This window comes from Vibrio atlanticus, from assembly GCF_024347315.1.
GTDB classification, from domain to species: domain Bacteria; phylum Pseudomonadota; class Gammaproteobacteria; order Enterobacterales; family Vibrionaceae; genus Vibrio; species Vibrio atlanticus.
This window is the reverse complement of record NZ_AP025460.1, coordinates 1614805-1672475: the sequence shown is the minus strand read 5'-3', so window position 1 is coordinate 1672475 and position 57671 is coordinate 1614805. Positions and strand designations below refer to the sequence as shown.

Here is a 57671-nt window from a genome sequence, read left to right as displayed (position 1 = left end):
TCTTTTATATCGCACTAAAACTGCAACTTGGTGACCCTGCAGTTATCTTAGATGCGGTAATCGACCCTGAGGCCTTTACACCCCAGATCGTTGAATCGATTTTCATTGCGAATTTTAGCTATGAAGTCGTCAGTGCACCTATCTATGCCGGCATCTGTTTAATGGCAATGAGCCATGCTGCAGGTCTTCAAACTAAAGTGCGCCACATAGGCAAAGGTTTACAGTTTACGATCCCCGTCATTCTAGTGACTTTGTTCAGCCTAATGCTTCAAGGCATCGCTGGTATGATTCTGCCATTTCTGTCTATCTACTTCTCACTTGCGTTCAGCAACTCAATTCTGCTGATTTGTGATAAAAAAGTTCCACCGATGCAATCGCTGTTACTTTCTCTAAGAGCAGTAAATAAGAAGATCTTCGTAGTCGCGTCTATATACCTAATGGTTATGCTGATGTTCATCGTTGCTGCGATGATGTACGGCATTGGCTTGATCTTCGTTCTTCCATTCTTCTTCCACGTGAAAGGTATCGTTTACCGTGAAATGTTTGGCATCAAGCTGAAGATAATTGCATCAGACCGCCCAATGAGCGATGACGATAGCGATGGCGGTAACAATAACGGCAACAACAGTAGCCATGGTAACAAGAACAAAAACCCGCAGGTCTTCGATGCGTAATAACGACAAAGGCAGCGTGAGTAAATCTCTTGCGCTCAAAGTAACAACACTAGCAATCGTGGGTTCTATTTCACTGATTGGCCCTTACCTTTACCAAGAAGAAGAACGCCGACGTACGACAGAACTGAGCTCTAATTCAGCAGAGCAATTTGATGACTTGACTGTTGCTTCAAGCGCACCAAATTTTGCGGCTATTAAGGATGTAAACGAGAAAAAAGACGCGTTTTTCTCGTTCCTACGACCAAGCATCAAGATTGAAAACAAACGTATCACCAAAGAACGTGCGTTTTTAACTAAGCTCTCTGAATCTGGTTTAAGTAATATTGATTCTGAAGACATTTCTTATGCGAAAAGGTTAGGGAAGTTGTACAGCTTACCGGTACCTAGCACAGGTATAGAACAGACATGGTTGGCGGAAATGCTTAACCGAGTCAACGTACTGCCAGAGGCGCTGGTACTGACACAGGCTGCTAATGAATCAGCTTGGGGGACATCACGTTTCGCCACCAAAGCAAACAACTATTTCGGACATTGGTGTTACAGCAAAGGTTGTGGCCTTGTTCCGCTACAACGTAACGAAGGCAGCTCGCATGAAGTGGCAACATTTTCTTCAAGCCAAGAATCCGTACACCGTTACTTCATGAACCTTAATCGTAACCGTGCCTATGCAGATTTAAGAGCCATTCGTGCGCAACTGGCAGCAAATGGTAATGATCTGTTAACCAAAGAAACGGCGACCGAATTGACCAATGGCTTGTTAAAATATTCTGAGCGAGGTTCAGACTATGTGACTGATTTACAAGCTATGATCCGTCACAACAAGGTATACTGGGAAAAGTAACTCATTTGGATATCCGTTTGATTGACTTCTTTAGTCAATTTGACACCAAGCAATATCGCAAAAGAGCAGCTCATTGGCTGCTCTTTCTATTTATAAACGCTCAACTTCAACAAGATTATAATAATGAAAAAGACAGCACTCGCTTTATTAGCCACTTTAAGTTTTGGGGTTTCTCTTCCAGCTTCGGCGCAAGAATACATGTTCACGTATTCTAAACTCTATACTCAGCTGAAAAACAACACCAAAGAAGGGCACGATGATGTCAAAGTTGCGGTGTTCTTTGTTGACCAACAAGCACAGAAAACCTGTCACATCAGCAAAGCGTGGATGGAGAAAGAAGAGCACTACGAAGAGCTAAAAGTGTCTCCTGCGAATGAGCTGCTTCTACCTGTAGATCAAAACCTGCGCTCAGCAAATCCTCTTATCTTTGTACAAACCCAAGAACAAGAGTGCGCGTATTCGCTCGTTGTCATGACACAGGAACCTTTAGCTGAAACTGTTGAAGTTACACAGCTAGAAAGCCTGTTACCGCAGATGCAAGCGATGCTAGAAGACGTAAGCGGCATGTTCTCTAGCTGGTTCACACCTAATATCCAAGGGTTAACGTTGGAGTTCAATGACAAGCTTGAAGGCAACATTGCTCTATCTAACGGTAAACAGATCCCAATTAAAGAAGGGCGTGCTAAATTCACCTTAGAAGAGCTGAATGGAAGTGACAGCATCACTTTACCAGAGCCCACGGTTCGCGTATTACCGTACATTCCCGCGCAATAAGTCTAGCTAGAAGCACTCCCTACGCTATGAGGAAGTAGTTCTTAAGCAGCCTGATCTTTTAGAGAAGGCTGCTTTTCTTTGTCTACTATGCAAACCTCGAATTTGTTAAGACGCGTTTATCTAACCGTTTAGAGAGCTTAAAGCACAAAAGAAGCGGAATCTTTCCAATACTCAGCTTGTTAATCCTGCCGTTACTATTTCAACATCAAATAAAAATCCGTATAATCCACGCCCTAAAACAGTCCCACTAGCAATCTACAGTCGGTAATACGACGGTGTGAGAGTCGCAATGAACCAAAACGAAAATAAAAAAGAAACACTTGAATTCAACAAGCTTCAGAAGCGTCTGAGACGAAATGTTGGAAATGCCATCGTTGACTACAACATGATCGAAGAGAATGACGTAGTAATGGCGTGCATTAGTGGCGGTAAAGATTCATTTGCGATGCTAGATATTTTGCTACGTTTACGGGAAGCAGCACCTATCAAATTCGATGTTGTTGCCGTAAACCTAGACCAAAAACAACCTGGCTTTCCTGAGCACATTCTTCCTGAGTACTTCGAAACTCTGAACATTCCTTACTACATCGTAGATAAAGATACTTACTCCGTAGTTAAAGAGAAAGTGCCAGAGGGTAAAACAACTTGTGGTCTATGTTCTCGTCTTCGTCGTGGTACTTTGTACTCGTTTGCAGAGAAAATAGGGGCGACTAAGATTGCTCTTGGCCACCACCTAGACGATATTGTTGAGACGATGTTCCTGAACATGTTCCACGGTGCACGCTTGAAAGCAATGCCGCCAAAATTGCGTTCTGATGATGGCCGTAACGTTGTTATTCGTCCACTGACTTATTGTCGTGAAACGGACTTAATCCAATACGCAGAGCACCTAGATTTCCCAATCATTCCTTGTAACCTGTGTGGCTCTCAAGAGAACCTACAGCGCCAGAATATTAAAGCGATGTTGATTGATTGGGATAAGAAAACGCCAGGTCGTGTTGAGAAGATCTTCAAGTCAATTCAGAACGTAAGTCCAAGCCAACTGGCTGACCGAGAACTGTTTGATTTCGTAAACCTTCCACTAGACCGTAGTGAAGATCGCAAGGCCTACGAATTCGAAGAAGCTGAAATTTCCTCATCAAATATCGATGAGTCAATGTTCATCGACGTGACTAACGTATAATACCAATCGTAGTAAATAACTGTTCATCCTAGCTGGTTAAAACACTCGATAACATCGTTAGAAATTTTGATTGTAGAATAACTACTTATCGAAAATTTCTGCCTTGTTCTCAAGCATTTTTCCTGCGCTATTTATTATCACTTACTTACTGTGATTGGTATAACGAGATATTCGCGATTCTGTATTTGGAATGGCGGAAGCTCTAGATAAATAAAAACGCCTCAAGCAGTGCTTGAGGCGTTTTTTTATGATTTTAAATCAGCTATAAGGTATTAACCTATAGACAAATTGGGATCAAGTGGACTGACGTAACCCGACGGTTTAAGAGCAAGTACGTCACAGTTAATCTTGTCGATTACATGTTCCGCAGTATTACCAATAAACACGGCAGATAATCCAGTACGGCCGGTTGTACCTAGAATCACCATAGCAGCGTTGTTTTCAGACGCGACACGAGGAATAACATCTTCTGGCAAGCCTTGCTCAACAACAGTTTGCTCTTCACTCATACCGTGTTTCTGGCGCAACGCTTTCATCGCTGTTAAGTGATGACCACGAACCGCGTCAGTATAAGAGGTTGGGTCAAACTCTGGCAGCTCGATTGTGATATTAGCAGGTGTCACCGGGTAGGCGTTTACCAATAGCGGCTCAGCATCTAAACGACCTGTGATTTCAAGTAACCTGTCGACCATCGTATCATTGAGCTCTAAGTGAGCTTCGGTTTCAGAGCCAACATGGACTGAAGCGTAAATCTTCGCGTGTTCTGGCCAGAAATCATTTTTAACCAATAGCACTGGGCTAGGGCATTTTCTCAATAAGTGCCAGTCGGTAGGAGTAAAGATGACAGATTCTAAGGTGTCGTGCTTACGCGTACCTTTGATTAGGATGTCATGCTCGCCACTGTAAACCTCTGCAATGATCGCTTCATACGGGCGGTTATGCCAAACCACTTGAACGTTAAATTCAATGGAATCATCAAGGTAAGGAGCCGCCACTTTATTCATCCAAATTTCACGCTGATGAATTACGCCTTTACGCATTGCGTCTCTTTCATCGACAGAGAGCATAGATGTCATGTCATACGAGAAATCGTAGATCGATAAAAAGAAAGTGATGTGGCTTGTTGATGTGCTTTTCTTGGCAAGTTGGATAGCACGAACTAGAGCAGGTTGCTCATCGTGATTAATGTCTGCGACAACTAAAATTTTGTTATAGATACTCATAACTAAGCCTACTTTTCAGACCGAACATATAAATAATGTAGCGTAGTTATGGAGAGAATAAGAGAAATATAAGAGGTTTTAAGAGAGAAACATGATGTAGCTCATTATTGAACTACATCATTGATATCTAGACTATTCTTTTGAAACGCCAGCAAGTTCCATCAACGCATCGTGATCTTCGATAGTGATATATTTGCCTTTAACGCTCAAGATGTCTGCTTTTTGGAAGCGACCTAAAAGACGGCTAATTGTTTCAACAGTCAAACCAAGGTAGTTACCAATATCGCCACGAGTCATCGTTAGGCGAAACTCACGTGGGCTGAAGCCACGTTGAGAGAAACGAGTAGAAAGGTTGTAAAGGAATGCAGCAAGACGCTCTTCCGCGTTCTTCTTAGAAAGAAGCAGAATCATTTCTTGGTCACCTTTAATCTCATTACTCATCAGACGCATAATTTGCTGACGCAATTTAGGCATTTTGCCTGATAGGTCGTCTAGAATTTCGTATGGAATTTCACAGACCATAGAAGTTTCTAACGCTTGTGCGAAACTAGGGTGCATGTCACCAGTAATCGCATCGAAGCCAACAAGATCGCCCGCTAGGTGGAATGCAGTAATTTGCTCATCACCTTGCTCGGTAATCGTGTAGCTCTTGATCGTTCCAGAGCGAATAGCGTATAGAGATTTAAGCTCGTCACCGGCTTTAAATAACTCTTGGCCTTTTTGAATAGGCTTTTTTCTCTCAATGATCTGATCAAGTTGATCGAGTTCAGATTCATTCAAAGTAAACGGAATACAGAGCTGGCTAATACTACAATCCTGGCAATGGATCGCACAGCCACCAGACTGAACACGTTTCGTCACAGGCTTTTCAGAAATCATAACAATCTTTCACTATTTGATATACGTCAATATTTTAGCATTCCTTAATCCTAAAGGGTAGTAAAAAAACCGGATTAAAGACGCTGCTATACGGTATAAATAATAAGCTGTAGCGCCATATAACCGGTATAGAAGCCGTAAATGAGGATTAAAATTGCACCAAACTGACGAAATAAGTCAGCTTGTTGCAGTTTTTTGAGGAAATTTGCCCCCATTCCAACCGTGAGCATCGCAGGGAGGGTTCCTAAACCGAAAGCAAGCATGATCCCCGCTCCGTTATACCAACTTCCTGATACGGCCGCCCATGTAAGCATAGAATAAACAAGGCCACATGGTAACCACCCCCAAATGAAACCAAATGGTAGAGCGTGACTAGGATGCTTCAATGGTAGAAATGATTTACCGACAGGAGAGATATAGCGCCATAGTTTTTGTCCGACTTTTTCAAAAAACAACAAGCCGAACCACCATTTGCCAATATACAAACCTAAGACGATCATAAAGCCAGCAGCAAATAATCGAAGCCAACCTAGCAGAGCGTTAAAATCGCTTAGCTGACCTATAGAAGAAATTGCACCGCCAATCACACCGCCAATCACGGCATAGCTTAGCAAGCGTCCTAGGTTATAAAGCAGGGGAATGACAGGGGAAGGTTTACTGTTTCCAATTGAAAGAAGCGACGCAATGCCACCACACATTCCCATGCAGTGACCTGCGCCGATCAACCCAACAACAAAGGCTCCGATCCAATCAGGCGTCATCGTTCTTTTTGTCTAAGTTAGTTTGGCTTTCTACGTTAGCTTTCTCGTTCTTAACAGGTTTACTATCAGAATGGTGAAGAGCATTAGTGTCTTCATCAAACAGGATGTTGTGGCCTTGACGCTCAAGGTCTTCAAACTGCTCACTCTTAACTGCCCACAGAAAGATACCGACAGCGATGCACACTAGTACGATCGCAATTGGAATAAGTATGTATAAACTTTCCATTATTTACCTTGCTCTTTTAAAAGCCTTAACGAGTTAGACACAACAATAATAGAGCTAGCAGACATGCCAACAACGGCAATGTATGGAGCAACCAAACCTGCGACAGCCAATGGAAGAATAAGTAAGTTATACCCCAACGACCACGCTAAGTTTTCACGGATTATCTTACGCGTTTTAAGCGCTAATGTTCGTGATTTAAGTAATCTATCGAGTTTGTCACCCAATAACACCATATCCGCAGAGGCTTTCGCCACGTCGGTACCGCCGCCCATAGCAACCGAAAGGTGTGCACCTGCAAGAATAGGCGCATCGTTAATACCGTCACCAACCATCATGGTGATGTCACTAGCGTCTCTAGAGTTTAAATAAGCCAGTTTATCTTCCGGCTTCGCGTTAGCAACAATGTCAGTAATGCCGATCTCTTCAGCAACAGGTTTCGCGTTAATCAAAGAATCGCCAGTCAGCAGCGTGGTTTTGATTCCCGCTTCTTTGAACTTTTTAATAAACTCGATACTTTCTTTACGAATTGGATCTTCATAAGTGAATGTTGCAATATGTCGACCAGACATCGACAAGTAAATACCATTGCTTTCCGATGTTTGTGCATCACCAAGAATGAATTCACAGCTGCCGATAGCGACTTCTTGTCCATTCCACTCACCAGTGATACCAGAGCCAATTACGTTATTGACAGACTCTACTTCGATATCATCAGAAAGATGAGTCTTGAACGCTTTCGCGATAGGGTGGTTAGCATGTTGCTCTAGGCTCGCCGCTACTTTCAAACAGGTGTCTTTATCAAGTTCTGCGAAGGTTTCAACTTGGCTGATACGAATATCACCCTCGGTCAACGTGCCTGTTTTATCTATGATCAAGTGATTCACTTTGCACAAAGTTTCAAACACATGGCCTTTGCGCAGCAAGATACCGAAATTACCCATACGAGAAGTTGAGCAGGTGATGGCTGTCGGTGTTGCAAGCGATAGAGCACAAGGACATGTCGCAACAAGTACCGAGAGCATAATCCAGAAAGCATCTTCTGGACGTGTTTGGTGCCAGTAAAACCAAGTGCCGAACGAGATAACCAGAATCACAGCAACAAAGTATCGAGCAACCACATCGGCAATCTCTGCGATGCGAGGCTTAGACAGTTGCGCTTCATCCTGAAGGCGAACGATATTGGAAATCACGGAATCCGCTTTAGACGTCATCACTTCCAATTCAAACGATTCATCACCATTCAATGTACCAGCAAAGACGGTATCGCCTTCATTCTTAACCACATGAATCGATTCGCCAGTCAGCATCGATTCATCAATATGAACTCTACCAGACAGTACTTTACCATCCGCAGGGATATGCTCACCGGGTAGAACCCGAATCTGGTCGCCGACTTTCAATGTTTTAACTGGAACTTGTTCACCATCTAATGTTGTCGCCATAGCTGGAACCAGCTTAAGCAGGTTACCACTCGCGGCGGCTGCTTTACGACGAGCGCGCATTTCAAGGAAACGCCCCAGTAATAGGAAGAAGGTGAACATCGAGATAGATTCAAAGAACACTTCGCCTTTTTCGGTTACCGTCGCCACCAAACTAGCAACGTAGGCAAACAACAGAGCGATCGACACGGGTACATCCATGCCCAATGTTCGGCCTTTGATACTACGCCAAGCGTTAATATAGAAAGGTAATGCAGAGTAGAGAAGAACTGGTGTTGCAAAGATTAAGCTCACCCAACGAAAGTAGCTTTTGAATTCCGGCTCTAGGCTGCCAAAAACTTCGAGATAAAGCGCCACGGCTAGCATCATAACTTGCATGGTCGCTAAACCCGCGACACCAAGACGATAAAGGTAATTTTTCATCGAACGATGATAAGCGGCTTCTTGTTGGTCAGCCTCGAATGGTGCGGCTTTGTAGCCCAACCTATGAATCGCGGATAGCAACTCGCTCAGTTTGGCCTGAGTGTTGTCCCAGCTAAGCAGGGCACGGTTAGTCGTGGTATTAACACGAATACTCACAACGCCAAGCTTTGAAGAAACTTGCTTCTCAATAAGCCAAGCACAAGCCGCACAAGAGACACCATCTAGTGACAATGTCACCTCGGAGGTGTTTTCGGAGTTACGGACGAACTCCAATTGAACATCTTCATTGTCGTAATGACTCAGTGCCAGAAGCTGCTCTGGCACCAGATCGGCTTTTTCAGCAGGAGCAGTACGGTATTGGTAATAAGAAACCAAACCACTATCTATGATTGTCTGGGCTACGGTTTCGCAACCCGGACAACACATCGGTCGAACCGACCCTAAGATTTCTACTTTAAAATCCGTTTCCGCTGGTACATCTTCACCGCAGTGATAACAGGATTCACACATAAGCTTTAATTCGTTAGTTGAGTAGGAGTATCAATAGGGAAGTTCATGCGACCTTGCACTAACCATTCAGAATCATGCGGAGAAAGCTCAATAAACCAAGGTCCTTGCATTTCGTGATCCAAAGTCATGGTGTAGTTGCCTTTCGCATCCGCTGTCAGTAGTTGAGTAAAATCGCGGTCAGGCAGTGTTCTGTGAACAAACATTGCGTTAATCGCAGGGAAGTGATCGAGTTTACCTTTCTCAAGAGTAATGATAACGGAGTTACCTTTCTCGTTAACTGAAGCTGAAAGGCCGAGTTCCTTTGCAATATTTACTTTTGAAATATCGACATTAATGCCTTTTCCTTTTTTATAGTAATCCTCAGTCACTAGGTCTACAGAGTTCTGTGTGAACACAATAACCGTCATGATGGTCCAAATAACTACTGTCGCTGGCAACGCGATTAAGAACCACGGCCAAAACTGTTTATACCAAGGCTTTACCATAAAAAAGATCTCAAAAAAGAATAAAAAGAAGGGGTTATAAAATAAAGGAAAGACAGCCTCTTAGAAAGAGGCTGTTATTGAAATGTTACTTATTATCCGAGTTGCTTAAGCTCCACACGTATGATGAAATCAGTTGTACTTTATCCTCGCCTAGAATGTCTTTCCAAGCAGGCATCACGCCAGAGCGTCCGTACATTACTGTTTCCGTCACAGCAGCGCGAGAGTCGCCAAACAACCAGTCGCGGTCGGTCAGGTCAGGTGCACCTACAGCAGGGTTACCCTTACCATCTGTACCGTGACATGCCGCACATACAACAAAGCGTGCTTTACCAGCTTCAGCTTCACGAGCATTCACACTACGTCCAGAAAGGCTAAGCGTGTAGCTAACCACCTCTTTAACGCCTTGCTCGCCAAGTGCATCTTTCCAGCCTGGCATTTGGCCAACACGACCATGCATGATTGTTGTCACGATAGCTTGTGGTTCACCACCATATAGCCATGCGTCATCAGTTAGGTTAGGAAAACCTTTTTGACCACGAGCATCAGAGCCGTGACACTGAGAACAGTTTTGCAAGAATAAACGTTGGCCCACTTTAATTGCGTCAGCATCTGATGCAATGTCAGGGACAGAACGTAAACCATTTTCGTCGTGAGCTAGCTTTTTGAATGCTTCACCAAAATAGGTGTTGGCGTCATCAAGCTCTTTCGCGTACTCGTCTAACTGCTTGTTCGCTTGAGCCGCAGCAATCGAAGAGCGAGACTCTTCAATACTACGAACTTCTTGGTTTGAACTTGTCCAACCTAGTAGACCTTTAAAATTGCCAAGGCCAGGGTAAAGAGCAAGGTAAACTGCTGCAAACACAATCGTACTGATGAAAAGGTATGTCCACCATTTTGGTAGTGGGTTATTAAGCTCACGAATACCATCGTATTCATGGCCCATATCATGACCTTCTTCTACGCCAGTTCTATCTTTAAAACACCAACGAAGCAAGACAGCACAACCAATTAGGGTACCAATCGTAATCGCACTAACCCAGATACTCCAGAATGTACTCATTACTTTGTCACTCCTTGATTTTTAGAACTTGTTGCCGGCTCGTCGTCTGCAAACACTAGGTTCGCATCTTCGTCGAAACGTGATTTACGATTCTTGCCGTATGCCCACCAAACGATGCCGATGAAGCAAGCAAAAACAGTAACAGTCCAAACACTTTGAAATGTAATAATGTCCATAATTATTCCTTATTTCATTGCGTGGCCAAGCGATTGAAGGTAAGCGATGATTGCATCCATCTCTGTTTTTCCTTCAACATCTTGTTTAGCGTTAGCAATTTGTTCGTCTGTGTAAGGAACACCAAATTGATTACGGAAGAGTTCAAGCTTCTGTTGAGTCAATTTGCCATCAAGTACATTCTCAGCAAGCCATGGGAAACCAGGCATGTTTGATTCAGGAACAAGTTCACGAGGGTCGATAAGGTGAACACGGTGCCACTCATCAGAGTAACGATCACCAACACGCGCTAGATCTGGACCAGTACGCTTAGAACCCCATAGGAATGGGTGTTCCCAAACGCTTTCGCCCGCTACAGAGTAGTGACCGTAACGTTCAGTTTCAGAGCGGAAAGGGCGAATCATTTGGCTGTGACATACGTTACAACCTTCGCGGATATAAATATCACGACCTTCCATTTCCAGAGCAGAGTAAACACGTAGGTTTTCTACAGGTTCAGTCGTCTGCTTTTGGAAAATAAGAGGGGTAATTTCTACTAAAGCACCAAAACTGATAGCAATAACGATCAAGATCGCCAGTAGGCCAACGTTCTTCTCTACCAACTCATGGCGATTATTTGAATTTGAGCTCATTCTAAATCTCCTTAAGCCGGTTGAGGGATAGCTTTAAGGCTATCTTTAGGTGCAGAAACAGTTTTGTACGTGTTGTATGCCATTAAGAACATACCAGATAGGAAGATGAAGCCCCCTAAGAAACGTACAAAGTAGAACGGGTAAGATGCTTCAACAGATTCAACGAAGCTGTAAGTTAATGTACCGTCAGAGTTAACTGCACGCCACATCAGACCTTGCATCACACCAGAGATCCACATTGCAACAATGTAGAAAACCGTACCAATCGTTGCTAACCAGAAGTGAACATTGATTAGAGATACAGAGTACATACGCTCTTGACCAAATAGTTTAGGAACTAAGTGGTAAACCGAACCGATAGAAACCATCGCTACCCAACCTAGCGCACCAGAGTGAACGTGACCGATAGTCCAGTCCGTGTAGTGAGATAGTGCGTTAACCGTTTTGATTGCCATCATTGGGCCTTCGAAAGTCGACATGCCGTAGAATGATAGAGAAACGATTAGGAAACGTAGGATAGGGTCGTAGCGTAGCTTATGCCACGCACCAGATAGAGTCATAATACCGTTGATCATGCCACCCCAAGATGGAGCAAACAGAACCAAAGACATAACCATACCTAGAGACTGAGTCCAGTCTGGAAGTGCTGTGTAGTGTAGGTGGTGAGGACCAGCCCAAATATACAGAGACACAAGAGCCCAGAAGTGAACAATCGACAAACGGTAAGAGTAAACAGGGCGACCAGCTTGTTTAGGAACGAAGTAATACATCATACCTAGGAAACCAGCTGTCAATAGGAAGCCTACCGCATTGTGTCCGTACCACCATTGCACCATTGCATCGATCGCTCCGGAATAAATCGAGTACGATTTAAACGCAGATACAGGAACAGCCAGGCTGTTAACGATGTGCAACACGGCAACCGTGATGATGAAGGCTCCGAAGAACCAGTTAGCTACATAAATGTGCGATGTCTTACGCTTAATCATGGTTCCGAAGAACACGACCGCATAAGCTACCCACACAAGAGTAATAGCAATATCGATTGGCCATTCAAGTTCTGCGTATTCTTTACCAGAGGTTAAACCTAACGGTAAAGTAATTGCAGCGGACAGGATAATCGCTTGCCAACCCCAAAAGGTAAAGGCTACGAGAGGGCCACCAAAGAGACGCGTCTGACAGGTACGTTGCACAACATAATATGATGTTGCAAACAGCGCACTTGTACCGAACGCAAAAATAACCGCATTAGTATGCAGGGGACGTAAACGACTGTACGTCAGCCACGGCGTATCAAAGTTTAGCTGTGGCCAAACTAATTGAGCGGCAATCAAAACACCAACGCCCATACCGACAATACCCCACAAAATTGTAACGAGGGTAAATTGACGGACGACCGTATAGTTGTAGTTTTGTTCAAGCTGCTTTTCTTGGCTCATTTGCATGCTTCCAATTTCTTATTTACTACACTTTACTTCCAACACGACTCACGTCGTAATGCCACCCAAATTAGAAAAGGAAATTCAGCCTATTCAGAGCTTTATTTCCACTTGCTGATTTTAAAAAAAAGTGGCATTTTCAACGCGACACTATACTTGAATTAACAAATCAATGACAGAGTAGTAACCTTACGCTTGGTCTGGAATTGGATTTTTATTTAAAAACTTTGAACTTTGTAACAAGGAGTAAAGATTATAATGGCGGCACAAAAGCTAACAAAGGGCAGGCTTGTTCAAATTATCGTCATGTTGGTTATTTTAATAGCTGCATTTACTTGGAGAACAGTGATATACGACAATGACGAAACAGTAAACTGTATAATTTCTAAACCTTGCCAAATTACTATTGAGAAACATAATGTTTTAATTTCGGGTGATAGCCTAGGGTATTCGATCGAAACATCTAAAACTGGTAAATTTATCATTAACTATAACGAGAGCGGAATTCTAGAAGAAAAAGGGGCATCAATTTGGCTGTTACGAACGAACGCTCAGAACTCTTCAATAACGGTTACATTTCCACAACAGATAGCCACACTTTCTGTAAACCTTTCTAAGGAATAACACAGTAACAAGTTAGTCTCGCCTCAATTCTTTTGATAGAAATATGTACTAAGTCAGTGAAATAGATTGTATAAAAGTGTTATAAAGAGAGCATTAATAAAATCTTCCGAGATCTATGAAATTTCTATCAAAAGTCTCTTATTCCCTAGACGATAAAATCGCAGTAGATGAGCTGCTCAGTGGGGTGGCAAACCCTGACGATATTGCCTGTCTTATCTGCTACTGCACCGAAGAGTACTCCACACTTGCTGTGCAGAGATATTTCGTAGATGCGCTCCCGAATACACCAATACACGGCTGCACCACTTGTCACGGTATTATGACCGAAACAGGGTTCCATTCAGGCCCTGTGATTGGGATACTCATCATCTATGATTCCGGGATCAATGCCTACGGTACCGGCATCAGTCACTTTGGCGATTCCATAGACCGAAGTACATTCAGCGCCATCGATAAAGCATTAAAGAACGCCAACCGAGAAGGTGAAATACCCGATCTTATCTTGCTCCATTCCACCCCAGGAAATGAAGAGAAGGTGATGGCGGCCATCGATAACAAATTTGGCACAGAGGTGCCGATTATTGGTGGAAGCGCAGCAGACAATCAAGTGTCTGGAAATTGGAGTATCTTTACCGAAGAAGCTCTTGCTATTAATGGCGTCTCTTTAACGGTGTTTTTTGCGTCACAATCCATCTATTCATCTTTTAGCGCCGGTCATACACCCACCCAGTATTCAGGCACCGTCACCAAAGTAAGAAATCGAATATTGTTAGAGATCGACCATAGGCCTGCGACCACCGTTTATAATGAATGGACTAATTTTCATTTAGGTGGCAGTGATGATGGGTATATTTTTGAAAAGTCGACAGTTTATCCATTAGGTCGAAAGGTCGGTTCTTCTTACGACTACCCATATTTCAAGTTGTCGCATTCGATCAGGGAAACTGAGTGTAACGGTATCGAGTTGTTCACTGATATCAATGAAGGTGACACCATCTATTTGATGCAAGGCTCTAAGCAACAACTTATCAGCCGTGCCGCTAACATCATTCATTCGTCTTACTATAATGATATGGATCTTGAAGAAAAATTAGGGGCGATCAACATATTCTGTGCAGGACCAATGCTGCACCTAAAACAAGATATGGATGAGGTTTGTGACCAAATCAATCACGCACTTGGTGGGCTTCCATACATATGTCCATTTACGTTTGGTGAGCAAGGCAGACTCTCTGGTGGTGAGAATGCGCACGGAAATTTGATGGTATCGTCTGCAACGTTTTATAGGCTGAAAAAGTAATGGATACTGAAGACCAGGAAGCGCTGCAAGAAGCTCGTATTGAACTCCAAAAACTAAAGGTCCGTGAACGTAAATTAGCTGAAGAGAATAGGGTGATCCTATCGACTATCTCTGCGATCAGTAAGGCGAGTAACATATCTGAAATATTTTCTAGTCTCGAATTCGCACTCAAAAAATACATAAAGTTTGATGATTTTATTGTGGTATCAAGAGTAGGGAATGAAGGTAGTTTCAAAACCCTGTTAACCAATAACAAAGTATTCGAACAAATGAATTGGACAGATTGTGGCAAGCTATCGCGAGTCATTAATGGAGAATGTGCCATTCTTTTTGAACCCAAATCTCTGGGTGAATTCAGCACTTTGCATCCCATTATCCTAGACCAAATTAACTCCGTACTGATTACTGGTATTGATAGCGGGCTAACACAATCCGTTATCATCTTTATCCATTCCAATACCAAACACTTTAGTATTGAAACCAAAGCCACTCTAAACCGATTTCGACCGCTGATTGAGCGTGCTGTTTTCGATATTGAAAACAAAGAAAAACTTGAAGCGACAGTCCGAGAACGTACAGCAGAACTCGTAGCAGCAAGAAAAGACGCAGAAAGAGCCAACAAAGCCAAATCTGAATTCTTAGCAATGATGAGTCATGAGTTAAGAACGCCGCTAAACGCCACCATAGGCTTAATCGACACGCTAAAGTCCACACCGCTGAATGATGAACAACAGTCTATATTGTTAAATATGAGTACATCATCTGAACTCCTATTGGCGATCATCAGTGATGTATTGGACTTTTCAAAGATTGAATCTGGATGTTTCTCGTTGGCTCCTCAATGGAGCAACACAAGAGACACTGTAACTTTTGTTTTATCTGAACAAAAGAAGATAGCAGACGATAAAGGGTTGTCGTTAACCCTAACTAGCGACATTCCAGAAGGTGAACTACATTACATCGACCCAAGTCGCTTAGCACAGATCCTTTTTAATCTCATTGGTAACGCAATAAAGTTCACTGAACACGGGCATGTACATGTTTCTATTACATACCAGCACAGTTCATTCCGTATTAGCGTAGAAGACACCGGAATTGGCATCAGCTCACAGCAACTTTCGTCATTATTCAGTCCGTTCGTGCAAGCCGATAGCACAATCACACGTAGATTTGGTGGCACCGGCTTAGGTTTAGCAATAACAAAACGACTAGTAGAACTGATGCGCGGGCGTATATCGGTCGAGAGTGAGCCAGGAAAAGGCTCGAAATTTGAAGTGCGGTTACCAGTTCTAACGAGAGTTACGAACAATCAAGATCATGCTGCAGAAGATAAATACTCGCAAGTTCCCAGAACCCGTTATTCAGTGTTAGTTGTTGAAGACAACCCAACCAATCAGATGGTGATTCAATTGATCCTTGCGCGGCAAGGCCATGAAGTTTTCATCGCAAGCAACGGTGAAGAAGCCATTGGCTTTGTAGAAAGAGGTAATGACCCGATAGACATTATCTTGATGGATGTGTCGATGCCAGTTATGGACGGAATAACCACAACCAAATACATGAGAGACGCAAACATCAAAACACCAATCGTCGCGCTAACGGCACACACATCAGTAGAAGATAAATTTTCTTGTTTAGATGTCGGTATGAATGATTTCATTACCAAACCTGTAAGAACCAAAGAGATCATTGAAGCAATTGATAGGTTAATGCTTGAAGTCTAATAAACGTATTCTTAATCGAAGATTAGGAAATATGTTTATTAGGTATTTTATGGTAAATAGACTTACTGTTAAATAGAACGTCAGTTTGGTAGTCAAACAAGAGGCAGGGCATCAAACAAAGATACCTGCCTTATAAACACTAAGTCCGATTTAACATAATATACATAATACGCACTGAATCGTGGGATCAACTGGGGTGGTCGCCAGTAACGCCAAACTACCACAAGCCATTGATACACCTGACATATTAAGCCCGTTAAACTTTTTTGCCATGTGTTCCCACATCTGCTTTATCTGTGGATTATCACTGCGGTCAGCGTGACAACCAAGCAATGCTACTTGCGGGTCTAACTTTGCATTTTCAGCCAAGAAAACTGTTTGTGAATCAGTTAGATAGCGACGACCTTTCCTAAAATCACTGATTCTTTGCTGTGGAATGTTCATATCCATAGCTATTTGCTTGTCTTGAACGTAGTTTTGAGCCTTTTTATAGGCTTCAATCAGTTCATTTTGATACATGCTAAATCCTCCGTTTCCCTAATCATAGCTTATTAGTAACCAATTTTGGTTTATTGCAGTAACCAAATTTGGTGTATATGCTTTCTTCCGAGTAACCAATTCTGGTTATTAATTTGGCTTCAAGGTGGATTGATATGTACATCGTTCAAGTTTGTTCTGGGATTCTTCCTCGATACCTTTCTCATTATCTTGTTACCGATACAGGTCTTACTCCTGTAATTACGGTTAGTAAATCTAAAGCTATGCCTTTGACCGATGCCGATTCTCAAGACGCTTTCAATAGGCTTCTTCCTGTTTGGCCTCAAATGAAAGTGATTGAGGTTTAATCATGGATTCAATCTACTTCGACAACGAACCCAATCACGGCATCAACGCCTATTTCCCGTGGGGTCATAACTTCTTCAAGACTCCGCGTGATTTCTTCCAGTTCATGGAAGCTCACTACGGCATGGTGTCATTTCAGATTGTCGAAATCACGGATGATAACTACCAAGAGCTTTTGGTTAAGGGTGTGTTCCATGCCATCTAAAAAACCACATAAGTTCCATGACGAGATTCGTCCGGTACAAGTTGATCACCTAGCCTTTTCGTTTTCGTACGGCTCACTTAGACACTTGGACAACTCGAACGAACAAGACTTTATCAATATGCAGTTTCCTGAGTTTAAAAAGCGAAGCGTTAATGGTCGCCTTAACTCACCAGAAGCCATTGATAAGTCAATTGAGTCACACCGTAACAAATGCCGTAAGGTTTTGGCCGATAGGTTTGATGAGTTCATGTCTAAAGTCTTTAACTTCCGCATATCTCCTATGCGTGGCCGTGGCTTACATGGCTATGAAGATTCAATGGTGATTTACGATTCAACGGGAACGGTTGAGTGTGGTTTGGTTGGTGTTGGCGGTAACAACGATACGGTTTACGTGCAAATCAATGGTACTGGTTGCGCTAAGTTATTCGACTTCACCACACACAAGAAGGTGCACTGGTGGTTATCACTTTTGGGTATCACTCGCCTCGCCCGTTTAGACCTTTGCGTGGATGACTACACCGGAATCTTCGACTGTAAGTATGCTGAGAAATGTTTTTATGAGGGAGCATTTCGCACTGCTTCTCGTGGACGTGGTCCGACAATGGTTCCTCATAAGCGCGTTTCACAATCCGGTGAATTATCAGAGGAAGCCGTACTTGTTGGCTCTCGTACCTCTGCAATCTACTGGCGTGTGTACAACAAGAAGTTTGAGCAAAACATCGCTGACCCTGAAGTGATTTGGTACCGCAATGAAGTGGAATTGAAGAAGTGCGATCTATCACTACTCGCCTCGCCTGCTTCGGCCTTTGCTGGTCTCTGTGATTTCTCGGCCAGTATCGATCCTGCCGAACCAATGAAGCTTGAACTCAACAAGAAAAAAGCAGGTCTTGAGTTCTTCGCTCGTATCGCTTGGGTTCGTCGTCAATGTGGTAAAGCTCTCTCTGAAGTTGTTGCTATGACTGAAGGTGATTTGGGTGAAGCCTTCGGCATGCTCATTCCTACGCATCATAGACGTGCAAACTTTGAAACCTCGTTGGGCATTCCTGACGAATACACTAAACAGAAAATCGAAATTTTGGAGTCAAGAATATGCCTACAATAACTGGTATTGCAATCAAGCGTTTCCCTAAGTCAAACATGGAGTTCGCGGAGCTGTCTGTTCTACGTGCTGTTGAGGAAGTCGACAACGAGAAGTTTCAGCAAACGGGTATCGGTTTCTCTACTGATATTCCTTACAACAAACAAGCATTGAAAATTGATGTGGCCTACGCTCGTCAACTTATCCAATCACGCGCATTTGTTGCTAACCGTGAATACGAACTGAGCTTTGGTGCTAATCCAAATGACCCACTCGATATCTTGGTCAACAAGCTTGTTCCTGTCGATGAAGAAATCAAAAAGCACTTTGATAACTTCATGAAAGCTAACAAGGCTTAATCAATGAACTGCATCACGACAACACAGCAAGGTTATTTAAGAACGTCAACCGACTTTGACTGCAAGCTCGTCATGCTTACTGACACTGAATACAACAATTTAGTGTCAACACCACAATCCCTCAACATCGATACGGAGCTCTACACCACCGTTTCGGGATGGATTTTACTTTCATTCGTTTCGGGTCATGTACTCGGACGAATACTCAAAACACTCGGCAAAGGCTGAGTACATTTTTTAAAACAATCTATAGGTAATACTATGAAAAACATGAAAACTCGTTTAATCGCTCTATCTACTGTTGTTCTTTCTGGTGCTTCAATGGCCGACGCTACACCCGTTCAAACCGCTATCAATGGCGCGGTCACTTCTGGTCAAGCTAACTACGGTCTGGTTGTGGTTGGTTTGATTGGCCTTGGTGCGCTTGGCTTTGGCCTTAAAGCTATCATGGGAGCTATGCGCGGCTAATGGCTGTACTCGTTTCTGAAGTCGTAACCATCCTCTTGGGTGTGTCTATGGCCTCATCCTTTATATACGGTGTATATACGGGTATTAATGCCTCCTAACGGGGGCTTTTTTATATCTAGGTTTTGATTATGAAAACAGCCATTAACGCACTTCTACGCATTCTCTTTTTTATGACCTCTTGCTTGATTTTCGTAACCAAATCCTATGCTTTGGATTGTCCCGCAGGCTCTGTCGATAGTGGCGGTGTTTGTGTTAGTGCTTGCGAAGTTTTAAAGGGTTCTAACCGTACGGTTAGTTGGGATGCCTATATCTACGGTGAGCAACCAACAGGGTATTGTTACGGTGCTCTTGGTGCTCCTATTTATTGCGGCATGGAAAAAGCAGTTATCGCTATTTCTACTGATTCACCTGATTTTCAGTTTTGGCAAACTAAGTTTAGATTTACGGGTAAAGAATGTACTCGCCGTAATCATTTTACTGGCGGTACGCCTAAGCTTTATCCGTGGGAGGGTGACCATAATATGAATGGCATTCTTGACGTTGATGAAGATTGGGACGGTGATGGAATCCCCAATGGCGTAGATAAAAACCCAAACAAGTCTGATAACACTCTAGAAGATAAAAACAACAACAATGTCCCTGATAAATTAGAGCCTTACCTCGATACGTTAGAGAGTACAGAGGTAATCAAATATGACCTTCGATGCCCTTCCGGTGCTCCTGACCACACGTGTACTCCAATGTTAAATCTTGCCAAAGCTTCTGAAAAAGTTTCGGTTACAAACAGGGAGCTAACCAAAGTAGTCAAAGATTTGGTTTCAAAAAGCGCATCAAAATCTGATGTTGAGAACGTTAACTACAGCATTAGAAGTGCGTTATCTCAAATGGTTGATAAGGTGACCAAAACTGAGGCCAGTCTAGTTGATAAAGCTAAACGCTCTGATGACCTGTTGACTGACCTTGTAGACAATAAAATCATTGGTGCTATCGATGGTATTCCGGCCTCTATAGCAGCGAAACAACAGCTAGAAACCAACAAGATTATTAAGGCTATCGACTCCATCGATACCGGATTAACTCAAAGACAAGATCTCTTTTTAGCCAAAGCAGCTTCTGCCCAAATGAACACTGAACTCATTCAAGATTTGACCTTAAAAGTGGAAGATGTTGATTACAACCTCGCAGATGCAAAAAAGGAAGTAATCGACCAAGTAAAAAGCTCTCAAAGGAAAACAACACAAGCAACTGGTCGCGAGTTCATGCGTTTGAATCGAGCTCTTAGCACGCTTGATGATTCCATCTCTCAAGACTTTGTTGCGTTGCGTAGCTTCCTTAGTGACAAAATGGACAATCAAGATAAACGCAATGAAACCAACATAGACAATGCTGTTTCTAAGTTGAAAACGAGCATAGAAGATTCGACAACGGGGCTGTCTTCCAAAATAGAACAATCAGGCTCTGAGCTATCAGGGAAAATTGATGGGCTTTCAGACAAAATAGACGGTATGGGCGGCCTCGATGATGCAACCAAAGACGCGATAAAAGGCATTCGTGATTTACTAGGGGCTGATAGTGGTTTCTCTGCTCCTGTGGTTACTGACGATTTTATGGGTGGGTTTATTTTTGATGCAGATTCATTCAAAGATATCACCGCAGAAATCGAGGTTCTAAAGGAAAATTACAAGACCGAAACGGAGCAATTTAAAACCTTATTCTCTATCGATACCAAAGCATTCAAAGATGGGAAATATGTCGAGCATCAATTAGACCTTACTGTTGCAGGTCACAAACAGTCTTTCAAAACTGGCGTTCTCTCTGCCCTGTTAGACAACGCCGAAATCATAAAAGCTATCGTTCTTTTCATCTTCGTTCTTATCGGTATCAAAATGATGGGGTCTAATTAATGGATACTATATTTGCTTTCTTTGATTGGGTTTCAACTCAATTTCAAGTCGTTGTCGATTTCATCAAATCGCTGCCTTATATCTTTTCGAATATCTTCTCTTACATTCAGTTGTTTTATTTGAAAATGAAAATAGCCGGACAAATAGAATTTATAAAGATGTCTTACGTCACTGCACAGATGTTATTGCAGGAGATAGGTTTTAACGATTTGTTAGCCGCAACGTTTAACGCTATGCCGTCTGAGATTCGCTTTTATGCCTTTAAGTTTGGCATTCCTCAAGGGCTTTCCATTGTGGCGAACTTCTTCACGACGGGCTTTGTAATGAGAATGACGAGGTAACGCATGGCTATCACAATAAGAACCGGAGCAAACGGCTCATACAAGTCCGCATACACGGCCTACTTCTCAATCTATCGAGCTCTCAAGGCGGGTAAGGTTGTCGTGACGAATATCGAGGGCATGCAACCATTAAATGTCATACAGGAGCGTTTTGGTGTTGAGTTCCCTACTACATCAAAACTGTTTCGTATCTCTTCTAGGGACTCGGCAGGTGTTCATTTGTGGACGCACTTTTTCTGTTGGTGCCCTATTGGTGCTTTGATTGTTATCGATGAGTGTCAGGATATCTATTCCAAGAATATTGGTTTTGATATGAAGAAAGTGACCTACAAACCTGTCGAGGACTTCATCACCAAGAACGACGGCCAAGACGGTCTATTACCCGAGTCTTACCTATCCTTTTTTTATTCTCGCTATACGCCTGCTGATATGGAACAGCTAAACGAATCGGAAACTGACGACCGCGGAGTCGCTGAATACGATGACCAGGGGCGCATTATATATCCTCATACTTTCAATGAGGGATTCATGCGTCATAGGAAATATAACTGGGATATTGAATTGCTTTCGCCTGACTGGAAACAGATTGATACGGGCATCAAAGCATGTGGTGAGCAGAACTTTTATCACAAGGGACGTGACCAATTTTTTTGGACTAAACGCAAACCATTAATATGGAAGCACGACAAATCGGTATCGACTCCAGTCATTCCAAAATCCAAAGACGTTAACACCACCACGCAAAAAATACCGTTGGATGCTTTTCTACTTTATAAGTCAACGGGAACAGGCATAGCCAAGCAAGCCGGAGCTATGAATACGCTTTATCGCAGTCCTAAAGTGATTGCAGTGTTTTTACTTTTTATTAGTTGTTTGGGGTACATGGCCAATGAAATATCCAATCGCGTTTTTGATTCTACTGAGGAAGTTCAGGAAGCGGAAACGCCACAATATCAAGATTCCCCTACTGGGAAAGACAGCTCAAAAGCTCAAGAAAGCGGTCAAGGTGCTAGCGGTGTATCTGATGGTGGGAATAGCAATCAAACTGATAACAATGATGATGTTTCGAGTATTTCTATAGCGGATATCTTACCGTTTGACGGTATCCAAAAGGCATTTGTAACGGGTGTTAATTTCGCTATCAAACCAAAGAAAATTGAACGTCATGTCAGTATTGAGATAGTCGCATCCGATGGGGTTTATAGCCTTAATCAGAATTATCTAAGGGCTTACGATGTGACCTACGATGTTATTGACGATTGCCTACTGAAACTAAACAGAGGCCAGTTAACCAAATTGATAACGTGTAAGCCTCACGAGGCTCTGTCAGACGAGCCCGAACTAAAACGAGCTGATGTGAATCTGTTTTAAGAGTAACAACCAAATTTTGTATAGGGGTATTAAATGGAAAGTGTCACGTTAACGGCTGACCAAATCACAATGATTGCTCAGGCTTTTGCTATCTATGGGTTTATCGGTGTTCTAGGAGCGCTGTTTTTTTATGACTTGGTTTGCGCTGTTGTCGGTCGGGTTCTTAGGCGCTTTGGGTCAACGAACGGAAAAGCCCCGCAGGGATAAGCGAACATGATCATGTTAAGGGGTCGATTCAGCTTGATGAGCGATAATCAGCGAAGCGCAGCTGGCGTTCGAGAGACAAACGAAACCCCGTCATCTTGCTAGGCGCTCTTTAAACTTGGGTAGGCTTTGTTGAGTCTTAATTGGTGGTTATAGTTTTACTCGATGATTTACAGCGCCAGTGCTCCTCAGCGGTATTCGCAAACGTAGTGCGCCAGTGTTTGAACGAAGTGAGCCTTGCACAGTTTGATCGAGTGTGATCAAATACTTTGCATAAGGAGGTTTCTAGATGAGTAGAAATAAAAAATACGAAGATAAAATGAAAGCTAAAGGGTTTAAAAAAGTGACTCTTTGGATTCCTCAAGATAGAGAGTCTGACGTTAAGCAAGCAACATCTATCATGTGTGATCATGAAAACCTGACGGTTGGTGTTCTTAAAGATATTCATACTGGGCGTATGGTTTCAATGCACTAAATAAGCTAAGTCACTGGTGACACCAGAAACATTCCTTCTTCCCTCCTGAGCCTCACAATACTGTGGGGCTTTTTGTTTTGCTTCATTCTGCTCACAGCTTAGCGTGAGTCGTGAGGACTGAACAGCGAACGCGACGCTGTGAGCAGCAACCCCCGTGTTGTATCACGGGGGTAAATTCGACGTAACTATCACACCCAACGCTCTTTCTTTAGTTGTTGGATTATGTCTAAGTTAGCTTACAAAACTTTATGTAACACGACTTATATACAGTTATATATAGTTAGCCATATTGCCCTTACTTATCATTATGTTAAGGTTACTGTAATTAAACCTTATGTTTCAAAGGACATACAGAATGGCTTTAGATGAAGTTAATGTAAAACTTGCTCAAATTGCATTAGATAATTGTGAGGGATTCCCTTTTGAAGATTTCGCCAATGATTTTTTGGCTGCCTTTGAAGGTAAAGATTTCATCCCTGTAGGCGGAACTAATGATGGCGGAGCCGATGGCATTAGAGAACCCGGCCTATATAGTGTGGACAATAGTAAAATATTTTATCAAATATCTATCGAAGAGAATCACCGTTCAAAGATAAAGAAAACAATTGATCGCTTAGAAGAGTTTGGGCGTGCGCCTAGAAGACTAACTTACGTGACATCTCAAACAATTCGCGTATTTGACCAAGAAGAAGAAACTCTGACTGATAAACACGATGTATTTGTGCGCATTAGAGATGCAAAATGGATTCTCTCCCACATTAACCACAGCGAAGCTACTAAAAAAGCTTATTACACCCACTTAGCTCGATTTACCGACTTTTTGAAAGATATTGATAACGGTAGAAGTGTTAGGAAAACTGAGCATGTAGAACATCCATCAGTCTATGTTTTTTTACAACAACAAGTTGAAAACAGAGAGCAAGACAAGCACTTAACAAAAACTGTTGCTGATAGCCTCATATTATGGGCATTGAATGATACTGACCCTGACCAAGATTTATTCATGACTCGTGAACAAATAGTGGAATTTATCAGAACAAACATTCCCTGGGCTAATAACATTGTCGGAGGTTTACTAGATTCACGTCTTAAAGAACTAGTCGATAAAGGCAGTGTTGGTGGTAAAAAAATCAATCTTCACAAAGAACCTATTCAGGCAACATTTGGTCGCAAGAAAAGTAAAAAACACATAAATAAGTATTGCCTTCCTTTTGAGACTCGAAGCAAAATTGCAGAAGAAAAGGCAGTAGAAGAAAGTCTTCACTTAGATGTCGAAAGTGAAATAGTAGCAATGGATCTTCTCTCTGATTTGAATCCTACTCACAGGAAATTAGTTGCATCGCTAGCTATCCGAGTGGCTCAGCTCTTTTTTGAGCGTGAGGGACTTAACTGCTCAAGTTTCCTTAATGGTAGTCAATCAGAAAAAGAATTCGACTCTCTAATTGAGAACTCAGTCTTTGACAGAGTAAAAGATGCAATAGAGGAAGCGAATATAGACCATAGGGTAAAAGATATTATAGAACCCTTAATTTGCGAAGTTAGTAGAAAAATGTTCTATCAGAGTACCGAAGCACAACGCTTACTCTTGAACAAGTTTTCACGCACTTATATTTTGTTATTCACGTTACAAGCTGAGCCTCGGGTCGTTGATTACTTCCAGAAAGCTACAGCTAACTTTAGATTAATCGTGGGTACGGATTTGATCATTCGAGCTATATCAGAAAGATTTCTATCTAAAGAAAATCAAATGACTCGTAACATGTTTGCTATGGCACAAGAAGCAGGAATAACACTAATTCTTTCAGAGTCTGTGTTAAATGGTGTAATTAAGCATTTCATTGTTACTCATAATGAATTCAAGAATCATATTCAACCAAGAGAAGCATACTTACCTGATCACCTTGCTCGTCAATCTCAGCAGATTTTGATTCGAACCTATTATCACGCAAAGTCTGAAGGCTATACGAAAAGTTGGCAGCAGTTCACCTCTGAGTTCGTGACATTGAATCAATTACACTACGCAACAGGTAAAGAAGAGCTTAAGGGCTACATCACTCAACAATTTGGTATGGAATACATTTCTAAAGAGGAACTTGCGAAAGGTATAGACCCTAAAAAAATTAGCGATCTTGCTAAAGTTATACTTGATGTCAAAAATGGTCATGCAGATTTAGCTGAAGACGTTTCTTTAACAATAAATGCTGTTTATGGTCAGCGCAGACTAAATAAAGAATATTCTACGTTCCCAGAATTTGGTTATCAGACTTGGTGGTTAACACAAGAATCTAGGATTCAGCGAGTAACTTCTGAAATGGTTCAAGCTGAAGGGTCTAAATTTATAATGAGGCCTGAATTTATTCTTAATTTCTTCTCCTTAGCTCCAAGCGTAGCTGAAGTAAGAGAAACATTTAAGAACATATTCCCTTCTGTTATGGGGATACAAATGGGTAACCGTCTACCAGACAAAGTATTTCATAAAGTCTTGGAGCGAGTTGATGAATGGAAAGACTATGATAAAGGTAGGATTTCAACTAAAACAAGGCTATTGTGCGATCGCTTAAAAGCAGAGCATTATGACGAAGATACACACATCACTTCGATAGATAGAGTCCTGTCATCAGTAGATTAGTATTTGTAATAAATTAGAGCCCTTGATAAGGGCTCTTTTTTCTACAGTAGTTATAATATCTGAACCTTCTTTACACTTTACTTCAGATTAAAAGCCAACTTTTTATTTCTTTATATTTGCAATAGCCCTAGCAAGACCAAGCAGATGCGTTGAAGTTTTAATCTCCAATTCAGACTGAATCCCCAAAAGCGCTATCCCTGCTAAGATTTGTTGTGGCCTCACCACTTGGCCTGTCGGCAACTCCATACTGTCGTATAACATTTTGAACTGTATCCAGTCTTCGCTAATGCTTAGCTCTCGACCTTTTGCCATTCTCATTAGCCTTTTGCACTCAGGCGGTATTGGTTTTCCTTCGTCCCACCCCGTGACCGTCCTCACAGTTTTAAAACACAGTTCCGCGACCTCTTCCTTGGTCATTTGGCACTCTAACTCTCGAAAAATGTAATTCTTACTCATTTCGCGGCACTTCACAGATAAAACCTCTAAATACAAGAGGTTGCACTGTAATGATAAGATATGCAGCATTGAACATAAGCAGACATAATACGCAGTTGGCTTGTAAGCCCCAGATAGTAATGTCACTTTTGAGCCAGATTAAAATGTCCCTTTAGCTCATCACCACTAGACTTAATTGATATTGGTAACGCTATGGACATAACAACATGCTGGTGACTATGAGTGATTCAGAGATCAATCGTTTTAAAGTAATTGAAGATGTGTGTCAGCGACGGATACGTCGAGTTGATGCTGCTGAGATTCTCTGCTTGAGTGTCCGTCATATCTAACGCTTGATGAACCACCAAGGATTCTTCGTAAGCACAAGTTTAAGTAAATGTAATATATTTAGACTTTGTAGCCAAAATCTAGAAGGTCTGTCTCTAGTTCTTTTACTTGCTTCGCCACACGTTTCTTAAAAGCAATTTCAACATCCTCATTAGACATTCCTTCGGTGCTTTTATTAAAGTATTTAATCAAGATTTCAGCCATCTCGTTGTGATTATAAAGGTCAAAATTTTGAATATACTTGGAATCATATTTCTTATGTTTTACTTGATAAAAAGCCTTAGTGAACTTTCTAGGTTTAATGTCTACTTCAAATCGCTTACACAGCATCATGATAAATGCATCTAGTTCGTGTAATAGCTTTTTATCTGTTATTTCTGAGAAAAAGAATAACCACCCTTTTGATTTTTTATTGAAAATACAGCCAGTTATTCTCAAGTTTAGTCGCCACTCTAAGAACTCTTGGCTCTTCAATTTCGAATGTTTATAACCTGAGAAGATAGATAGAATGGATTCTCTTAACTTGTCTACAGAGCCACTTCGAGCAGATATAAACTGCTCTTCAAAGTGATAACCAAGATATGTAAAGGCTTCATCACTAATAACTCCTATTGAAGACTTATCTGGAGCTTTAATTGGGTCATGAACTTTTAACCTCAAGCGTTTGAACTGAGCGATCACATCTTCGGCAATCAATTCACAATCGCTTTTTTTACACAATATTAGAATGTCATCGACATACCTATAGTAAGCAATATCTGTTCGAGTATTGTAACGTTTATCTAGATTTGAAAGGAAAATTGCAGCAAGTACGTTGGAGGTTGATAAGCCTTGCGGGACGCCCTTTTCGTTTAAACGGTCAGAAGCATGAGGCTTGGGTACAGTTGGAGCTGTTATCGAGCTTTCTATTACATTCAGTATTACTTTATCTCTAATGCGTCTTCTTAAACGTTGTAATAGTAGCTGATGATTTATAGACGGGTAAAAATTAGAAAGGTCAAGTTTGATGAAAGCATCAAACTGCCCTGTAGACATATCAGTCTTAACGTCTCTAATAACGTTTTGAGGTAAATCAAAGTTGATATCATCTTTAAACCTGATTTGGAGGAAGTCGCATAACGCTCTTAGAGCCAATCTATCTCTTATTGTGGGTATAGATATTTCACGAGGTGACTTTCCACGTCCTTTGCTAATTAGTTTTAGCTTGTATTTGGTAAACGAGTAGCTCCCTTCCAGTACCTTCCTTTCAATAATACTAACTTGCTCATCTTTCATCTCTCTAAAGACTTGATGATTCATGTTATCTATACCAGTAGCATAGGAAGTAGCGATGTGTTGTTGGTACAAGTTATTAAGATTATCCAACGAAAATGTTCGGTTGAATTCTGTTATTACTTTCATGAATTACCTGACTAAAAGAGTCAAAAATGGCAGACCTACAAAGGCTGTAAGGATTAAGTATTTTCCAAAAGTAAAAGCTATTACTTCAATTACATTAGGTATAGTTGGAACTCTTGTTAGTGTGCCCATATCTTTTTTAGAGGTATTTAGCCACTCATTGATCAAAGCACTTTTAAAATCTATATCTTCATGGTTTTCTGAACTACCTAAAATTGTTTTATAGTCAGAGTTAGCTTGGATTAGGTTGCAACTAGGGTTACGAAGAGTACCCTCCAGTTCACTTAAATGCTCATAGCAATTTTTTAATGAAACTGCTCGCTCTTTAAAATTCCGGTTACTTATATAAAGAGATGCACATAATATTAGAACGGAGAGGATAACCATGACAATTGCGAAATCACCACTGTCTGTAGGTTTTTTTAGTTCATAAATTGACATGCAAACCGTGAAAGATGAGTACCAGAGCAGAATTAATTGTGAAGCAAAGTCATTAGATTGGAGTCGCTTGGCAGCTTGGATTCTTGCCTTTCTAGTCCACCATACTGTGTCTTTAAAAGACATATAATCACCTCCAGAGAAAAGAGTGTGAGGCGTCGTTTTTAGTAATAATAAGTAACGCCTATTGCTAGACTAGTTCGAGGAACTAGAGGTAAAACCTCTCAAAATTAGTAGTACCCATTGCTGGATGACTGGCAAGCCAGTCCGCCTCACGCGTAGATTATATATACCCCTAATTGTTATGCAACTACTTATGATTCGTTGTAATAAAAAAGTCAAACTAAGTGATTGAGCTCGTCTTTTGGTTTCCAGTGCAGTAAGCAAAGGAGCACTGTTTCGCCATTAACTGCGCATTACACCAAACGATTCAACGTGCGGGCCATCTCTTAAGCTCTTCCTGTCACCGGCCCAAATGATTGATACTTCAAGCTCCCTAGCCGCCTGTTTAAAGGCTTTGCTAATCACTTCAGCCATTTTGACATCTTGTTTTTAGCTTCTTCATGACTCAGAGCCTTACTTTCAGAAATAGCACGCTCACCACGTGCGATCCCTTCCAGGATAGCCAAGCGGTTTTGCTCGTCAACATCCACGAGATACGTAGAAGGTTTGCCATGCTCGGTGATCAATGCGGGCTCTTTTGTATCGTGTAGCTCGACAATGATTTTGATCGCTTGACGCTTAAGGGAAGTTCCAAGCTCGTCTTGCATGAGAATGACTCCAATAGAAAACTAAAGTGATACCATTGTATCCCTTTTACATGTGTTGATTGTGTAAATATAAAGCGATACGGCTAAAATCAAATCATGTTGCTTCTTATTGATGTTTATGTCGATAATAAGTTCATAAAATCAGATGGTTACACAAAACCATTATTAGTTTAAAAGCTCTACATTTGGTAAGGTATTCAAGGAATCAATAACTTATTATATAAAAGGCTTAATATGAAAATCGGTATGGTTGCCCTATCACTATTCACCGCTTTTGGCATGAGTTCATACGCGCTTGCTAATGAAAATGACACAGCAGCTAAAGAGCTTGGTCATTTTTATGCAGGTGTAGATATCGGGTTTTATAATGAAACCGAATTAGAATACCGCGGTAGCAAAATTGAAGATTCTTCTGATCTAGCTGACTTGAGTTATAACTTAGTTGGCGGTTATGAGTTCAATACACACGATGTAGTAAAGCTAGGATTAGAAGCGGAGTACCGAAAAATTGGCAAAGTTAACTTTGCTCAAATGATGGATATGGAAGGCCAAGCCTTCTTCGTGAATGTTAAACCTAAATTCATCGTTAAAGGCGACGTCTTGGATTTGTATGTCTCCCTGTTAGCAGGCGTTGGATCTATTGATACGGAAATCAAAGCCTTTGGGCTCTCAGCTTCTGAATCTGAGGCCGCTTACCAAATCGGTGGAGAATTTGGCGCAATAATTACCGATAACATCGACGTTCATATCGGTTACCGCTCTGCACATATTGAAATAGAGTCCATCGATGTTTCATCCAAAACAGCATACATTGGTGCACGATACCATTTCTAAAGTTCCTTCAATGGCTAGACCAATTGATTGCGGTCAACTAGCCTAACATTGCAAATAGTCCGATCTCTTTGAGGTCGGATTTGCCACTATTGGTTCACTTAACTTCCTTTACATTGCCTCCAAATATAGACCTATTCTTCCACCAATATAAAGTTACGTTGCAACTTATTAAAAAGCCAGCGCTATTGCAAGATAAATCACTCAAACAGGCTGCTATTTCGTGTTTAAATTTTGATCTATCAATCAGTTATATGATTAAACTTGGTGACTAAGCAAGCAAACACTATGCATTCACGCTTACATTATGAATTATAGTGTTAACATCAGATAAATTTGTAAACCAGGTGTTTAGTATGTTGCCTAAACTTTATAAGTTCAGATCTCTTCACGATAGAAACATACAATCGATATCCGAGTGTTCGTTGTGGTTTGATTCCGCTAAGACCTTTAATAACCCTTTTGAATCTCATCACCTGTTCAACAAAGAACTTCAGAATGACTTCAAGGTTATGTGCTTCTCTCAATCGAATGACCATCCCATACTTTGGTCTCAGTATGGCGATAACTTTAAAGGTATGTGTATTGAGTATGATCTTAACTGTTATCACGGTGAGGCAGATCTCAATTGCTTTGAAGTTCAGTATGCTGACAACCCAAGCATGCTTAGTTCTCCTTCGCTAGTTGACTTAAAAGCATCGAAATTAGCCGCGAGCGTACTTGGAATCAAACATTCAAACTGGCGTTACGAAAAAGAATATCGCTGGGTACTGCCCAATGAAGAGATTATTGGCAACAAGCTGTATCTGAATAAAGAGTGTATAAGCTCTGTGATTCTCTCAGAACATGCTCCTGCCGATAGAAAACTAAAGGTACTAATGACTTGCCAACACCTCGGCATCCCCGTTAAACACGCTGTCGCTAAACAAGATTCGTGTACATTTGGCACCTTCGGTTAAATAGATATCAGTAAAATGAACGCCCTACGAGACATATTGTCATATCAAGTGACAGTGCAACAAACTGGCATCTAACTCAGATCACCGTAATTCACTCGTATTCATTGACGTTTTAGTCAATCAAATTAATATTATTTAGTTATAGTGCATCATAATGGTCAGTTTGTGATATGAAGTCGGATGAACTTTTCTGGAAAACTGTATTTGAACTTTTTCTTGGTTGGTAAGTGCTGTTTCGCCTGTCTACAAGCTTTACTATCGCCGGACGTTCTCACTCTCTTGATTTTTGTGTAACCTTTGGAGTGCTTCATTTCAATCATCAGGTCACAATAACCATCAATTTCAACATTGCTCTTTTTTAGTCCTTTCATGACCGTGGCTTTGATTTTTTTGGCTACCGGATTAACCAATGCATCATCGGGAAATACGACTGGGGATGAAAAAAACAACAAAAGGATTAGATATCTCATACTGTTCTCCGTTATTGGAACTGAGAACAGTATGACGATGGTTAAGGCAAGCGAAGAACTAACTTAGTATGAAGATTGACAAGATAAGACGTAATTCTTGACCATTACGCCTTCTTTGAGCCTTTAGATTTGAAGCCGTTATGCGGGAATACATTACGAATACGTTGTTGCACGTTCTTAGGTACATCCTTTGTGAACTTGAGATTATAACCAGAACGCTTCGCGTACACTTTTAATTCACCTTTAAAAGTGTTGTTGTGGCCAATCTCTTGAAGGTTGTGCTTAAAGCTGGGTGGAAGATGACCTTTAACTTGTTCGATCGCCCCATCGTTAAATTTGATTTTCAATACCGGCCTATCAACCGCGACTAACCAAAAAACCAACGCTGCACCGATTAAGATTACATACATCATAATGTCACCACTACTGTTGATGATTATTTATCGTCAGAAAGGAGCTTGCTTAAATCTTCTTTAAGATTGGTTACTGTCTTGCTGGCCTGTTCACTGCGAGATGCTTCGCTCACCAAATACTCAATAGCATCTGATAGCGTACAACCTAGCTCGTTCGCACGCTGGGATAGCTTTTCCCATACACGATAATCAAGGTCGATTGATTTTTTCTTGGTGTGAACTTGTTCAGCATTAAAGTGACGCTTTCGCTTAGCTCGGATCGCTTGCTTAAGCTTGTTATCGAGCTCAGGAGACATGTTGTCAGATATCCACTCAAGAACACCTGTTGGTTGGTGTTCAAGCTTCAATAAGGCTTGTACAGCAACGTCAGCTTCACTTGAATCAATATGGCAGGTGATCGACTCGCCTTCTTTCCATTTTTTGACCAGATAGTTCCATTTCCAACCACATTCCAAGTTTTCAAGTTGCTGATATTTCATGTCTAATCTCGAGAGTTAATCCTAGTGACAGCGTAACCCAAAATAGGCTATTTAACAATTGTTGTCTTGAAAGAATAGACCAAGATCATACTTATATTAGCTTAGTGATTAGTAACTACAACATAGAGCTACAAGCGAGATCGGTTTTTCTATATACTCCCTACCTCATTATCATAATCAGAAACTTAAATGACTCTAGTAGATTGGCGACATGTTACGCCTCAGTACGACGAATATAGCGCTCAATTAGAGCAATTCCCTGACATCTCGCCTTTCCCATTTTCAGACATTCAACATAGATTCAACGATGCGCTAACCCGCTTTGTCCGCTTGTCCAACCTTTCGCGTGTTTTACTTGTCAACGCTCCGGACAATTCGATCTATCGTCAAATGATTGTTGAATCTTTAGTAACTGCTCTAGATGATCACACGTTACCAGTAATAAAAACTGAGTCTTTAAATGCTGTCTCTCTGTTTGACCAAGTTCAATCAAAAGACGGCCAAGTCGTTGCGACAAAGCCTGGCTTACTGGCTAGAGCGAACAATGGTTATCTGATTGTTTCAGCCAACTTGATTCTAGCAAACCCGGGAAGCTGGTTACTGCTTAAATCTGCACTTCTTGGTGAGGCCGTAGAACCCATCAGTAGCAACCCTGAACACTTAAACCAATCTCCATCTTTACCGCTTACCTACAATATTAAGTTGATTGTGGTTGGAGACCGAGCTCAACTCGGCGATCTTGATTACCTAGACAGTGATATTCAAACCGGTTTCTGCCTATTCAGTGAAATTGAACAAGACATAAAGCTAACAGAAGAGACGTTGACTCAATATCTTGGTTACCTTAAATGGCTCCAACAACGTTATGAACTGCCAAACATCACGCAACAGGCGGTGACAGGCATTCTTACTGCTGGAGCAAGAGAAACTGAAGACCAAAGCTATATACCGTTGTGCCCGATTTGGCACAATGCGTTATTGAACGAAGCTTTGATTGAAGCCGACCATGGTGAGATTGATGGTCACCATATTCAGCAAGCACAACAACACAAATACAACCGCGAATCGTACTTACCTGAACGTGCTCTTGATGATATTCGAGATGGCCAAGTTATTATCGAAACCGAGGGTGAACAAGTTGGACAAGTTAATGGTCTGACGGTTATCGATGTACCAGGACACCCAGTATCGTATGGTGAACCAGCCCGAATTTCATGTGTTATCCACTTTGGTGATGGTGATATTGCCGACGTTGAACGCAAAGCGGAACTCGGTGGTAACCTTCACGCCAAAGGTATGATGATCATGCAAGCATTTGTAAGCAGCGCGTTGAACCTTGAAGATCCGTTGCCCTATGCGGCTTCTGTTGTGTTTGAGCAATCATACTGCGAAGTTGATGGCGACAGTGCTTCTCTTGCTGAGCTTTGCTCTTTGGTCAGTGCTTTGTCGGAATACCCTATCAATCAACAAATAGCGGTAACTGGTGCTGTCGACCAATTCGGTCGTGTACAAGCAGTTGGTGGGCTAAACGAGAAAATCGAAGGCTTCTATCATGTGTGTAAACACAACGGGTTAACTGGCGAACAAGGTGTGATCCTTCCAAGATCTAACTTAAGACACCTTGCTCTGAAGCCAGACCTAATTGAAAGCATCAAAAACAAAGAATTCCATATTTGGTCTGTCTCTAATGTAGATGAAGCTATTCCTCTTATTATGAACAAACCATTTAGAGACGATGAACAAGAAAGCGTTCTGAGCAAAATTGCGGAACGTATTGAAAACTTTGAAAGACATGAGCACCCTATTGGAATTGTTGGACGCATTAAAAACTGGTTTGTCTAGTACTGATCGGACTTGTTTAGCGTACACCTGTTCACTAATATGCACCTATCAAAAATTGGAGTAATTGATAATGCAAAACAAACGTGATTCTTACACTCGCGAAGATCTTCTAGCATCAAGCCAAGGCGAACTATGGCCTGAAGGTCCTCAACTACCAGCACCGAACATGTTGATGATGGATCGCATCACTAAAATGTCTGAGACTGAAGGTGATTTCGGTAAAGGTTTGATTCTTGCTGAACTGGATATTACTCCTGACCTATGGTTCTTCGACTGTCACTTCCCTGGTGACCCAGTAATGCCTGGTTGTCTAGGACTTGATGCAATGTGGCAGCTTGTTGGCTTCTACCTTGGTTGGGTTGGCGGCAAAGGTAAAGGCCGTGCTTTAGGTGTAGGCGAAGTGAAATTCACTGGTCAAATTTTACCTACTGCGAAAAAAGTGACTTACGAAATCCACATGAAGCGTGTTGTTAACCGTCGCCTAGTTATGGGCCTTGCAGATGGTCGCGTACTTGTTGATGGCAAAGAGATTTATGTTGCTAAAGATTTGAAAGTTGGCCTTTTCCAAGATACGTCAGCATTCTAATCCAACTGTTTCGTTAGAATAACGCAGTTAGATTTTAATAAAGCAGCCATTGGCTGCTTTATTTTTACTCCAACATATTTAGTTATAGTGCACTTGGGTGTGCTGGTTAAACAAACTTTCTTGTCCCGAAACTGTACTGTATTAGTCCACCAGCAACTGTGTATTCCACTATAAGTATCAGTATCAGTATCAGTATCAGTATCAGTATCAGCTTAAAGTGTTGGCTCTCTGCGCTATTACATTTATTTTATCTAACTTATATACCCACTCAGAAACTAACAAGGCTCCAACTGCTGTACAACAATGGAGCCTTGATCTTTGAATATGTTCCGCCCTATCTATTTATAGAGACCTGATTGCTTATCACCTTTGGCGTCACGCCAACCACCTAACCAATAAGACCGAGAATCCATTTGGCTATATGGGCAAGCTTCTTGTGACCTACCGTTTATACCAGCTTTGTAGCCTTGAGATTGTGCTCGTTCTAGTCGATCACGCTTTTGTCTCTTCATAGTGCAGTCCTCATACGGGTGTTCTATTTACTAACATACAATGATTACAACTTTGCGGAGTTTTTGTGACTCCAACTTTAAGAATCGACCAGTTTTTCACTTTTCTCAAGGCGAAAAAAAAGCCCGAATTCAGAATTGTGAACTCGGGCTCAAGAGATGAAATTATTTAAATTTTCTACGGAACCCTAATAAGCCGAGTACAGTCAAAGCGAACCAACCTAAGCTACCGCCTTTACGATCGACCTTTGCTGTATCAGTACTACGAGCTTGGATATCACTCTTACCTTTACCTTCGATAGGAATCAATTTAACCGCAACAACCTCTTCTACTGCATTAGACGCAGCACCAGCACAGTATGAGTTGTGAGACGTTGTATCGTAGGCTCGTTCATCGTTACCTCTACCGTCTCCATTTGTATCGATCATACATTTTATAGCTGTTGCAGAGATAACACCCGCATCGTTGATACCTGAAGCATCAATGATTCGGAACTTGTTGTTCTCTCCAGCAACGTTGCCGTCGTTAGTTAGATCATCTAGAAACCAAGCTTTGTTCTGAAACAGATCAATTCTTGATGGGTCAGTACCCGTTGCTTGATATGGATAAATAAAGCCGCGGTGTCTACGCTCACTGCCATCAACTTCACGCGTTGTTTCTGCGTCAACTTGACCAACAATTTCATTGAAGTTGTTAACTGCTTTAGCTTCACCACTCGAACCAGCAAAGAAGATACCACCTGTTAGGTATGTCGCTGTTGGAGTCGCAGCTGAAGCATCAGTCACAACGAACATCTTACTTCCCGCGCTACCACTTTCAGGTACTCGACCATTACGCTTAGAGTTACCAATAACAAACAAGTTTTTGTTGATATCGGTCGCTACAGAGTTACTGTATTTGTAATCGTTAGACGAGTTAGAGTTGACCTTAGCCCCCTCAATTGATTTGGTCGTCCAAGTATTCGTGCTGTCAGCTAAGTCCAAAGATTTACTGATGAATACAGATGCATTCATATCTTGTAGATCGCCACTACCATCAACAGTGTTGTAACCTACGCCATAAAACTTGGTATCGGACTCGGCAATTGAACGCATGCTACCTTGAGCATAGTAATCGCCTTGTCTAGCAGTTCCACCACGAGTCCAATCGATTTGCTTGGTATTCGTACCATCCCAAATAGCAGCTTTTGAACTAAATACAGGATCCGGCGTTGACGTCTCCGTAATGGTTTCACTAGTAGACACACTACCTACATTGTAAACAGTACCATTACTTGCTTTGATAGCTTTCCATGCACGAGTCTCAGAAGATCCTGCAGGCCCATTTGGTGACGTTGTAAAGATTGCGTTATTACGAATGCTACCTTCTGATTTGATACCTAAAGGCTTAACTTCTGATGCGTCGTTCACATAAAGGGAGTTGATCACTGTATTGCGAGTATCGAGTATTGCCCCGCCTTCTATAAATGCCTTTGCATTTACATAACTCAGGTTGTTTCTTTCCTTAAACCAAGTATCTTCCCAGCGAGTTTTCGCCCAGCTTTCACATGTGGAATATCTTAGTTCACGGTTACAATAGTTTTTGAAGTCATCGAACTCTTGTAAATATTGGAAGACAGCATCCATAGCAAAAGGAACTTCTTCACGGTAACTAATGGCTTCAAGCGAATTACGAGTTTCACCTGCTAGCTTAAAGCTATCGCATGCGACACCACCGATAGTAGCGTTGGTAAAACAACTTTCAGTTCCGGCAACCGCCGCTGGTTGAATCGCGACACCAAACGTTTCAGAAGCTCCGACAATTGAGCTAGGAGTCGCGACTTCAACTACCTTGTACAGTGCAGCATTCGCGTTAGTTGCAGCCAAAACTAAGGCTGCAACTGTTGTTAATTTAAATTTATTACAAGTCATGATTACTTCTTAACTTTCCTGTTGTAGTGCCTCGAGCTCTTCCCAGCGCTCAAAAGCAACTTCAAGCTCCTGCTCTGCTGCAGATAGCTTATCTAATACTGGTTGTGTCTGCTCTACAGATTTTGAAAAGAAGCTAGGATCGTTGACTTCTTCCTGAAGAGTTTCAATTTGAGTTTCCAATTCTTCCAAACGCAAAGGTAGCGCTTCTAGTTCTCGTTGTAGCTTATACGATAACTTCTTAGCTTTAGCCTTAACTGGCGCAGTTTTGGGAGTTTCCTCAACTACTTTCTCTGGCTTTGATGGCTTTTCAACCTGTCGGTACTCTATAGCCTGCTTTCTTTGTTGCTGAGCATCGTGGTAACCACCAACAAATTCTTCAACAACGCCGTTGCCTTCAAAAATCCAACTTGTCATAACCGTGTTATCAACAAACTGTCGATCGTGGCTCACTAAAAGAAGCGTACCCTGATAGTTGGCAAGCAAATCTTCTAAAAGTTCCAAAGTTTCGATATCTAGATCGTTGGTTGGCTCATCGAGAATCAATAAGTTATTCGACTTAAGGAAAATACGAGCTAATAACAGGCGGTTTTTCTCACCACCAGACAGTGCCTTCACAGGAGTGCGAGCACGTTTTGGAGAGAACAAGAAATCTTGTAGGTAGCTAAGTGCATGGCGCTCACGGCCGCCTACTGTCACTTCTTGCTTACCATCCGCTAGATTGTCAATTACTGACTTCTCAGGGTCTAGGATTTCGCGGTATTGGTCGAAGTAAGCCACTTCAAGTTTAGTACCACAATGCAGACGGCCAGAATCAGGCTTCAGCTGATCAAGAAGCAGTTTAAGTACGGTACTCTTACCACAGCCATTAGGGCCGATCAGAGCAATACGATCACCACGCATAATATTGAAGCTGAAATCTTTAACAATCTCTTTGCCTTCAAAGCCAAAGTTAAGATTCTCTGCTTCGAATACAATCTTGCCTGAACGTTGACCATCATCGATCTGAATAACCGCTTTACCCTGCACTTCACGACGATTGATGCGCTCTTCACGCAACTTCTTAAGTGCACGTACACGGCCTTCGTTACGCGTTCGACGAGCTTTAATGCCCTGACGAATCCACACTTCTTCTTGAGCAAGCTTTTTATCGAATTCAGCGTTCTGCATCTCTTCGACACGTAACGCTTCTTCTTTCTCTAGTAAGTAGTTTTCGTAATCGCCAGGGAACGAGCTCAGCTTGCCGCGATCAAGATCAACAATGCGAGTTGCCATCGATTTGATGAAAGCACGGTCATGGGAGATAAAGATGATTGAACCACGGAAGTCTTTCAGGAAGCCTTCTAACCATTCGATTGTCGCAACATCTAGGTGGTTAGTCGGTTCGTCGAGTAGAAGCACGTCTGGGTCACATACAAGCGCACGAGCAAGCGCCGCTTTACGTTGCCAACCACCAGACAAATCCGTCAGTTTTGTTTCGGCAGTGAGTTTAAGCGCCGCCATTACGTTACTTACGCGATCTTCGAAGCGCCATGCGTTGGCATGATCCAACTGCTCTTGCACACGAGTAAGACGATTTAAGTTCTTTTCGCTAGGATCAGTACCAATGAGATCCAAAAGATCATGATAGATCTTCAGCTGTTCGCCGATTTCCGCTAGGCCACCAGCAACGTAATCATAAACGGTGCCTTCTTCGTTACGCGGTGGATCTTGCTCAAGGCGAGATACAACCACATCTTGTGTGATTTGCATCTTACCGTCGTCCATGATGATGTTCCCTGACAGGATTTTCATCAACGTAGACTTACCCGCGCCATTGCGCCCTACTAAACACACACGTTCGTTTTCTTGCAGTGCAAAGTCCGCACGATCTAATAACGGGTGATCGCCAAACGCTAATTGCCCGTTATGAATTGTAAGTAATGCCATTCTTTTTTAACCAATCATTAAGTTCTAACAAGCCAAATGGCCAGTTAAGCTCTGAGCTTTGAGAAAAGTCAGAGCTTTCAAATTTGAGCACCGGAATAGTGACCCCGTAACGGGAAAAGAGCTCATCATCAAATGCAATGTCGACAACGTTGACGTGATGGCTAATGTTTAACTGTTCCGTGAGTTTGAATGCCATCTCACATAGATGGCACCCTTCTGTACTGTAGAGAGTCAGCACGCTATATCCTTATACAATCTCTTAATTACTTATGTGTAATCAACCAGCAGTTATGGATGTGCTTATTGCGAGAGAAGTCCAATGGAAGCGTCTTAGCTGAGATATTCTGAGCTTTAAGACCTAACGCTTCCAGACCTTCTAGATCCATTTTGAAGTGACGTTTGTTGTTAGAGAACACAATCGTGCCTTCTTCACGAAGAAGACGCTTAAGGTTTTCCATCAACTGAATGTGATCACGTTGAACATCGAACGATTGATCCATACGCTTAGAGTTTGAGAACGTAGGTGGATCAATAAAGATCAGGTCGTAAGAACCCTGCTCTTTAACCAACCACTGTAAGCAGTCAGCTTGAACAAACTGATGTTGACGACCAACACGGCCATTAAGCTCCATGTTCTGTTTTGCCCACTCAAGGTAGGTATTCGACATATCAACCGTTGTTGTAGAGCGTGCGCCACCGACAGCAGCATGAACAGATGCACTGCCCGTATAAGCGAACAGGTTTAGGAAGTCTTTGCCTGCAGCCATCTCACCGATACGACGACGAGTGATCTTATGATCTAAGAACAAGCCTGTATCTAGGTAATCATGAAGATTAACAATCAGCTTAACGCCGTATTCGTTCACTTCTAGGTTAGATGAGTCTTGAGCCATCTTCTGGTATTGAGAACGACCTTTCTGCTTCTGACGAACCTTGAGAACCACGTTGTTTGCTTCAACGCCTGTTACTTGAATAGAAGCACGGATAATATCGGTTAAGCGACGTTTCGCCTTCTCTTCCGGTACATCTTTAGGCGCTGCGTATTCTTGAATCACAAGGTGACCTGGGTATACGTCAATCGCTACATTGTATTCTGGTAAGTCCGCATCGTAGATACGGTAACAATCTAGTTGCTCTTTCTTAGCCCACTTGCCAATTTTACCGATGTTCTTTTTAAGACGGTTTGCGAAGTCTGGAGCAATAAGTTGCTCTTGTTCACCCGTTGGACGCTCTGACATCGGACGATCTGAAATTGAGTAGTTCTTTTGGTGACACGGTAACGCACCGTTGTTCAATTTGAACTGTTTGTCTGCACGCATACGTAAGCAGCTAAGCAGTTCGTCAGAACTAGAGAAGATAGACGCGTTACAACCGCCAAATTCCGCTTTAAGTTGTGCACCGAATGCCGTGTAAAGTGCAATCAAACCCGGCTCTGTGCCAAGACGCTCACCATAAGGTGGGTTAGAAACAATCACACCATCAGCAAACTCTGTAGGACGCTTAAGCTTTGCAGCATCGCCTACTTCGAATTCAATCAGCTCTTCAACACCAGCACGACGAGCATTGTCACGCGCTGTTTTGATCATGCGCTCGTCATTGTCGTAGCCATAGAACTTACACTCTACTTTCTTAACGCCACGACGACCTTGAACGTTCGCTTCAGCTTTCACTTCAGCCCACAGTTCTGGTTCAAAATCTTCTAGTGATTCAAAACACCACTTCTGGCGTTTAACACCTGGAGCCATGTTCGCAGCCATCATTGCCGCTTCAATCACTAACGTACCTGAACCACACATTGGGTCTAGGAAAGGCTTAGTCGCATCCCAGCCACTACGAAGAAGAATCGCAGCAGCAAGGGTTTCACGCAATGGTGCTCGGCCTGATTCTGGACGGTAACCACGTTGGTGAAGACCGCTACCTACCATATCAACACCAAGAATCGCTTTATCACGATGTAGACGAACGTGAATACGAATATCTGGATTTTCTTTGCTGATAGACGGACGAGGCAAAGACTTTTTCTCAAAGCTATCAACAACGGCATCTTTTACTTTCATCGCACCGTATTGGCTATTACGGATTTCGTTGTTTGTACCGTTAAAGTCAACAACAAAACGCTTAGAGCTATGGAATTGATTTACCCAGTTAACCGCGGTGGTTGATAGGTACAAATCCATGTCGTCCATACAAGTGAATTCAGAAAGGACACGTACAAATCTAGAAGCCAAACGACTCCATAAACAACAACGATAAATTTGCTCATTGGTCGCTTTGAATTTAACACCTGCTTGAACAGGTTTTGCATTTGTAATCCCTAGTTGGGTTAGTTCTTCAACTAATAAATTCTCAAGGCCGTTTGAGGTAACCGCTAGATATTGATTCATAGTGTTCTTTTATTGATAAAAATTAGCTCGATTATACCTGAATTTGTTATTAGAGCATCACACTAAACTTGTCTTTTCATTGAATCTTTCGACTAACTGGCTAGCAAACACACAGTCATGAAGCGATCGCTTACCCACATCCCCTTAGAACATAAGACTTATCGAATCAGCACAATTTATGACCAAACATCGACCAATGCGGCGGTGTGAATTTATATTCACCCTAAAATTGGTATATACCAGAGTTAATTTAAGACTGAAAGTTAGCTACAAAAGCACAAAAACAGGGAATAAAGGGAGGTGATTTACACTTCTGGCGATGAAAATAGGCAGAAACTAAGATGAAAAAACAGTCACAAGTTCACTAATTAAATAGTTAAGCGGTGATGTATTTATCTGGATGAGGTTTTTTAGGCACAAAAAAATCGGCTATTGAGCCGATTCTAAGGAAGGTTTGATAGGTTTATGCGTTGCAATGTGTGTTAGAAATGATGAACTAAACTGGGGAATTAACCGACCATTGCAATATGTGTATGGTGAAAATGAAGAATAGAGTTCGCGTCTACCATCCTATCGTGCATCACTTTAATCGAGTCTCCAAAGCTTAACCCTTTTGAAGGTGTGAGCAGAAACTCCTCTAAGTCGACAAATGCACATAGGCTCGCACACTCTCCCACTTCCAATACAATGAAGTAACCTAGGCTATGCTCGTTATTCATTTGTACGATATCCCCTTCTTGAGGAGATTCGTGGCCAGCGCCTTGTGAATCGAAGAACCAGCTTTTAGGCTGTACTGGCTTGTGGAAGCGCTTTGCTGCCACACAATATAGTGCGAGTTCAGCTTGGCGAGGCTCAGACAGTTCTAAGCCAGAAATTTGTTCTTTGAAGGTTTGGTATGAAGATGCGTCATCAACGGTGAATTCATTATCTCTAAACGCGCAGTCCACCAGCTTATTGCGGACCAGATTCGTTTTGAAAATCATATCCTCTCCGAGGTTTAGCATTAATGAACATTGCTGCTCATCGTAATACCAACTCCATGTATCGCTAGGTTTAAGCATCATTTCGTCTCACACTGTTGAACCATTCCATTAGGTAAAACGCAAAATTACCTTCAATTACAGTAATTTTACTGAGCAATAGGTAAAAAAAAAGAGGAAATGAATTCCTCTTTCTTATCGCTTCTCTCTACAACTCAGTGAGTTACAGTGTCTCTTTTAGTAAGACGATGCCAAATTATAGCTTTCCTAAAATAACCAAATCTTTTTGATAACTCTGTTTATAAAAGCTCTGGGTTTATAAAAGATCTGGTTTTCGGGGACTATAAATTTTTAACGATGTCGCCTACAAGACCAGGGCCTTTGTAGATGAAACCAGAGTAAACTTGTACAAGCTTCGCGCCTGCCATCATTTTCTCTTTCGCAGCGACGTAAGAGTCAACGCCACCTACCCCGATGATCGGTAATTGGTCACCCAACTCTTCGTGAAGTTTACGAACCACTTCAGTACTGCGAGATTGAACTGGACGTCCACTTAGGCCACCCGCTTCATCGCAATGTTTCATGCCTTCAACGATTGAACGATCCAATGTTGTGTTTGTTGCGATCACACCATCGATCTTATTTTTGATCAATGATTCACAAATTTGGCTAATTTCGTCATCACTTAGATCCGGAGCAATCTTAAGAGCAAGAGGAACATATTTACCATGCTTCTCTTCTAGTTCAGATTGTTTCGTTTTAAGTTCAGACAATAGATCGTCTAGAGCTTCGCCGTATTGTAGAGAACGAAGTCCTGGAGTATTTGGTGAAGAGATGTTCACAGCAATGTAACCAGCGTATTGATATACCTTCTCCATACAGATCAAGTAATCTTCAGCGCCCTTTTCAATTGGTGTGTCTTTGTTCTTACCGATGTTGATACCTAAGATGCCGTCGTAGTTCGACTTCTTAACGTTCTCAATAAGGTTGTCGACGCCTAAGTTATTGAACCCCATGCGGTTGATGATACCTTCAGCTTCAACAAGACGGAACAGACGTGGTTTGTCATTACCGGCTTGTGGACGAGGAGTTACCGTTCCTACTTCAACGAAACCAAAACCCATTGCGCCAAATGCATCAATACATTCGCCGTTTTTATCTAGGCCAGCCGCTAGGCCAACTGGGTTTTTAAAAGTAAGACCCATGCATTCTACAGGTCGATTAGGTAATTGTTGGCGATACAAAAGATCAATAGGAGTGCCTGTGAAGCGTTTGAAATTTTGAATTGCAAGATCATGTGCCTTTTCGGCATCAAGTTGGAAAAAGCCAGTTCTGGCTAGACGGTAGAGCATTGTGCCTCCGATAGAAAAAAGCCCCGTGTAAACGGGGCGATATTATTTACTTATTTACTCAACTATTCAATCTATTACTGTCTGTAAGGGTAAGATAATCGAGTTTGTTAGCGAATGAGGTTCTTTATTAAGCAAACGTTATCGTTTCTGCAGTCAGTTTACTCATTTCTAGTCTCTACCATATTACAGCCACCCACTCTTTTAACAACAAGCAAGGTGTCCACGAAGTGGGTCCGTTGAAAGAAGTGGGTCCGTCAAAAATCGTCAGATCGATTGATGCCACTTTATAGAAACGAAAAAGGCAGACCTTATGGCCTGCCCTTGTGTCTTTCGTTTTATCTAATCACTAATCTGTCGACATGCAGTTTAGATTCAATAACATCAATTCACGCAGTGCTACTGAGAACTTGGCAAACTCATGAACCGAACCCACTTTGAATTCGTTCAAGATGCTTTCCCAACGATGTAGAGAAACAGAGTTACTTTCCATCCAATCATCAAGCGCTTTAATCACATCGATGTCTGAAGCACAACCACAGTTGAGCACTTGCCCAGTTAGCTGACGTTGCTGCCAATCCAGATCTTCTCTGAATGCTGCACGTGCCAGCGCTTGCCAGTTGTTATCTACAGCTTGACCATTGATTTGCTTCAAGAACCAGTGCAGAGACAAACGGTCGCCAAGGTTGAAGTAAAGCTTAGACGCTTGTTGTACTGTTTTACCTGTCTCACGAGCCACTGTGGATATATCCAGTGCTGAGTACAAGCTAGACAAACGCGCAACTGAATTAGCCAACTCAGCGTTTACGCCTTGGTCAATCCATAACTGTGCCATTGCGTTATGCTCTTCTACTTCAGAAGCCACTAGGTTTTCATCCAGTTTCTCTGTGATAGTAAGAACATCGCCTTGGTAAAGTTCAATCAATGCTTTCACTGACTGTTTTCCGGTACGGTTTCTTAGCAACCAACGAGCCAAACGACGAAGTGTACGACGAACATGGTAGATCAATTCATATTGAGCTTCAGAACTTGAAACATTGTCCAGTTCACGGATGCTCTTCAGAACTTTGCCAAGACCGTAGATTTCACGTGTTGCCGCGTAAGCATTGGCAATATCAACAATATTTGCGCCCGTCTCTTCTTGCAGACGAGTAACGAAGTTACAACCCATCTCGTTAACCATTTGGTTAGCCAGTGCCGTCGCAATGATTTCAGAACGTAGTGGATGATTATCCATGTGCTGAGAGTAGTTACGACGTAACGCTGTTGGGAAGTATTGCATAAGCTGTTGAGCATGGAATTCATCATTAGCGATATCATCACTAACAAGATCTTCTTTAAGCACCATTTTACCGTAAGCGACAAGTACAGAAAGCTCAGGTCTTGTTAGGCCTTGGCCCTGCTTTTCACGCTCAAGCAATGTTTCGTCATCTGGGATGTATTCCAAACCACGATCCAAGTACCCTGCTTTTTCCATTGTATGAATAAAGCGGATTTGCTCTTTTACTAAGCCAACACCTTGATGCTCAGTAACCGAAATAGACTCAGCTTGGCAATATGCGTCGTCTAGAACGATTTCGCCAACTTCATCTTCCATCGATTCAAGTACTTGGTTACGTTGCTTAACGGTTAGATCACCATTAGACACCAAACCATTCAAGAAGATCTTAATGTTAACTTCATTATCCGAACAGTCAACACCACCAACGTTATCAACGAAGTCAGTATTAACGCGGCCACCCGTCAGTGCGTATTCAATACGACCCAGTTGAGTCATACCCAAGTTACCGCCTTCACCAACAACTTTAGCTTTTAGGTCACGGCCATCGATACGCAGCACGTCATTTGCACGGTCACCAACATCTGTATGAGTCTCGTTTGAAGACTTAACGTAAGTACCGATACCGCCATTCCAAAGAAGATCAACCTGCATAGACAAGATCGCTTTGATCAAGTCATTTGGTGCCATTGATGCTTTCTTAGTACCCAGCATTTTCTGAATTTCAGGCGTCAAAGAGATAGACTTCGCTCGACGAGAGAAGATGCCACCACCTTGAGAAATCAGGTCTTTGTTGTAATCTTCCCAGCTTGAGCGAGGAAGATTAAACAAGCGCTCACGCTCTACCCAGCTTGATGCTGATTCTGGATTCGGGTCGATGAAAATATGCATGTGGTTAAACGCAGCTTGCATACGAATATGCTTAGACAACAGCATGCCGTTACCAAATACATCGCCCGCCATATCACCTACACCGATAGCGGTAAAGTCCGTTGTTTGACAGTTGATGCCCATTTCACGGAAGTGACGTTTAACAGATTCCCAGCCACCTTTCGCCGTGATACCCATGGCTTTATGGTCATAACCGTTAGAGCCACCAGAGGCAAATGCATCGCCTAACCAGAAATTGTATTCAGCAGATACTGAGTTTGCTAGATCTGAGAACGTTGCGGTACCTTTATCAGCGGCAACAACCAAATACGGATCATCTTCATCGTGACGAACAACACTCTTAGGTGGAATAACCTCACCTTCAATGATGTTGTCTGATACGTCTAGTAATGCACGGATGAAGCGCTTGTAACAACGTTGACCTTCAGCGAAAATTTCATCACGGCCAGACATAGTGTGCTGACGCTTACAAACGAAACCACCTTTTGCACCAACCGGTACAATTACTGTGTTCTTAACTTGTTGTGCTTTAACTAAGCCTAGAATCTCAGTACGGAAATCCTCTTGACGGTCTGACCAACGTAAACCACCACGTGCTACTTTACCGCCACGTAGATGCACACCTTCAATGTCTGGTGCGTAAACGAATATCTCAAACGCAGGAACCGGCGCTGGGATATCTGGGATCTCGCTTGGTCTCATTTTAAGAGCCAACCAAGGTTTAGACTGTTTGTTGTCGTCTAACTGGTAGTAGTTAGTACGAAGCGTTGCTGTGATCATTTCCATGTAGCGACGAATGATACGATCATCATCCAAGCTTTCTACATGATCCAACTGTTCAGTGATCTTCTTGATAAGATCTTGTTGGCCTTTCGCGCTGCCCTTTAATTTAGGATCAAAACGCTTGCCGAATAAGCTCACTAACCCTTTCGCTAGATCTGGGTAATGAGACAATGTGTCTTCAATGTATTGTTGGCTAAATGGGAAACCAACTTGGCGCATGTAACGCGCATACGCACGTAAGATTGAGATTTCACGGCCAGAAAGAGCAGCACCCAATACCAAGCGGTTAAAACCATCGCTGTCTAATTCACCTTCCCAAATCGCAGCAAAGGCTTGTTGGAATAGATCGCGTGCTTCACGAAGATCAATCGTCTTGTCACTCTTATGCAGCATCGAGAAATCAAGGATCCAATAAGTCACCCCATTGGTCTTGCGTACTTCATAAGGTGATTCACCAATAACGCGCAGGCCAAAATTTTCAAGCATTGGCATAACATCAGACAGGTGAATCGGCTCATCACTGTGGTAGAACAGCTTCAAACGAACAGCTTTAGAGTCTGCCGCCTCTTCTTGAGGACGGTAGAAAAGCATGCCCAGTTTGTTGTCTTCACTTAGTGCTTCTAAACGCTCGATATCTGCAACCGCAGAACCAGGCATCATGTCTTCTTTGTACGAACGTGGGAATGCACGCATGTACTCTTTCGATAACGGAAGACCTTTGCTCTCACCGAAGTTAGCAACGATTGATTCAGACAGGCGGTCATCCCACGTAGACGATACTTCCATTAAATTTTGCTCAATTGTTTTCACGTCCACATCCATGTTGTTGTTATCAACACGAACAATATAGTGCGTTCTCGCCAGTGGGCTTTCAGAGAAGTATGTCGTGAATTCGACCTCTTCTTCGCAACCGAAATACTGCTTCAAGATGCGTTGGGTTTGACGACGAAGTTCGGTGTTGTAACGATCTTTAGTAACGTAAACCATGCAGCTAAAGAAACGGCCAAACGGGTCTTTGCGAACAAACAAACGCAGAAGATCGCGATCTTGCATTTGAACTACGCCAGTACCGACTTCTAGCAATTCTTCTTCACGAGCTTGAAGCAGTTCATCTCGCGGGTAGTTTTCTAAAATGTTGTGCAGAGCTTTGTAAGAGTATGAACCTTCACGGTAACCACTCGCGTCTAAGATGCGCTCTACTTTCTCGCGAACAAGAGGAATCGTTTCAACGGTTTGGTTATAAACGGCAGAGGTGTAAAGACCAGTAAAGCGGTGTTCACCAATGACCTTACCGTTCTTATCGAACTTCTTAATACCAATGTAATCATTGTAAGCTGGTCGGTGAATGCGCGAAGCCGTATTGCCCTTGGTTACGATAAGTACATACGGCTTTTTGGCTTCAAGACGTGCCGAATCAGAAAACTCAGACAGCTTAACGTTACGCACACGATCTGAATTCGCAAACAAACCAAGACCTTGCTCCTTGGTCGGTTGTAGTTCTGTGTCGCCATTTACAGAAACAAGGTCATATTCCTTGTAACCCATAAACGTAAAGTTGTGCTCGCCTAACCAACGAAGAAACGCCAACGTCTCATCAAAACGTTGACCGTCTACAGGAATGCTTTCTTTTTGCTTTTCAACTTGATTCGTTACTTCCTCAAGTTTTTCAACCATCTTCAGCCAATCGTTCACTACTAAACCAGTATCGGTAAAGATATCCAGTAGTTCCGTTTTGAGCGCTGTCATTTCAGCTTTGCTGCTAAGACGGTCTACTTCGATATGGAAAAGCGATTGGAATGCACCTTCGTTATTGCTAACGCCGACAACACTGCCCTTATCAGAGCGAGAGATTTGTGTTGGATTGTGAAGCATAAGGTGAGAAGAAAGGTCTAGGCGAGTCAGCGCCATTTTTACAGAGTCTACAAGGAATGGGCTATCTGGTACGACTATCTCTACGATAGTGTGAGTAGATTGCCAACCTTGACGACTTACTGTCGGGTTAAAAACACGAACAGAGATTTGGTCAGCTTTCTTTTCATTGATGTGATGCCATAAGCTAACTACAGCACCGTATAAATCGGATTCGTTTCTCTGAGTTAGATCGTCGTGAGAAACGTTACTAAACAAGTGTTGAGCAAGTTGAGTTACGAGAGGTCGATGAGCAAGGTCAAGTTTGTCTTGAATCAGTTTGTAAACTTTTTCAAGTAAAACTGGAACCACAGTTTCACGTGCGGTCATAGTCACACTCCACAATTAGAATTTTATTTTATTATTAGGGGGCTTACTTAAGCTAGCGTTTGAATGAAGCCTTCAAGGCCAGTTCTACTAACGAGTTAAGCAAAGGTAATGCATTCATTTATTGTAAAAGCATTATTGATAAATGGTTAATTGTTTTAGAGGTGGTAAGAGGTGAAATGTTTGATTATGTGATTAAGATTCCCTTTAACTCACTAGGTACGCCAAGCTTTACAGAGCTTCCAACTTAATAAACTTATTTTTTTGGTCAGTTGTTAACCTAAACTGCCCTCTAACCCCTATTTGTGTAAGAAATGGTCTGAAGCGAGTTGCAGGTAGCTGTAAGCGTAACCCTGTTGTTGTTATCACTTGAACTTTACTTGCGGCACCCGAGTAGCTAGCCAAAAACTGCTGATATGAGATGTTAAGTTGGAAAATATAGCGATTCATACGATACCTGTATAAACATACAGTGCCGGTGTTTTTGGCACTTAACGATGTCTGAAAGTGAAACTGAGCTTGAAACTGCTCTAGCTTATCGAAAATTCGATAAACCAGAAACAAAAAATCAGTGGCAGATATTCTCTACCACTGATGACTTTTCGTTACTAGTAAACTGTTTATTAGCAAAACCTCTTATGATAAATCAGTTACCTGAATAAGCGGCTGACTTAAGCCTCTAGTGCTTTTGCCACTTTCTCGAATAAGTCTTTTGCAAGGTTGTCCATGTTCTTCAGCGTCTCAAGTTCTTTTTTGATTAGAGCTTGGCGTTCATCATCGTACTTACGGAACTTAAGTAGCGGGTCAATCAAACGTGAAGCCACTTGCGGGTTGCTGCTGTTCAGTTCACGTAGGATCTCGCCCGCAAACGCATAACCTTGTCCTGACTTGGCGTGGAATTGAACCGGGTTCATGTTTAAGAACGAACCTACCAAGTTACGAGTACGGTTCGGGTTCTTCAAGCTGAACGCTTGGTGCGACATCGACGCTTTAATCACTTCAAGTGCATTAGAACTTGGGTTTGAACCTTGCAATGCAAACCACTTATCCATGACAAGACCATCGTGTTTCCACTTGTCGCTGTAATCCGCCATCAAGGTTTCACGACATGGTAGTTGCGCACTGTTCGCCGCGCCCATTGCAGCCATTGTATCTGTCATGTTGTTTGCTTGTTGGTACATAGCAACAACCAAGTCATTACCCTTTTCAGTATGCGCTAAGTAACTTAGACAAACTTTACGTAGAGTACGCTTACCAATCGAATCGTGATCGATCGTGTATTCTGTTAGTGCATGGCTGTGATAAACCGCCGCTAACTCGTCTTCCAGTTCTGCAGCTAGTGTTACTTTCATTGAGTTAAGAACAGATGCGACCGCATCAATATCAACGCGCTCATACCAACCCGACACTTCGTTATGGCTCGGTAGAGAAAGCATTTCTGCAATAAACGCAGGTTCTAGTGAATCACTAAGCAGTACCCCGCGGAATGCATCAACAACAGAAGCAGAAAGTTCAAACTTTTGACCTTGTTGAACGTTATCTACGTTGCTACGGATGTATTTCGCTAGCAGCATTTGTCCCGCATCCCAACGAGAGAACTCATTGCGAGCATTCACCATCAGGAAGATCAGCTCTTCATCTGAGTAATCGTATTCCAATTTCACTGGCGCAGAGAATTCACGAAGTAGCGATGGGATCGGTTGCTCTGAAACGTTTTCAAACACAAACGTTTGTTCCGCTTCTTTCACATCAAGTACATTGTGAACTGGCTGACCGTTACATTGTAACCCAATCACTTCACCCGACGCTGTGTATAGCTCGATGTCTAGAGGAATATGCAGAGCTTGCTTTTCCGTTTGCTCATGAGTTGGAGCCGTTACTTGGCGAGTTGTTAACGTGTACTCTTTTTTGTCTGCGTCGTAGTGACTTTCAACAGAAAGCGTCGGCGTACCAGATTGGCTGTACCATAAACGGAACTGAGACAGGTCAACGCCCGACGCATCTTCCATTGCAGCAACGAAATCTTCGCAAGTTGCAGCGGTACCATCGTGACGTTCAAAGTAAAGCTTCATGCCTTTTTGGAAACCTTCCTCACCCAACAATGTGTGGATCATTCGGATCACTTCACTGCCCTTTTCGTATACAGTCAATGTGTAGAAGTTGTTCATTTCTATCACTTTTTCAGGGCGAATTGGGTGAGACATTGGACTTGCATCTTCAGCGAATTGTGGCCCGCGAATAATACGAACATTGTTGATTCGGTTTACTGCGCGAGAACCAAGATCAGATGAGAACTCTTGGTCACGGAATACGGTTAAGCCTTCTTTCAAGCTTAGTTGGAACCAATCGCGACATGTCACTCGGTTACCGGTCCAGTTATGGAAATATTCATGACCGATTACCGCTTCGATGCCTAGGTAGTCGGTGTCGGTTGCTGTTTGGTCGTTCGCTAAAACAAACTTAGAGTTAAATACGTTCAGACCTTTGTTTTCCATCGCGCCCATGTTGAAGAAATCAACAGCTACGATCATGTAGATGTCTAAGTCATACTCAAGATTGAAACGCTCTTCGTCCCACTTCATTGAGTTAATCAAAGAAACCATCGCGTGGTTTGCGCGGTCTAGATTGCCTTTGTCGACAAAGATTTCTAGGTCAACTTTGCGGCCTGATTGTGTGGTGTAAGCGTCACGAAGTACATCAAAGTCACCGGCAACAAGAGCAAACAAGTAAGCAGGTTTTGGATGTGGGTCTTGCCACTTAACCCAGTGACGACCATTTTCAGCATCACCTTCATCTATACGGTTACCATTACTAAGTAAGAATGGATTTTCTGCTTTGTCTGCGATTACCGTTGTGGTGAATTTTGCCAATACATCAGGGCGGTCCATGTAGTAAGTAATACGACGGAAACCTTCAGCTTCACACTGAGTACAGAATGCGCCACCCGACTTATACAAACCTTCAAGTGCACTATTCCCTTCAGGATTAACTTCCGTCACGATCGTGAGTGTGAAATCTTTCGGTAGTCCGCTCAGTGTCAGTTGAGTTTCAGATTGCTCGAATTGCGTCCACTCTTGACCCTCAACTAAAACAGAAACCAACGTCAAACCTTCACCATCAAGTACTAAGGTCGAACTATCTTTCTCTTGCTTAACACTAGACACCGCCGTAATGATGGACGCTGAATCGTACAAATCGAAAGTAAGATCGATTTGAGAAATAGTGTGAGATGGTGATTGATAATCTTTACGATACTTGGCTTGAGGTGTATGTGCCATGACGGGTTCCTTTTGATCGTTATACGTAATTGTATTTTAACTGTATATATCTAAAGGTTGAGGGCCAAGAACACAAGGGGAATATTGAAAAAAGGAGGCATTGTAGTAAAACGCCTCCATGTTTTGCTATTTTATCAACCAAATAAGAAAGGAACGGCTAATAAATGAACTGTGAGCCATATTATCAACAAACCTGACTTTGCGCATCCAACCCGTCATTATCGAATACGATTGAGTACTGCAAACATGTCGCCTTCTTCACCTTGAAGCGTCAAGACGTCGCTGTTTAATGTGTAACGAGTGCCGTGCTCGCCATTTTCATACAGAAGCACCAATTGATCGCCTTCTGTGTAATACACCCCACGACGAACAACCTCACTCCCCACTTCATCGGACACTCTGAACATAAATACAAAGTCAGGTTGAAGCACTAAATCCATTTTTTGAATGTTACTCGCGCGCAGGTCGCTACCTGAAAGCTCAGCACTCGACCAAATACCTGCCAGTGCATTCGGTAAGGCTTTGGTAAACATGACACCGTTGAGGTTCAACATATTATGGTTACTGCTATAGGCGTAAACTTGAGGTTCAGAGGTGTTTAAACCCAAAATAATGGTATCTTCATTGGCATTATACAAGCCTTCCCAATGGTCGACACTGTAGTCTTTCTTTTGAATATCAATGGAGAATGAATAATTTGAATCAAGGGTTAGCTTTATCGCTCTAAAATTTTCAGTACCTTGTTCAGGATCTGGGTTCATCAAATACCAATCACCAAGCAGTAAAGGAAGGTCAAAATGAGATAGATTGCTGTCACTTTTTGATTGCTGCTCGCTTGAAGCGACCTCACTCCCAAAAGCAACAAAACTTAAACAAGATAAAAATAGTAAAATCCATTTCATGCGCGCCCCCTCGTTTTCTTTAAGCTTAGGCACGTAATGAATAGAAAGCGAAAAAATTTGATCCAAGTCACTAAATTTTAAGTGCAAAGTAACTTAAATGTCATTATTCGACAAAAAACAGAGCTAAATAACCCTGAACATTGAGTGTTCTTTGCGACAGTCTCAACGGTTACAATCAGGTATTCCTGTCAAATCATAGACACAAAAAAAGCGAGCCTAGGCTCGCTTTTTAAATTGTGCATCTTTAAACAATCACCTTTTAACAGGTATTTGCTCTATTTCTTGATCATATCCAGCATGATAGCAACAGATTCATCAAGATAAGCATCCGGGGCTTCGTAGTCTTTAGGGATATCATCCAACGTTTTAAATGCCTCTAGCTTAGCGGCTTTTTGACGTTGATTGATACGCTCTAGACGAAGCTCATCCCCATCATCACTCTCTTGTTGACGTACTTTTTCGTTCAAAGAAAGGGCGTTATCATCTTTATCAGCCTTATATTTTTCAATATCTTGCGCGATAAAGCCAAACTCCATGTCTGTCGCAATACGAGCTTGGTGTTTAGCGGTTAAAGCAGCAACCTGCTCATCGTTACGCTGTAACACTGAATAGTTAGCTTTATCTATGCTATCCCAAGGCAGAGCATTATCTTCAACACTTTCACCAGTATCTGCTGGATCAATTGCCGTTGGGTAAGCAATATCAGGCACTACACCTTTGTTTTGCGTACTTCCGCCATTGATTCGGTAGAATTTCTGGATGGTGTATTGAACGTAGCCTAACTCTTTATCGAACAAATCATAAATATGATTCAAAGAGCGGTGTTGTTGCACCGTTCCTTTACCGAAAGAGTTTTCACCAAGGATGATTGCTCGACCATAATCTTGCATCGCTGCTGCAAAGATTTCAGATGCTGAAGCACTGTAGCGATTCACCAATACCGTTAATGGACCTTGGTAACTAATTTCGCCATCAGTATCACTGTTCACTTTTACACGACCGTAACTATCACGAACTTGAACAACGGGCCCCTCTTTGATAAACAAACCAGAGAGTTCGGTTGCTTCCGTTAGTGCACCACCACCGTTGTTTCGCAGATCAACAATGATACCTTCGACACCTTGCTCTTTAAGTTCGGTGATCAGTTTATCAGTATCTTTAGAAAGGCCAACATAGAAGCTTGGTACTTCTAGTACGCCAATCTTCTTGCCATCTTTCTCGATAACTTCTGATTTAACAGCGCGGTCTTCTAAGCGAATCTTATCGCGTACAATTGTGACAACGTGACTTTTTGCATCTTTACTATCTGGCAAGATCTGTAGCTTAACTTTAGTCCCTTTCGGTCCTTTAATTAATTGCACTACATCGTCTAAACGCCAGCCGATAACATCAACAATATCTTCGCCATCTTGGCCGACACCAACAATACGGTCACCATCACTCAATTGTTTGCTGTTTGACGCAGGGCCACCAGCAACGAGAGATCGGATAACGGTGTAGTCGTCTGTCATTTGAAGTACAGCACCAATGCCTTCTAGAGATAGATTCATCTCAGACTGGAATTGCTCTGCATTTCTTGGAGAAAGGTAACTGGTATGAGGGTCAACTTCTCGCGCGAATGCGTTCATGTAGATCTGGAAAGCATCTTCGTTGTGCGATTGCGTAATACGCTTCATCGCATTGTTGTAACGCTTTTCCAAAACTTCTTGAATCTCTGGCCACTCTTTACCTGTAAGTTTTAGATTCAACGCATCATATTTAACGCGTTTTCTCCAAAGCTCATTTACTTCAGCGATATCTTTTGGCCATTCCGCTTCGCTACGATTGAGCTCAATACTTTCATCAGTATCAAACTTAATCTCAGTATCTAGTAAAGACAGCGCATATTGGAAACGTTCAAAACGCTTCTGCATGGACAAATTATAAACATCAAATGCAATTTGGTTATTACCGGCTTTCAGTTGATCATCAATTTGTTTAGATGAAGTAGCGAAAGAATCAATATCAGCTTGAGTGAAGATATTACGGTTATAATCCAACATCTCTAAATAACGATTAAAGATAGCTTGGGAGAAATCATCGTTGAGATTGAAGTGTTTATAGTGGGAACGAGTAAATCGAGAAGTAACACGTTTACTAGCAGTTTCGTGTTGAACCTCAGGAGCGAGTAGAGGTAAATCGTCCTGATTTAATTTGGCTTCAAGAGCCTGAGCTGAAGCTGCTAGCAAAAAGCCAGCAGCAATCAGTGTCAATTTTGAACGGCATTTCATGCGTAGGAGTATCTCCTTTAAGCGCGCAAGTGCTCCGCTTTAACAACCATTTGTAGGCCGTTTGCTAACTGAACACGCACATCTTCCTTATTGATTTCAACAATGGTCGCAGCCATGTTTCCTGTACCCATGTTCACATTTACTTCTTTACCAGTGATAAATTCATCGGCGTTCAAAGCGCGTGTTTCTACAGGCTTTTCTACTTTCGGTGCTTTAGGCGCTTGACGACGAGGCTGTTGAGCTTTCTTCGCTTTAGCTTTAGCTTTGCCTTCGTCACGAGCTTTCTGTGCTTGTTCTTTACGACGAGCCTGAACTTTCGCTTTGCTTTCTGCAAGTGTCGCTTTAGCGTGCTCAACGTGCTCTTCTTCTAGTGTGCCACATACGTTGCCGTCTAGGTCAACACGTTCTGCGCCAGCTTTTACGCCGTGCAGGTAACGCCATGATGATGTGTACTGTCTTAACGCTGCACGAAGCTGAGTCTTACTTACTTTTTCGTCTTCATTTAGACGTTCAGCAAGATCTTGAAAAATACCAATTTTAAGTGGTTTCGCTTCACCTTCTAGAGTAAAGCATTTAGGGAAACATTCAGCAACATATGCGATAACTTCTTTGCTGTTTTTTAACTTTTCAGTGTTTTCCATGTGGGTTCCTGGTTTTTGCGGTTTTCCGCGAGCATTAAGAAAATATTTTTACGTATTATAGAGAGATGCTTGGGAAAAACCACAGTAAGAGAATAATTTATGCCTTGTTCGCGTGCGAATTAAGCAGCTTTTCCACTTCTGCCATGAAAAATGTTAATCCGTCCTCGTCAATTTGAGAAAAACGGCCAACATTTGGGCTATCGATATCAAGAACGCCCGCAATTTTCCCGTCAATCGAAAATGGTATAACGATTTCTGAGTTACTTGCAGCGTCACAAGCGATGTGTCCTTCGAATTCATGAACATCATGAATACGCTGAACTGTATTCGTCGCGACCGCAGTTCCACACACACCACGCCCTACCGGAATTCGAACACAAGCCGGTTGACCTTGGAATGGGCCAAGCACAAGTTCGTCTTTTTCCTTAGCTTGGTCCTGCTTCATTAAATAGAAACCAGCCCAATTTAATTCATCCAACTCCATGAATAATAATGAGCTGATATTAGCTAGATTAGCAGTTAGATCGGGTTCTGATTCAATTAATGCAACGGCTTGTTTGGTTAAGCGTTGGTAATGTTCTATTTTCATATTAACTTCCAATTAAATTGAGACTTCCATTATCAAGAGAACGCAGTAAAATGCGGCCATCAAACTAAATAGGACTTATTCTCATTACAATGACCAATTCAGAAGACACTATTAGCCGTTCTTGGTTAATAACTCAAGTAAAAAAACACAAGTCCAAATTACTGTTTGCTAACATTATTGCCATACTTGCAACTCTCATTAGTGTCCCTATCCCGTTGCTCATGCCATTAATGGTTGATGAAGTATTACTTGATAAGCCGGCTTCTGGCTTAGAGATGATGAACCATCTACTTCCAACATCGTTGCAGACGCCAACTGGCTATATTGCACTGACTTTGCTGTTAGTCATAATCATGCGTACTGTTAGCCAAGCGTTGAACATTCTACAAGGGCGTCAATTCACGCTTGTCTCAAAAACAATTACCTATCAAATGCGCAGCAAGATGATAGATAAGCTTGGCCGCATTAGTATTAGACAATACGAGACCAAAGGCAGCGGCGGTATTAATGCTCACCTGATAACAGAC

General features: G+C 42.2%; 57 protein-coding genes (2 of these 57 only partly in view). 24 read left to right on the top strand and 33 right to left on the bottom strand.

What is annotated here, in order from left to right; translation table 11 throughout:
* From OCV30_RS07370 to ttcA, 4 genes are all read left to right on the top strand, one after another.
* Positions 1-674, top strand: the 3' portion of a protein-coding gene (locus tag OCV30_RS07370) for a DUF2189 domain-containing protein (RefSeq protein ID WP_009846719.1). 175 nt of this gene lie to the left of the window's left edge; 674 of the gene's 849 nt are visible here — the last part of the coding sequence; the start codon falls outside the window, past its left edge; it ends in the stop codon at positions 672-674.
* Positions 667-1515 carry a glucosaminidase domain-containing protein gene (locus OCV30_RS07365; protein ID WP_065680372.1) on the top strand — a complete coding sequence of 283 codons (849 nt, stop codon included), beginning with the start codon at positions 667-669 and terminating at the stop codon, positions 1513-1515. Before OCV30_RS07370 ends, OCV30_RS07365 begins: the two co-directional genes overlap by 8 nt.
* Positions 1516-1638: 123 nt before the next feature.
* Entirely contained in the window at positions 1639-2289 is a 651-nt protein-coding gene (locus tag OCV30_RS07360; RefSeq protein ID WP_065680371.1) for a DUF2987 domain-containing protein, read from the top strand.
* 289 nt (positions 2290-2578) lie between these two features.
* On the top strand, positions 2579-3472 hold the full coding sequence (gene ttcA / locus OCV30_RS07355; RefSeq protein ID WP_009846716.1) for a tRNA 2-thiocytidine(32) synthetase TtcA: 894 nt from the start codon (positions 2579-2581) through the stop codon (positions 3470-3472).
* Positions 3473-3744: 272 nt separating this feature from the next.
* Here the strand turns inward: ttcA and uspE are convergent, their stop codons facing one another.
* The 10 genes from uspE to ccoN form a co-directional block, all read right to left on the bottom strand.
* Positions 3745-4695, bottom strand: a complete 951-nt coding sequence (uspE, locus tag OCV30_RS07350) for a universal stress protein UspE (protein WP_017097864.1) — start codon at positions 4693-4695, stop codon at positions 3745-3747.
* Positions 4696-4827: 132 nt separating this feature from the next.
* The gene (locus OCV30_RS07345; RefSeq protein WP_009846714.1) at positions 4828-5574 is read right to left on the bottom strand and encodes an FNR family transcription factor; all 747 of its coding nucleotides are present in this window, start codon (positions 5572-5574) and stop codon (positions 4828-4830) included.
* Between the two features lie 86 nt (positions 5575-5660).
* Complete coding sequence (locus OCV30_RS07340) at positions 5661-6335, bottom strand: sulfite exporter TauE/SafE family protein (protein WP_009846713.1); 675 nt, start codon at positions 6333-6335, stop codon at positions 5661-5663.
* Positions 6325-6561 (bottom strand): cbb3-type cytochrome oxidase assembly protein CcoS, encoded by a 237-nt coding sequence (gene ccoS, locus OCV30_RS07335; protein WP_009846712.1) that lies wholly within the window; start codon positions 6559-6561, stop codon positions 6325-6327. The genes OCV30_RS07340 and ccoS overlap by 11 nt, the downstream gene beginning before the upstream one ends.
* Positions 6561-8933, bottom strand: coding sequence for a heavy metal translocating P-type ATPase (locus tag OCV30_RS07330; protein ID WP_065680370.1), 2373 nt, complete (start codon positions 8931-8933; stop codon positions 6561-6563). The genes ccoS and OCV30_RS07330 overlap by 1 nt, the downstream gene beginning before the upstream one ends.
* A gap of 5 nt (positions 8934-8938) precedes the next feature.
* Positions 8939-9418, bottom strand: a complete 480-nt coding sequence (locus OCV30_RS07325) for a FixH family protein (protein WP_009846710.1) — start codon at positions 9416-9418, stop codon at positions 8939-8941.
* Between the two features lie 85 nt (positions 9419-9503).
* Positions 9504-10478 carry a cytochrome-c oxidase, cbb3-type subunit III gene (gene ccoP, locus OCV30_RS07320; RefSeq protein ID WP_009846709.1) on the bottom strand — a complete coding sequence of 325 codons (975 nt, stop codon included), beginning with the start codon at positions 10476-10478 and terminating at the stop codon, positions 9504-9506.
* Positions 10478-10654 carry a CcoQ/FixQ family Cbb3-type cytochrome c oxidase assembly chaperone gene (locus OCV30_RS07315; protein ID WP_009846708.1) on the bottom strand — a complete coding sequence of 59 codons (177 nt, stop codon included), beginning with the start codon at positions 10652-10654 and terminating at the stop codon, positions 10478-10480. Before OCV30_RS07315 ends, ccoP begins: the two co-directional genes overlap by 1 nt.
* A 9-nt stretch (positions 10655-10663) precedes the next feature.
* Positions 10664-11284: a cytochrome-c oxidase, cbb3-type subunit II gene (gene ccoO, locus OCV30_RS07310; RefSeq protein WP_004742292.1), complete on the bottom strand. Its 621-nt coding sequence runs from the start codon at positions 11282-11284 to the stop codon at positions 10664-10666.
* 11 nt (positions 11285-11295) lie between these two features.
* On the bottom strand, positions 11296-12729 hold the full coding sequence (gene ccoN, locus OCV30_RS07305) for a cytochrome-c oxidase, cbb3-type subunit I (protein WP_009846707.1): 1434 nt from the start codon (positions 12727-12729) through the stop codon (positions 11296-11298).
* Between the two features lie 252 nt (positions 12730-12981).
* On the opposite strand from ccoN, the gene OCV30_RS07300 reads away from it, so the two are divergent.
* The 3 genes from OCV30_RS07300 to OCV30_RS07290 all read left to right on the top strand — a co-directional run bounded on the left by OCV30_RS07300 (position 12982) and on the right by OCV30_RS07290 (position 16371).
* Positions 12982-13347 carry a hypothetical protein gene (locus tag OCV30_RS07300; RefSeq protein ID WP_065680369.1) on the top strand — a complete coding sequence of 122 codons (366 nt, stop codon included), beginning with the start codon at positions 12982-12984 and terminating at the stop codon, positions 13345-13347.
* A 115-nt stretch (positions 13348-13462) separates the two neighbouring features.
* Positions 13463-14647 carry an FIST signal transduction protein gene (locus tag OCV30_RS07295; RefSeq protein WP_065680368.1) on the top strand — a complete coding sequence of 395 codons (1185 nt, stop codon included), beginning with the start codon at positions 13463-13465 and terminating at the stop codon, positions 14645-14647.
* The gene (locus tag OCV30_RS07290) at positions 14647-16371 is read left to right on the top strand and encodes an ATP-binding protein (protein ID WP_065680367.1); all 1725 of its coding nucleotides are present in this window, start codon (positions 14647-14649) and stop codon (positions 16369-16371) included. The genes OCV30_RS07295 and OCV30_RS07290 overlap by 1 nt, the downstream gene beginning before the upstream one ends.
* Before the next feature lie 150 nt (positions 16372-16521).
* On the opposite strand, the gene OCV30_RS07285 is transcribed toward OCV30_RS07290, so the two are convergent.
* On the bottom strand, positions 16522-16890 hold the full coding sequence (locus tag OCV30_RS07285; RefSeq protein ID WP_065680366.1) for a DUF3693 domain-containing protein: 369 nt from the start codon (positions 16888-16890) through the stop codon (positions 16522-16524).
* 134 nt (positions 16891-17024) lie between these two features.
* On the opposite strand from OCV30_RS07285, the gene OCV30_RS07280 reads away from it, so the two are divergent.
* From OCV30_RS07280 to OCV30_RS07225, 12 genes are all read left to right on the top strand, one after another.
* Positions 17025-17216: a hypothetical protein gene (locus tag OCV30_RS07280; RefSeq protein WP_065680365.1), complete on the top strand. Its 192-nt coding sequence runs from the start codon at positions 17025-17027 to the stop codon at positions 17214-17216.
* A gap of 2 nt (positions 17217-17218) precedes the next feature.
* Complete coding sequence (locus OCV30_RS07275; protein WP_017103178.1) at positions 17219-17419, top strand: hypothetical protein; 201 nt, start codon at positions 17219-17221, stop codon at positions 17417-17419.
* On the top strand, positions 17409-18521 hold the full coding sequence (locus OCV30_RS07270) for a replication initiation factor domain-containing protein (protein ID WP_017103179.1): 1113 nt from the start codon (positions 17409-17411) through the stop codon (positions 18519-18521). Before OCV30_RS07275 ends, OCV30_RS07270 begins: the two co-directional genes overlap by 11 nt.
* The gene (locus OCV30_RS07265; RefSeq protein WP_065680364.1) at positions 18509-18856 is read left to right on the top strand and encodes a DUF1293 family protein; all 348 of its coding nucleotides are present in this window, start codon (positions 18509-18511) and stop codon (positions 18854-18856) included. Before OCV30_RS07270 ends, OCV30_RS07265 begins: the two co-directional genes overlap by 13 nt.
* Positions 18857-18859: 3 nt before the next feature.
* On the top strand, positions 18860-19084 hold the full coding sequence (locus OCV30_RS07260; protein ID WP_081324601.1) for a hypothetical protein: 225 nt from the start codon (positions 18860-18862) through the stop codon (positions 19082-19084).
* A gap of 42 nt (positions 19085-19126) precedes the next feature.
* On the top strand, positions 19127-19324 hold the full coding sequence (locus OCV30_RS07255; protein WP_029222958.1) for a hypothetical protein: 198 nt from the start codon (positions 19127-19129) through the stop codon (positions 19322-19324).
* Between the two features lie 128 nt (positions 19325-19452).
* Complete coding sequence (locus OCV30_RS07250; RefSeq protein WP_065678367.1) at positions 19453-21228, top strand: hypothetical protein; 1776 nt, start codon at positions 19453-19455, stop codon at positions 21226-21228.
* Positions 21228-21569, top strand: coding sequence for a DUF2523 family protein (locus OCV30_RS07245; RefSeq protein ID WP_017103183.1), 342 nt, complete (start codon positions 21228-21230; stop codon positions 21567-21569). Before OCV30_RS07250 ends, OCV30_RS07245 begins: the two co-directional genes overlap by 1 nt.
* Before the next feature lie 3 nt (positions 21570-21572).
* Positions 21573-22940: a zonular occludens toxin domain-containing protein gene (locus OCV30_RS07240; protein WP_065678366.1), complete on the top strand. Its 1368-nt coding sequence runs from the start codon at positions 21573-21575 to the stop codon at positions 22938-22940.
* A 33-nt stretch (positions 22941-22973) separates the two neighbouring features.
* Positions 22974-23147: a hypothetical protein gene (locus OCV30_RS07235; RefSeq protein WP_167351939.1), complete on the top strand. Its 174-nt coding sequence runs from the start codon at positions 22974-22976 to the stop codon at positions 23145-23147.
* A gap of 286 nt (positions 23148-23433) precedes the next feature.
* On the top strand, positions 23434-23619 hold the full coding sequence (locus OCV30_RS07230) for an antitoxin MazE-like protein (RefSeq protein WP_065678365.1): 186 nt from the start codon (positions 23434-23436) through the stop codon (positions 23617-23619).
* A gap of 355 nt (positions 23620-23974) precedes the next feature.
* A complete protein-coding gene (locus OCV30_RS07225) occupies positions 23975-26248 on the top strand; it encodes a hypothetical protein (RefSeq protein WP_065678364.1) in 2274 nt (757 codons plus the stop codon).
* 102 nt (positions 26249-26350) lie between these two features.
* Here the strand turns inward: OCV30_RS07225 and OCV30_RS07220 are convergent, their stop codons facing one another.
* The 5 genes from OCV30_RS07220 to OCV30_RS07200 all read right to left on the bottom strand — a co-directional run bounded on the left by OCV30_RS07220 (position 26351) and on the right by OCV30_RS07200 (position 29637).
* Positions 26351-26719 (bottom strand): phage protein, encoded by a 369-nt coding sequence (locus OCV30_RS07220; protein WP_065678363.1) that lies wholly within the window; start codon positions 26717-26719, stop codon positions 26351-26353.
* Between the two features lie 372 nt (positions 26720-27091).
* On the bottom strand, positions 27092-28432 hold the full coding sequence (locus OCV30_RS07215; protein ID WP_065678362.1) for a reverse transcriptase domain-containing protein: 1341 nt from the start codon (positions 28430-28432) through the stop codon (positions 27092-27094).
* Between the two features lie 3 nt (positions 28433-28435).
* The gene (locus OCV30_RS07210) at positions 28436-28993 is read right to left on the bottom strand and encodes an SLATT domain-containing protein (protein WP_065678361.1); all 558 of its coding nucleotides are present in this window, start codon (positions 28991-28993) and stop codon (positions 28436-28438) included.
* A gap of 279 nt (positions 28994-29272) precedes the next feature.
* The gene (locus OCV30_RS07205; RefSeq protein ID WP_261879040.1) at positions 29273-29404 is read right to left on the bottom strand and encodes a M15 family metallopeptidase domain-containing protein; all 132 of its coding nucleotides are present in this window, start codon (positions 29402-29404) and stop codon (positions 29273-29275) included.
* Complete coding sequence (locus OCV30_RS07200) at positions 29392-29637, bottom strand: type II toxin-antitoxin system Phd/YefM family antitoxin (RefSeq protein ID WP_065678360.1); 246 nt, start codon at positions 29635-29637, stop codon at positions 29392-29394. The genes OCV30_RS07205 and OCV30_RS07200 overlap by 13 nt, the downstream gene beginning before the upstream one ends.
* Positions 29638-29871: 234 nt before the next feature.
* On the opposite strand from OCV30_RS07200, the gene OCV30_RS07195 reads away from it, so the two are divergent.
* Together OCV30_RS07195 and OCV30_RS07190 are read left to right on the top strand one after the other, a co-directional pair.
* Complete coding sequence (locus OCV30_RS07195) at positions 29872-30471, top strand: porin family protein (RefSeq protein WP_065678359.1); 600 nt, start codon at positions 29872-29874, stop codon at positions 30469-30471.
* Positions 30472-30824: 353 nt separating this feature from the next.
* Positions 30825-31427, top strand: coding sequence for a DUF2971 domain-containing protein (locus tag OCV30_RS07190; RefSeq protein WP_065678358.1), 603 nt, complete (start codon positions 30825-30827; stop codon positions 31425-31427).
* A gap of 158 nt (positions 31428-31585) precedes the next feature.
* Here the strand turns inward: OCV30_RS07190 and OCV30_RS07185 are convergent, their stop codons facing one another.
* The 3 genes from OCV30_RS07185 to matP form a co-directional block, all read right to left on the bottom strand.
* Positions 31586-31897: a hypothetical protein gene (locus OCV30_RS07185; protein WP_065678357.1), complete on the bottom strand. Its 312-nt coding sequence runs from the start codon at positions 31895-31897 to the stop codon at positions 31586-31588.
* Positions 31898-32001: 104 nt separating this feature from the next.
* Positions 32002-32310, bottom strand: coding sequence for a DUF3634 family protein (locus OCV30_RS07180; RefSeq protein WP_012603889.1), 309 nt, complete (start codon positions 32308-32310; stop codon positions 32002-32004).
* Positions 32311-32333: 23 nt separating this feature from the next.
* Complete coding sequence (matP, locus tag OCV30_RS07175) at positions 32334-32789, bottom strand: macrodomain Ter protein MatP (protein ID WP_009846670.1); 456 nt, start codon at positions 32787-32789, stop codon at positions 32334-32336.
* Between the two features lie 189 nt (positions 32790-32978).
* On the opposite strand from matP, the gene OCV30_RS07170 reads away from it, so the two are divergent.
* Both OCV30_RS07170 and fabA read left to right on the top strand, forming a co-directional pair.
* On the top strand, positions 32979-34631 hold the full coding sequence (locus OCV30_RS07170) for an AAA family ATPase (protein ID WP_017099300.1): 1653 nt from the start codon (positions 32979-32981) through the stop codon (positions 34629-34631).
* A 70-nt stretch (positions 34632-34701) separates the two neighbouring features.
* Positions 34702-35217: a bifunctional 3-hydroxydecanoyl-ACP dehydratase/trans-2-decenoyl-ACP isomerase gene (gene fabA, locus OCV30_RS07165; protein ID WP_010440782.1), complete on the top strand. Its 516-nt coding sequence runs from the start codon at positions 34702-34704 to the stop codon at positions 35215-35217.
* Positions 35218-35555: 338 nt separating this feature from the next.
* Here the strand turns inward: fabA and rmf are convergent, their stop codons facing one another.
* From rmf to OCV30_RS07095, 14 genes are all read right to left on the bottom strand, one after another.
* The gene (gene rmf / locus OCV30_RS07160) at positions 35556-35729 is read right to left on the bottom strand and encodes a ribosome modulation factor (RefSeq protein WP_009846667.1); all 174 of its coding nucleotides are present in this window, start codon (positions 35727-35729) and stop codon (positions 35556-35558) included.
* Between the two features lie 162 nt (positions 35730-35891).
* On the bottom strand, positions 35892-37637 hold the full coding sequence (locus OCV30_RS07155; RefSeq protein ID WP_065678356.1) for a DUF3466 family protein: 1746 nt from the start codon (positions 37635-37637) through the stop codon (positions 35892-35894).
* A gap of 9 nt (positions 37638-37646) precedes the next feature.
* A complete protein-coding gene (locus tag OCV30_RS07150) occupies positions 37647-39563 on the bottom strand; it encodes an ABC transporter ATP-binding protein (protein ID WP_009846664.1) in 1917 nt (638 codons plus the stop codon).
* The gene (locus tag OCV30_RS07145; protein ID WP_009846663.1) at positions 39541-39759 is read right to left on the bottom strand and encodes a glutaredoxin family protein; all 219 of its coding nucleotides are present in this window, start codon (positions 39757-39759) and stop codon (positions 39541-39543) included. The genes OCV30_RS07150 and OCV30_RS07145 overlap by 23 nt, the downstream gene beginning before the upstream one ends.
* Before the next feature lie 67 nt (positions 39760-39826).
* Positions 39827-41947, bottom strand: a complete 2121-nt coding sequence (gene rlmKL, locus OCV30_RS07140) for a bifunctional 23S rRNA (guanine(2069)-N(7))-methyltransferase RlmK/23S rRNA (guanine(2445)-N(2))-methyltransferase RlmL (RefSeq protein WP_065678355.1) — start codon at positions 41945-41947, stop codon at positions 39827-39829.
* Between the two features lie 509 nt (positions 41948-42456).
* A complete protein-coding gene (locus OCV30_RS07135; RefSeq protein WP_017099303.1) occupies positions 42457-43011 on the bottom strand; it encodes a cell division protein ZapC in 555 nt (184 codons plus the stop codon).
* Positions 43012-43268: 257 nt separating this feature from the next.
* Positions 43269-44279: a quinone-dependent dihydroorotate dehydrogenase gene (gene pyrD / locus OCV30_RS07130; RefSeq protein ID WP_017099304.1), complete on the bottom strand. Its 1011-nt coding sequence runs from the start codon at positions 44277-44279 to the stop codon at positions 43269-43271.
* Positions 44280-44625: 346 nt separating this feature from the next.
* A complete protein-coding gene (locus OCV30_RS07125; RefSeq protein ID WP_012603883.1) occupies positions 44626-49467 on the bottom strand; it encodes an NAD-glutamate dehydrogenase in 4842 nt (1613 codons plus the stop codon).
* Positions 49468-49695: 228 nt separating this feature from the next.
* Entirely contained in the window at positions 49696-49914 is a 219-nt protein-coding gene (locus OCV30_RS07120; protein WP_004733645.1) for a DUF2835 domain-containing protein, read from the bottom strand.
* A 221-nt stretch (positions 49915-50135) separates the two neighbouring features.
* A complete protein-coding gene (gene pepN, locus OCV30_RS07115) occupies positions 50136-52742 on the bottom strand; it encodes an aminopeptidase N (RefSeq protein WP_065678353.1) in 2607 nt (868 codons plus the stop codon).
* Between the two features lie 218 nt (positions 52743-52960).
* Complete coding sequence (locus tag OCV30_RS07110; RefSeq protein ID WP_012603881.1) at positions 52961-53644, bottom strand: hypothetical protein; 684 nt, start codon at positions 53642-53644, stop codon at positions 52961-52963.
* Between the two features lie 275 nt (positions 53645-53919).
* Positions 53920-55914, bottom strand: a complete 1995-nt coding sequence (gene prc / locus OCV30_RS07105) for a carboxy terminal-processing peptidase (RefSeq protein WP_065678352.1) — start codon at positions 55912-55914, stop codon at positions 53920-53922.
* Positions 55915-55931: 17 nt separating this feature from the next.
* Positions 55932-56555 carry an RNA chaperone ProQ gene (proQ, locus tag OCV30_RS07100; RefSeq protein ID WP_009846654.1) on the bottom strand — a complete coding sequence of 208 codons (624 nt, stop codon included), beginning with the start codon at positions 56553-56555 and terminating at the stop codon, positions 55932-55934.
* A 97-nt stretch (positions 56556-56652) separates the two neighbouring features.
* Positions 56653-57144: a GAF domain-containing protein gene (locus OCV30_RS07095; protein ID WP_012603880.1), complete on the bottom strand. Its 492-nt coding sequence runs from the start codon at positions 57142-57144 to the stop codon at positions 56653-56655.
* 89 nt (positions 57145-57233) lie between these two features.
* On the opposite strand from OCV30_RS07095, the gene OCV30_RS07090 reads away from it, so the two are divergent.
* Positions 57234-57671 carry the 5' portion of an ABC transporter ATP-binding protein gene (locus OCV30_RS07090; RefSeq protein ID WP_065678351.1) on the top strand. It continues 1359 nt past the right edge of the window, so only the first 438 of its 1797 coding nucleotides appear in the window; its start codon is at positions 57234-57236; the stop codon falls past the right edge of the window.

Bases quoted from the DNA above. Each gene is read 5' to 3' on its own strand.
- OCV30_RS07285 (WP_065680366.1), bottom strand. From the start codon at position 16,890: ATGTATCAAAATGAACTGATTGAAGCCTATAAAAAGGCTCAAAACTAC.
- OCV30_RS07245 (WP_017103183.1), top strand. From the start codon at position 21,228: ATGGATACTATATTTGCTTTCTTTGATTGGGTTTCAACTCAATTTCAA.
- fabA (WP_010440782.1), top strand. From the start codon at position 34,702: ATGCAAAACAAACGTGATTCTTACACTCGCGAAGATCTTCTAGCATCA.
- OCV30_RS07315 (WP_009846708.1), bottom strand. From the start codon at position 10,654: ATGGACATTATTACATTTCAAAGTGTTTGGACTGTTACTGTTTTTGCT.
- rlmKL (WP_065678355.1), bottom strand. From the start codon at position 41,947: ATGAATCAATATCTAGCGGTTACCTCAAACGGCCTTGAGAATTTATTA.
- OCV30_RS07170 (WP_017099300.1), top strand. From the start codon at position 32,979: ATGACTCTAGTAGATTGGCGACATGTTACGCCTCAGTACGACGAATAT.
- uspE (WP_017097864.1), bottom strand. From the start codon at position 4,695: ATGAGTATCTATAACAAAATTTTAGTTGTCGCAGACATTAATCACGAT.
- OCV30_RS07120 (WP_004733645.1), bottom strand. From the start codon at position 49,914: ATGAATCGCTATATTTTCCAACTTAACATCTCATATCAGCAGTTTTTG.
- OCV30_RS07295 (WP_065680368.1), top strand. From the start codon at position 13,463: ATGAAATTTCTATCAAAAGTCTCTTATTCCCTAGACGATAAAATCGCA.
- OCV30_RS07250 (WP_065678367.1), top strand. From the start codon at position 19,453: ATGAAAACAGCCATTAACGCACTTCTACGCATTCTCTTTTTTATGACC.
- OCV30_RS07155 (WP_065678356.1), bottom strand. From the start codon at position 37,637: ATGACTTGTAATAAATTTAAATTAACAACAGTTGCAGCCTTAGTTTTG.
- OCV30_RS07180 (WP_012603889.1), bottom strand. From the start codon at position 32,310: ATGATGTATGTAATCTTAATCGGTGCAGCGTTGGTTTTTTGGTTAGTC.
- OCV30_RS07215 (WP_065678362.1), bottom strand. From the start codon at position 28,432: ATGAAAGTAATAACAGAATTCAACCGAACATTTTCGTTGGATAATCTT.
- OCV30_RS07185 (WP_065678357.1), bottom strand. From the start codon at position 31,897: ATGAGATATCTAATCCTTTTGTTGTTTTTTTCATCCCCAGTCGTATTT.
- ttcA (WP_009846716.1), top strand. From the start codon at position 2,579: ATGAACCAAAACGAAAATAAAAAAGAAACACTTGAATTCAACAAGCTT.
- OCV30_RS07325 (WP_009846710.1), bottom strand. From the start codon at position 9,418: ATGGTAAAGCCTTGGTATAAACAGTTTTGGCCGTGGTTCTTAATCGCG.
- OCV30_RS07260 (WP_081324601.1), top strand. From the start codon at position 18,860: ATGAACTGCATCACGACAACACAGCAAGGTTATTTAAGAACGTCAACC.
- rmf (WP_009846667.1), bottom strand. From the start codon at position 35,729: ATGAAGAGACAAAAGCGTGATCGACTAGAACGAGCACAATCTCAAGGC.
- OCV30_RS07145 (WP_009846663.1), bottom strand. From the start codon at position 39,759: ATGGCATTCAAACTCACGGAACAGTTAAACATTAGCCATCACGTCAAC.
- OCV30_RS07340 (WP_009846713.1), bottom strand. From the start codon at position 6,335: ATGACGCCTGATTGGATCGGAGCCTTTGTTGTTGGGTTGATCGGCGCA.
- OCV30_RS07255 (WP_029222958.1), top strand. From the start codon at position 19,127: ATGAAAACTCGTTTAATCGCTCTATCTACTGTTGTTCTTTCTGGTGCT.
- pepN (WP_065678353.1), bottom strand. From the start codon at position 52,742: ATGGCACATACACCTCAAGCCAAGTATCGTAAAGATTATCAATCACCA.
- OCV30_RS07330 (WP_065680370.1), bottom strand. From the start codon at position 8,933: ATGTGTGAATCCTGTTATCACTGCGGTGAAGATGTACCAGCGGAAACG.
- OCV30_RS07365 (WP_065680372.1), top strand. From the start codon at position 667: ATGCGTAATAACGACAAAGGCAGCGTGAGTAAATCTCTTGCGCTCAAA.
- OCV30_RS07235 (WP_167351939.1), top strand. From the start codon at position 22,974: ATGGAAAGTGTCACGTTAACGGCTGACCAAATCACAATGATTGCTCAG.
- ccoS (WP_009846712.1), bottom strand. From the start codon at position 6,561: ATGGAAAGTTTATACATACTTATTCCAATTGCGATCGTACTAGTGTGC.
- OCV30_RS07205 (WP_261879040.1), bottom strand. From the start codon at position 29,404: ATGGCTGAAGTGATTAGCAAAGCCTTTAAACAGGCGGCTAGGGAGCTT.
- matP (WP_009846670.1), bottom strand. From the start codon at position 32,789: ATGAAATATCAGCAACTTGAAAACTTGGAATGTGGTTGGAAATGGAAC.
- OCV30_RS07275 (WP_017103178.1), top strand. From the start codon at position 17,219: ATGGATTCAATCTACTTCGACAACGAACCCAATCACGGCATCAACGCC.
- proQ (WP_009846654.1), bottom strand. From the start codon at position 56,555: ATGGAAAACACTGAAAAGTTAAAAAACAGCAAAGAAGTTATCGCATAT.
- ccoP (WP_009846709.1), bottom strand. From the start codon at position 10,478: ATGAGTACATTCTGGAGTATCTGGGTTAGTGCGATTACGATTGGTACC.
- OCV30_RS07270 (WP_017103179.1), top strand. From the start codon at position 17,409: ATGCCATCTAAAAAACCACATAAGTTCCATGACGAGATTCGTCCGGTA.
- OCV30_RS07265 (WP_065680364.1), top strand. From the start codon at position 18,509: ATGCCTACAATAACTGGTATTGCAATCAAGCGTTTCCCTAAGTCAAAC.
- OCV30_RS07345 (WP_009846714.1), bottom strand. From the start codon at position 5,574: ATGATTTCTGAAAAGCCTGTGACGAAACGTGTTCAGTCTGGTGGCTGT.
- pyrD (WP_017099304.1), bottom strand. From the start codon at position 44,279: ATGCTCTACCGTCTAGCCAGAACTGGCTTTTTCCAACTTGATGCCGAA.
- OCV30_RS07360 (WP_065680371.1), top strand. From the start codon at position 1,639: ATGAAAAAGACAGCACTCGCTTTATTAGCCACTTTAAGTTTTGGGGTT.
- OCV30_RS07125 (WP_012603883.1), bottom strand. From the start codon at position 49,467: ATGACCGCACGTGAAACTGTGGTTCCAGTTTTACTTGAAAAAGTTTAC.
- OCV30_RS07150 (WP_009846664.1), bottom strand. From the start codon at position 39,563: ATGGCATTACTTACAATTCATAACGGGCAATTAGCGTTTGGCGATCAC.
- OCV30_RS07225 (WP_065678364.1), top strand. From the start codon at position 23,975: ATGGCTTTAGATGAAGTTAATGTAAAACTTGCTCAAATTGCATTAGAT.
- OCV30_RS07110 (WP_012603881.1), bottom strand. From the start codon at position 53,644: ATGAAATGGATTTTACTATTTTTATCTTGTTTAAGTTTTGTTGCTTTT.
- OCV30_RS07280 (WP_065680365.1), top strand. From the start codon at position 17,025: ATGTACATCGTTCAAGTTTGTTCTGGGATTCTTCCTCGATACCTTTCT.
- OCV30_RS07195 (WP_065678359.1), top strand. From the start codon at position 29,872: ATGAAAATCGGTATGGTTGCCCTATCACTATTCACCGCTTTTGGCATG.
- OCV30_RS07190 (WP_065678358.1), top strand. From the start codon at position 30,825: ATGTTGCCTAAACTTTATAAGTTCAGATCTCTTCACGATAGAAACATA.
- ccoN (WP_009846707.1), bottom strand. From the start codon at position 12,729: ATGCAAATGAGCCAAGAAAAGCAGCTTGAACAAAACTACAACTATACG.
- OCV30_RS07095 (WP_012603880.1), bottom strand. From the start codon at position 57,144: ATGAAAATAGAACATTACCAACGCTTAACCAAACAAGCCGTTGCATTA.
- OCV30_RS07200 (WP_065678360.1), bottom strand. From the start codon at position 29,637: ATGCAAGACGAGCTTGGAACTTCCCTTAAGCGTCAAGCGATCAAAATC.
- OCV30_RS07210 (WP_065678361.1), bottom strand. From the start codon at position 28,993: ATGTCTTTTAAAGACACAGTATGGTGGACTAGAAAGGCAAGAATCCAA.
- OCV30_RS07135 (WP_017099303.1), bottom strand. From the start codon at position 43,011: ATGATGCTTAAACCTAGCGATACATGGAGTTGGTATTACGATGAGCAG.
- OCV30_RS07240 (WP_065678366.1), top strand. From the start codon at position 21,573: ATGGCTATCACAATAAGAACCGGAGCAAACGGCTCATACAAGTCCGCA.
- OCV30_RS07230 (WP_065678365.1), top strand. From the start codon at position 23,434: ATGAGTAGAAATAAAAAATACGAAGATAAAATGAAAGCTAAAGGGTTT.
- prc (WP_065678352.1), bottom strand. From the start codon at position 55,914: ATGAAATGCCGTTCAAAATTGACACTGATTGCTGCTGGCTTTTTGCTA.
- OCV30_RS07290 (WP_065680367.1), top strand. From the start codon at position 14,647: ATGGATACTGAAGACCAGGAAGCGCTGCAAGAAGCTCGTATTGAACTC.
- ccoO (WP_004742292.1), bottom strand. From the start codon at position 11,284: ATGAGCTCAAATTCAAATAATCGCCATGAGTTGGTAGAGAAGAACGTT.
- OCV30_RS07300 (WP_065680369.1), top strand. From the start codon at position 12,982: ATGGCGGCACAAAAGCTAACAAAGGGCAGGCTTGTTCAAATTATCGTC.